The 57671-nt window shown below is 39.1% G+C and carries 37 protein-coding genes, 4 tRNA genes, 1 other RNA gene and 1 pseudogene (1 of these 43 running past the window's edge); 17 read left to right on the top strand and 26 right to left on the bottom strand.

The window, feature by feature from the left end; genetic code table 11:
* Nucleotides 1-1859: the 3' portion of a DNA polymerase III subunit alpha gene (gene dnaE, locus CBW18_RS19225; RefSeq protein WP_088302989.1), read on the top strand. 1153 nt of this gene lie to the left of the window's left edge; only the last 1859 of its 3012 coding nucleotides appear in the window; its start codon lies off the left edge, out of view; it ends in the stop codon at nucleotides 1857-1859.
* 454 nt (nucleotides 1860-2313) lie between these two features.
* Nucleotides 2314-2829: a YdeI/OmpD-associated family protein gene (locus CBW18_RS19220; RefSeq protein ID WP_088302988.1), complete on the top strand. Its 516-nt coding sequence runs from the start codon at nucleotides 2314-2316 to the stop codon at nucleotides 2827-2829.
* Between the two features lie 83 nt (nucleotides 2830-2912).
* Here the strand turns inward: CBW18_RS19220 and CBW18_RS19215 are convergent, their stop codons facing one another.
* The 7 genes from CBW18_RS19215 to CBW18_RS19185 all read right to left on the bottom strand — a co-directional run bounded on the left by CBW18_RS19215 (nucleotide 2913) and on the right by CBW18_RS19185 (nucleotide 10631).
* Nucleotides 2913-3647, bottom strand: coding sequence for a polyprenol monophosphomannose synthase (locus CBW18_RS19215; RefSeq protein ID WP_088303029.1), 735 nt, complete (start codon nucleotides 3645-3647; stop codon nucleotides 2913-2915).
* A 135-nt stretch (nucleotides 3648-3782) separates the two neighbouring features.
* Nucleotides 3783-5285 carry a peptide MFS transporter gene (locus CBW18_RS19210; protein WP_088302987.1) on the bottom strand — a complete coding sequence of 501 codons (1503 nt, stop codon included), beginning with the start codon at nucleotides 5283-5285 and terminating at the stop codon, nucleotides 3783-3785.
* A gap of 1 nt (nucleotide 5286) precedes the next feature.
* Entirely contained in the window at nucleotides 5287-7050 is a 1764-nt protein-coding gene (locus tag CBW18_RS19205) for a peptide MFS transporter (protein WP_088302986.1), read from the bottom strand.
* A 144-nt stretch (nucleotides 7051-7194) separates the two neighbouring features.
* The gene (locus CBW18_RS19200; protein ID WP_088302985.1) at nucleotides 7195-8088 is read right to left on the bottom strand and encodes a hypothetical protein; all 894 of its coding nucleotides are present in this window, start codon (nucleotides 8086-8088) and stop codon (nucleotides 7195-7197) included.
* A 3-nt stretch (nucleotides 8089-8091) separates the two neighbouring features.
* Nucleotides 8092-9267, bottom strand: coding sequence for an acetyl-CoA C-acyltransferase (locus CBW18_RS19195; protein ID WP_088302984.1), 1176 nt, complete (start codon nucleotides 9265-9267; stop codon nucleotides 8092-8094).
* Between the two features lie 147 nt (nucleotides 9268-9414).
* Nucleotides 9415-9582, bottom strand: a complete 168-nt coding sequence (locus tag CBW18_RS19190) for an Arc family DNA binding domain-containing protein (RefSeq protein ID WP_088302983.1) — start codon at nucleotides 9580-9582, stop codon at nucleotides 9415-9417.
* Between the two features lie 191 nt (nucleotides 9583-9773).
* The gene (locus tag CBW18_RS19185) at nucleotides 9774-10631 is read right to left on the bottom strand and encodes an SPFH domain-containing protein (RefSeq protein WP_088303028.1); all 858 of its coding nucleotides are present in this window, start codon (nucleotides 10629-10631) and stop codon (nucleotides 9774-9776) included.
* A 190-nt stretch (nucleotides 10632-10821) separates the two neighbouring features.
* Here CBW18_RS19185 and CBW18_RS19180 point away from each other — a divergent pair, with 190 nt between their 5' ends.
* The 5 genes from CBW18_RS19180 to CBW18_RS19155 all read left to right on the top strand — a co-directional run bounded on the left by CBW18_RS19180 (nucleotide 10822) and on the right by CBW18_RS19155 (nucleotide 17483).
* The gene (locus tag CBW18_RS19180) at nucleotides 10822-12828 is read left to right on the top strand and encodes an HD family phosphohydrolase (RefSeq protein WP_088303027.1); all 2007 of its coding nucleotides are present in this window, start codon (nucleotides 10822-10824) and stop codon (nucleotides 12826-12828) included.
* 81 nt (nucleotides 12829-12909) lie between these two features.
* Nucleotides 12910-12996, top strand: a tRNA-Ser gene (locus CBW18_RS19175).
* A gap of 99 nt (nucleotides 12997-13095) precedes the next feature.
* A tRNA-Pro gene (locus CBW18_RS19170) sits at nucleotides 13096-13169 on the top strand.
* Nucleotides 13170-13222: 53 nt separating this feature from the next.
* Nucleotides 13223-13296 (top strand) — tRNA-Pro (locus CBW18_RS19165).
* Between the two features lie 1838 nt (nucleotides 13297-15134).
* Complete coding sequence (locus tag CBW18_RS19155; RefSeq protein WP_216359272.1) at nucleotides 15135-17483, top strand: alpha-L-rhamnosidase C-terminal domain-containing protein; 2349 nt, start codon at nucleotides 15135-15137, stop codon at nucleotides 17481-17483.
* 250 nt (nucleotides 17484-17733) lie between these two features.
* Here the strand turns inward: CBW18_RS19155 and CBW18_RS21905 are convergent, their stop codons facing one another.
* On the bottom strand, nucleotides 17734-17919 hold the full coding sequence (locus CBW18_RS21905) for a GMC oxidoreductase (protein WP_371566987.1): 186 nt from the start codon (nucleotides 17917-17919) through the stop codon (nucleotides 17734-17736).
* A 369-nt stretch (nucleotides 17920-18288) separates the two neighbouring features.
* Here CBW18_RS21905 and CBW18_RS21705 point away from each other — a divergent pair, with 369 nt between their 5' ends.
* A complete protein-coding gene (locus tag CBW18_RS21705) occupies nucleotides 18289-18651 on the top strand; it encodes a peroxiredoxin family protein (protein WP_371566985.1) in 363 nt (120 codons plus the stop codon).
* Nucleotides 18652-18941: 290 nt separating this feature from the next.
* Here CBW18_RS21705 and CBW18_RS19140 read toward each other — a convergent pair whose 3' ends face one another.
* Nucleotides 18942-19394, bottom strand: a complete 453-nt coding sequence (locus CBW18_RS19140; RefSeq protein ID WP_088302980.1) for an Lrp/AsnC family transcriptional regulator — start codon at nucleotides 19392-19394, stop codon at nucleotides 18942-18944.
* 124 nt (nucleotides 19395-19518) lie between these two features.
* Between CBW18_RS19140 and rocD the strand changes: the two genes are divergently transcribed.
* Nucleotides 19519-20760, top strand: a complete 1242-nt coding sequence (gene rocD / locus CBW18_RS19135) for an ornithine--oxo-acid transaminase (protein WP_088302979.1) — start codon at nucleotides 19519-19521, stop codon at nucleotides 20758-20760.
* 2 nt (nucleotides 20761-20762) lie between these two features.
* On the top strand, nucleotides 20763-21719 hold the full coding sequence (gene rocF, locus CBW18_RS19130) for an arginase (RefSeq protein ID WP_088302978.1): 957 nt from the start codon (nucleotides 20763-20765) through the stop codon (nucleotides 21717-21719).
* Between the two features lie 1224 nt (nucleotides 21720-22943).
* On the opposite strand, the gene CBW18_RS19125 is transcribed toward rocF, so the two are convergent.
* The 7 genes from CBW18_RS19125 to CBW18_RS19095 form a co-directional block, all read right to left on the bottom strand.
* A complete protein-coding gene (locus CBW18_RS19125) occupies nucleotides 22944-24044 on the bottom strand; it encodes a redoxin domain-containing protein (protein WP_088302977.1) in 1101 nt (366 codons plus the stop codon).
* An 89-nt stretch (nucleotides 24045-24133) separates the two neighbouring features.
* Complete coding sequence (locus tag CBW18_RS19120) at nucleotides 24134-26518, bottom strand: zinc-dependent metalloprotease (protein ID WP_172406584.1); 2385 nt, start codon at nucleotides 26516-26518, stop codon at nucleotides 24134-24136.
* A gap of 177 nt (nucleotides 26519-26695) precedes the next feature.
* Nucleotides 26696-28186 (bottom strand): RagB/SusD family nutrient uptake outer membrane protein, encoded by a 1491-nt coding sequence (locus tag CBW18_RS19115; RefSeq protein ID WP_088302975.1) that lies wholly within the window; start codon nucleotides 28184-28186, stop codon nucleotides 26696-26698.
* A gap of 9 nt (nucleotides 28187-28195) precedes the next feature.
* A complete protein-coding gene (locus CBW18_RS19110) occupies nucleotides 28196-31486 on the bottom strand; it encodes a SusC/RagA family TonB-linked outer membrane protein (RefSeq protein WP_172406583.1) in 3291 nt (1096 codons plus the stop codon).
* Between the two features lie 272 nt (nucleotides 31487-31758).
* Entirely contained in the window at nucleotides 31759-32928 is a 1170-nt protein-coding gene (locus CBW18_RS19105; protein ID WP_088302973.1) for a FecR family protein, read from the bottom strand.
* A gap of 96 nt (nucleotides 32929-33024) precedes the next feature.
* A complete protein-coding gene (locus CBW18_RS19100; RefSeq protein ID WP_088302972.1) occupies nucleotides 33025-33615 on the bottom strand; it encodes an RNA polymerase sigma factor in 591 nt (196 codons plus the stop codon).
* An 822-nt stretch (nucleotides 33616-34437) separates the two neighbouring features.
* On the bottom strand, nucleotides 34438-34809 hold the full coding sequence (locus CBW18_RS19095) for an Hpt domain-containing protein (RefSeq protein ID WP_088302971.1): 372 nt from the start codon (nucleotides 34807-34809) through the stop codon (nucleotides 34438-34440).
* Nucleotides 34810-34973: 164 nt separating this feature from the next.
* On the opposite strand from CBW18_RS19095, the gene CBW18_RS19090 reads away from it, so the two are divergent.
* From CBW18_RS19090 to CBW18_RS19085, 3 genes are all read left to right on the top strand, one after another.
* Entirely contained in the window at nucleotides 34974-36569 is a 1596-nt protein-coding gene (locus CBW18_RS19090; protein ID WP_088302970.1) for a response regulator, read from the top strand.
* 752 nt (nucleotides 36570-37321) lie between these two features.
* The gene (locus tag CBW18_RS21755; RefSeq protein WP_256387673.1) at nucleotides 37322-37447 is read left to right on the top strand and encodes a hypothetical protein; all 126 of its coding nucleotides are present in this window, start codon (nucleotides 37322-37324) and stop codon (nucleotides 37445-37447) included.
* Between the two features lie 32 nt (nucleotides 37448-37479).
* Nucleotides 37480-37788 carry a hypothetical protein gene (locus tag CBW18_RS19085; protein WP_140418717.1) on the top strand — a complete coding sequence of 103 codons (309 nt, stop codon included), beginning with the start codon at nucleotides 37480-37482 and terminating at the stop codon, nucleotides 37786-37788.
* Nucleotides 37789-38149: 361 nt separating this feature from the next.
* Here CBW18_RS19085 and CBW18_RS19080 read toward each other — a convergent pair whose 3' ends face one another.
* Together CBW18_RS19080 and CBW18_RS19075 are read right to left on the bottom strand one after the other, a co-directional pair.
* Nucleotides 38150-38899, bottom strand: coding sequence for a phage integrase SAM-like domain and Arm DNA-binding domain-containing protein (locus tag CBW18_RS19080; RefSeq protein WP_088302968.1), 750 nt, complete (start codon nucleotides 38897-38899; stop codon nucleotides 38150-38152).
* Nucleotides 38900-39149: 250 nt separating this feature from the next.
* Nucleotides 39150-39222, bottom strand: a tRNA-Lys gene (locus tag CBW18_RS19075).
* A gap of 1135 nt (nucleotides 39223-40357) precedes the next feature.
* On the opposite strand from CBW18_RS19075, the gene CBW18_RS19070 reads away from it, so the two are divergent.
* Nucleotides 40358-40576, top strand: coding sequence for a hypothetical protein (locus tag CBW18_RS19070; protein ID WP_088302967.1), 219 nt, complete (start codon nucleotides 40358-40360; stop codon nucleotides 40574-40576).
* A 156-nt stretch (nucleotides 40577-40732) separates the two neighbouring features.
* On the top strand, nucleotides 40733-41239 hold the full coding sequence (locus CBW18_RS19065; protein WP_088302966.1) for an HAD-IIIA family hydrolase: 507 nt from the start codon (nucleotides 40733-40735) through the stop codon (nucleotides 41237-41239).
* 350 nt (nucleotides 41240-41589) lie between these two features.
* On the opposite strand, the gene fsa is transcribed toward CBW18_RS19065, so the two are convergent.
* Both fsa and ffs read right to left on the bottom strand, forming a co-directional pair.
* Nucleotides 41590-42249, bottom strand: a complete 660-nt coding sequence (gene fsa, locus CBW18_RS19060) for a fructose-6-phosphate aldolase (protein ID WP_088302965.1) — start codon at nucleotides 42247-42249, stop codon at nucleotides 41590-41592.
* A gap of 86 nt (nucleotides 42250-42335) precedes the next feature.
* An RNA gene (gene ffs, locus CBW18_RS19055) (signal recognition particle sRNA small type) lies at nucleotides 42336-42435 on the bottom strand.
* A gap of 596 nt (nucleotides 42436-43031) precedes the next feature.
* Here ffs and gltB point away from each other — a divergent pair.
* Nucleotides 43032-47531 carry a glutamate synthase large subunit gene (gltB, locus tag CBW18_RS19050; RefSeq protein ID WP_088302964.1) on the top strand — a complete coding sequence of 1500 codons (4500 nt, stop codon included), beginning with the start codon at nucleotides 43032-43034 and terminating at the stop codon, nucleotides 47529-47531.
* A 3-nt stretch (nucleotides 47532-47534) separates the two neighbouring features.
* A complete protein-coding gene (locus CBW18_RS19045; protein ID WP_088302963.1) occupies nucleotides 47535-49001 on the top strand; it encodes a glutamate synthase subunit beta in 1467 nt (488 codons plus the stop codon).
* A 166-nt stretch (nucleotides 49002-49167) separates the two neighbouring features.
* Here the strand turns inward: CBW18_RS19045 and CBW18_RS19040 are convergent, their stop codons facing one another.
* The 6 genes and pseudogenes from CBW18_RS19040 to CBW18_RS19015 all read right to left on the bottom strand — a co-directional run.
* Nucleotides 49168-50367 carry a DUF763 domain-containing protein gene (locus tag CBW18_RS19040; RefSeq protein ID WP_088303025.1) on the bottom strand — a complete coding sequence of 400 codons (1200 nt, stop codon included), beginning with the start codon at nucleotides 50365-50367 and terminating at the stop codon, nucleotides 49168-49170.
* 167 nt (nucleotides 50368-50534) lie between these two features.
* Nucleotides 50535-52703: a S9 family peptidase gene (locus tag CBW18_RS19035; protein WP_088302962.1), complete on the bottom strand. Its 2169-nt coding sequence runs from the start codon at nucleotides 52701-52703 to the stop codon at nucleotides 50535-50537.
* 95 nt (nucleotides 52704-52798) lie between these two features.
* A complete protein-coding gene (locus CBW18_RS19030) occupies nucleotides 52799-53482 on the bottom strand; it encodes a hypothetical protein (RefSeq protein WP_088302961.1) in 684 nt (227 codons plus the stop codon).
* A 23-nt stretch (nucleotides 53483-53505) separates the two neighbouring features.
* On the bottom strand, nucleotides 53506-54282 hold the full coding sequence (locus tag CBW18_RS19025) for an enoyl-CoA hydratase/isomerase family protein (RefSeq protein WP_088302960.1): 777 nt from the start codon (nucleotides 54280-54282) through the stop codon (nucleotides 53506-53508).
* A gap of 1 nt (nucleotide 54283) precedes the next feature.
* Nucleotides 54284-56284 carry a ComEC/Rec2 family competence protein gene (locus CBW18_RS19020; protein WP_256387674.1) on the bottom strand — a complete coding sequence of 667 codons (2001 nt, stop codon included), beginning with the start codon at nucleotides 56282-56284 and terminating at the stop codon, nucleotides 54284-54286.
* Between the two features lie 90 nt (nucleotides 56285-56374).
* Nucleotides 56375-57671, bottom strand: a pseudogene (locus tag CBW18_RS19015) (helix-hairpin-helix domain-containing protein); the annotation flags it as partial.

The raw sequence follows: 57671 nt of genomic DNA, 5'->3' as shown, positions 1-57671 counted from the left end.
TTGAAAAATACCCTCGGTGGCATGTTGCTTTTTTAGGAACGATGAGCACCTTTAAAGACCGGGCAATCATCAGGCAGATTGGAAAGGTATTGGGCTTACCAAAAGAAGAGATTGATGGTTTTACTGATCCGGCGAAAGAACGTGAAAACCAGAAAAATGCAACTTACCAAAAATTAATTGCCGTGCATCAGTATATGAGAAGTATGCCCAATCAGCGTTCCATTCATGCGGGCGGAATTTTAATTTCTGATGAGCCAATTACTTATTATACTGCGCTTGATATGCCTCCGAAAGGCTATGTAACCGTTCAATGGGATATGTATGAAGCAGAAGCAATTGGTTATGAGAAATTTGACGTATTAAGTCAACGGGGAATCGGACACATCCGCGAAGCTGTTCAGCTGATCGAGAAAAACCAAGGTAAAGCGATTGATATCCATGATTTCAAAACGTTTAAACACGATCCTCAATTAAATGCGATTCTGCGTGAAGGGCAACCCGTGGGTTGTTTTTATATCGAATCGCCTGCTATGCGGCAATTGTTGAAAAAATTAAAGTGTGAAGATTATTTAACACTGGTGGCAGCCAGTTCGATTATTCGCCCTGGCGTGGCCAGTTCAGGCATGATGAAATCATTTATTGAGCGTTACCATGCACCTGATCAAGTGGTTTACCTTTGTAAGGAAATGGAAGAGCAGCTGAAGGAAACCTATGGCGTAATGGTTTACCAGGAAGATGTAATTAAAGTCTGTCATTATTTTGCAGGCCTGGATTTAGCCGATGCAGATGTATTGCGAAAGGCCATGAGCGGCAAATACCGGTCGAAACTTGCTTTTGAGGAGCTGGTTAATAAATTTTTTCAATCCGCCAGGCTTCAGGGGCATGCAGAAGAACTGATTGCAGAGGTTTGGCGGCAGATTTCTTCCTTCGCAGGTTATAGTTTTTCAAAAGCACACTCCGCATCTTTTGCCGTAGAAAGTTACCAGAGTTTATACCTTAAAACCTATTATCCGAAAGAATTTATGGTGGCCGTTTTAAATAACTATGGTGGCTTTTATAGTCGTTGGGTTTATGTTCATGAGCTGCAGAAAACAGGCGCAAAGGTTTATCTCCCCTGCGTAAATCATAGCGATGAAGTGGTGAATATTAATGGCAACGATGTTTACCTGGGGTTTATGGGGATAATGGGATTAGAAAATAAAATGATCGAACAAATACCAGCAGAACGCCGAAAAAATGGTCCTTATAAAGATTTGGAGCAATTTGTAAAACGTACTCAGATTACGCTGGAACAAGCCATTTTATTAATCCGGCTCGGAGCTTTAAGGTGTACCGGGAAAGATAAGAAAACCTTGCTTTGGGAGATTTATAATTATTTAGGGCATAGGCAAAAGCGAACGCATTCAGCCGAATTATTTAATCTGGAAAGTAAGGAATATGTACTGCCGGCATTAGAAAACTCTGCACTGGAAGATGCTTATGTAGAATGGGAACTGTTAGGCTACTCATTAAACTTTAATATGTTTGATTTCCTGAAAACCAGTTACCGCGGAGAGGTGATGGCAGCAGATTTGGGCAAACATGTAGGTGAAACAGTGCGCATGGTGGGGAATTATGTCTGCGAAAAAACTGTGCATACGGTTAAAAATACTAAAATGTGGTTTGGTACTTTTCTGGATGTGAAAGGTGATTTTTTTGATACTACCCATTTTCCAAATACAACACCCATATATCCCTTTACAGGAAAGGGTTGCTATTTGATTTTGGGTAGAATAGTGGAAGATTTCGGCTTCCCCAGTGTGGAAGTGTTGAAGTTTGCCAAACTGGATATTGTAATGAATCCGGTGGCTGGTAATTAATCGCGAGCCTAATGGGATGGCTAATCGGTTCATGAATCAGCTGTTTTTAAGCCAATTAGCAAAGTATAGGGTAATAGATGTAATAGAAACAGATTTAGTAGTTATCACTAATAATTTTTAGATTTGTATATTGAACTAAAAATCAAGTAAAAATGGGAACTACCTTGTACATTCGGATAAAATGCAAGAGAAAGTTTTAAAGGCATTTCTTAGGGCTTTAGAAGTTCCATATAAAATCTTGGCGTTAATTAGCAATTCGCCATTTATTTACAAGTAAACAGGCTTTGATCCTCAAGTAAGGCAGGAATTAATTAAAAAGATTTCTTCACTGTTTTATGAGGTCAAACCCGATAGGATTGAGGTTCTTCTCTTTTTGAATGATAGACAGGAGCTCATGTTTTGTAATTAAAACCATTAACATAAGCGCAAATGATTTTATACATTAAATGAATATATGATTCACATCAATGCAGAAATAGAGCGTTTTGGACAAATGGGCGAAAAAACAGGTTGGAGTTATGTCTTCATTCCTGCTGTCTTAGCGAATGAAATTAAGCCTGATTGTAAGGTTTCTTTCAGGGTAAAAGGGAAAATCGATGATTTTGATATTTCCGGAATAGCTACCGTGCCAATGGGTGAGGGCGATTTTATTATTGCCATTAACGCTACACTTCGTAAAAAAATAAGAAAGGAAGCTGGTGCTAAAGTAGAGTTATGGCTGGAAGAGGATAAAGATTTTAGAATTGAAATGCCTGCAGACCTGGAAATATGTCTGTCTGAAGATGAAAGGCTGCTTACTTGTTTCATGCAACAACCTAAATCCCATCAGAACTATTTTATTAGATGGATTAATGAGGCCAAAACTGAAACCACGCGTACAAAAAGATTGGTCATGACTATTAATGCGATGGAAAAGCGACAGGATTATGGTACAATGATCAGGGAAAGTAAAAAGAGTTTGGAGTTGTAGGTTGATAGTCATGAGTCGTCAGTCTATAGTTCCTAAGTCGGATGGTTAACTAAGCCTCTACCACTACTAATTTCTTCTCTAACCTAACCTTTTCTTTTATAATCCCTAAACCAGCTGTTTACTTTCATTTGTATTACACCAAGAAAAGCTTCACGGAAAATACGGGTGCTCATTTTTGATGTGCCTTCCGTTCTATCTGTAAAAATAATGGGTACTTCAACTACGTTAAATCCAAATTTAATGGCTGTAAATTTCATTTCAATTTGAAAGGCATAACCTACAAATCGGATTTTATCCAAAGGAATCGTTTCCAGCACCAATCTACGGTAACATTTAAAACCTGCAGTGGCATCCTGGATGTTAATCCTGGTAATAAAGCGCACATACATGGAAGCAAAATACGACATCAATACCCGGCCCATCGGCCAGTTTACCACGTTTACCCCTTTAACATATCTCGATCCGATGGCTACATCTGCACCATTTACGCAGGCATTCCGCAGTCGGGCCAAATCATCAGGGTTATGAGAAAAATCAGCATCCATTTCAAAAATAAACTGATAATCTTTTTGCAATGCCCAGTTGAAACCATAAATGTATGCCGTACCTAAACCTTGCTTGCCGGCACGCTCTGCGATAAATAAATGGCCTTCATATTCTACCTGCAGTGCTTTTACAATATCTGCAGTGCCATCAGGAGATCCATCATCAATAATCAAAACATGAAAAGGTTGACTCAATGAAAATACTTTCCGGATGATCCTTTCAATATTCTCCTTTTCATTATAGGTCGGAATGATTACTAAACTGTCTGACACGTTTGTTCTGATTGATGTGAATTGCATGTTAAGCTAAAAAAACTGATTTTAACTTCTGAGGGCGAAAGTAAATATTATAAATTAAAAAAACCGTATCAACAGTGCTGATACGGTTTAAAATCTGTTGAAAATCTTTTATCTGACCTCTTGCATCAGTTTTTTAATCAGCTGTGAGAATACAATTAAAAATATACCGGCTATTAATGAATAGAGGGCAAGTGATTTATAACCTTCCGTATATGAAATAAGTTTTGTCATTAAGGATGCATTTTCAATGCTCGACATTTCCGCGCCCAACTTTCCGGCAGCAAGCTGTCCAAAAGCACTGAACAGGAACCACATGCCCATCATCATGCCAAACATTCTTTTAGGAGATAGTTTCGTGATAATAGACATCCCGATTGGACCGATACATAATTCGCCCAGCGTAAGCAGTAAGTAACCCAGAGTGAAAATATTTAAAGAACTGATGCCTTGTTCATTGGCGAAAAACCTGGTGGCATAAAAAACGTAGAAACTCACTGCCAATAACACAAAGCCTAATCCAAATTTCACTACAGTATTGGGTTCTATTTTGCGTTTATACATGCCAATCCATAGTAAACCTACCAGGGGACTAAATACAATCACAAAAAATGAGTTGACACTATTATTTACTACATTCGGATCAATAGAAAAGAATAAAAGGCTATGATCTAAATTGTCTTTGGCAAATAAAGAAAGTGATCCGCCACTCTGTTCTGAAATGGCCATAAAGATAAAATAGCAAAGAATAAATATAAAAGCCGCCAGTAATTTATAACGTGCTTTAACTTCTCTGATACTGAACATTTCGTAGAAAAAGTAGATCAGCGCGACTATACCAAGCGTGTACATAAAATAATCAGTATAGGCAGTATTTCTGACCATGATAAAGATCAACGGAATACATAAAAGTGAGCCTGCATAGACAACTATTTCATAAATGGTTCTTTTCGCTTTTTGTAAATGCAGCAGTGGCGAATTACCAATCGGACCTAGGTATTTTTTGGTGAAGATGAAAGTACCTAAGCCAAATGCCATAACCAGGGCTGCAGAAAGGAAACATAAATGCCAGGAAACATATTTACCCAGGTAAATACACATGGCTCCACCCAATAAGCCTCCAACATTTATACCTGCATAAAAAAGTCCGTAGCCCGCATCTCTCCGGTTATCTTTTTCATGGTAAAGTTCACCCACCATAGAAGAGATATTAGGTTTAAAAAAACCTGTGCCAATGATGGATAACGTAATACCTACATAAAACAAATCGTGGGGCGAAAAAGCGAGAATCAGGTTTCCGATGATCATCAATGAGCCACCCCAGAAAAGAGATTTTCTAAAGCCCAGAACTTTATCGGCAAAAATTCCACCAATAAAGGTAAAGGCATAAACAAATGCTTGGATGGCACCGTACTGCAGGTTGGATTTCTGATCACTTAAACCCAGTTGATCCACCATAAAAAAGGCGAGTACCCCACGCATGCCGTAGAAACAGAAACGTTCCCACATCTCTACCAATGATAAATACCAGAGTTGTTTCGGGTATTTACCTTCAAAATTTTGAATCGCTTCTAAAGTTTCAATAGAAGGTGTTTTTTCAGTAATGATCTGCATTTTATTTAACCCCGTGCATTAGTTTCTTAATTATTGGTGTGAGTAACATGATGAAAATACCCAAACCTACAGGAATAAGGGTAAAGATCAGGAAAAAGGTAGACATGGAATATTGCGCGGTAATTTTATCAATCATACCACCCATGGTACCTGCAATTTTATTTCCGATGGCAAGTGCTAAATACCAGATGCCGAACATGATTCCAATCATACGGCCAGGAACCAGTTTACTCAGATAGGACAAGCCAATAGGAGAGATGAATAATTCTGCCATGGTATGGAAAAAATAAGCTAAAATAAGCCAGATCATACTTACTGATGCCACTTTAGCACCTGCCGGGATGGAGCTTGAGCCGTATGCCAGTGCTGCAAAACCAATCCCTAGTAAGATCATCCCGATGCCGTTTTTAACGGTTGCCGTTGGACTATATTTGCTTTCCCAAAGTTTAGATACAATTGGTGCGCATGAAATGATAAACAGAGAATTCAAAATACCAAACCAGGTTGCCGGAACCTCCGTTTTTTCTGCACTGAACTGGTTTTTGAGCATATAAATAACCATGCACCAGATTATAGCAAAACCAATTGCCAGAATGATATTACCCAATGCAAACCTGGAAAATGTTTGCCTGAATAACTGAAACAGTACATATGAAATGATAGTGAGCGGAATAATGGTAATTAAAGTATTGGCAACGTTAAAAATGATTTTTGAATTGCCTTCCAGTATTCTGGCAGTGTAATCTTTAGCAAAGATGGTCATGGAGCCACCGGCCTGTTCAAATGAAGCCCAGAAGAAAATGGCTACGAAGGCAAGTACAATAACCACAATCATTTTATCTCTAAGCTGTGGCGTATATTGTACGATTCTTTTAATCAAAACAAAAATAAATAAGCTTAGCGCTACAATAATCGCGAAGTTATCTCCTGTCAGGTTACCTACAGAAAAATTAAAAACAGTATGGCCTGAAACTTTAGCATAAGGATCATTAATGATCCAGACCAGGCCGATAACAGCAATAAATACAATCAGCACAATATCAAAAATGGAGAATGGATTCCGTTTGGCTTCAGCCGGATGCTCTTCTTCATCCACTTTATCTTCGTCTTTAAGTGGCTTTAAACCAATAGAGCCAAAAATATTTTTAGTGAAATAAAACTGTAACATACCCACAAACATGAAGATTCCCGCAAGACCAAAGCCATAACTCCAGCCTATTTTCTCACCGATATAACCACACAACAACATTCCTAAAAACGAACCACAATTTACGCCCATATAGAAAATAGTATAAGCGCCATCTTTTTTCTCAGGATGTTTTTTGTACATATGAGATAGGATGGATGTCATATTGGGTTTAAAAAATCCGTTACCTAACACTAATAGGCATAGGCCCAGGTACATAAAAATTGGATTAAACTCAAAAGCCATCGATAGATGGCCCAATGTCATTAAAAAAGCTCCGATGATAACTGCCCAGCGATAACCTAAAAATCTGTCGGCAATATAACCTCCTAAAATAGGGGTAAGGTATGCAAGTGAAGTATAAGAACCATAAATAGCCAGGGCGTGTTCACGGGGCCAGCCCCAACCCGGATTTTGACCTAATATAGATGAGGTTAGAAATAAAACGAGCAAAGCCCGCATCCCATAATACGAAAATCTTTCCCACATTTCGGTAAAGAAAAGTACGAATAAACCTGACGGATGACCCAGTACCTTACTGCTAAAGAAGTCGTCTTTGGTTTCAATGGATGTTTGCATAAAACATTTATTGGTTTTAGTTGAAGAATTCAGAATTTGTGTGTTGTTTTAGCTTATTTGCAAGGCGCAATATAGTCAGCGGAGGGCAAACTCACAAATTTTTAAGTTACCGGAATGGTAATGAACAGGTTAAGATAATGGAAATTAAAACTTTCTGATGGGTTTAACATTTTTCTTTGGATCAGCATATTGCTCATCCATGGTGTGAGGATCGTTATTGAGTTCCAGTCCTTCCTGTAATTTAAGTTTTCCGCCAATAATTTTGAAGCCATCGAAGGTGCCATCTGATGCATAAAATTCATATCTGCCTTCCATTTCAGCGTCTACCGGAGCAAGGTGGTCAAAAACGATCATGCCGGCTTTTTGATCCACTTTAAGCGTCATTGCATTTGATTTGGTATATTCAAAGATTACCCGGTTTTTATGCTGAAGGTCTTTTCCATCGAAAACCGGTGCGCCGAAAATGACCTGCTCCTGATCAAAGGAAAGGATCTCGATCACCTTTTTAGTGGAACTTGAAGTATTTCCTTTCCAACCGAGCAACACGTAATAAGGCTTGCGGTTTCCGCTGGTTACCGGAACAATCTCATAATAACGCGCTCCAAACCATTTTTGATGATTGGTTACCGCATTTGCATCTGTAATGTTGTCCGTTTGATCAATTAACGGATAGAGCTTTAAGGGACCGCCGCCAGTATTCATCTGGATGGTTCCGAAATAACGGTAGGTGCCATTTTCCTGCTGAACATACCAGCTCAAGATCCGGAAAGACCTGTCGGGCGATGGAATTACTGAAACGTTTTTTAAAGAATCAAAAGGGTAAGTAAAAGAATTTTGCATTTTCAGGGCTTCTACCAGTGTTTTGATAAAAATGCTATTGCTGGTTGTTTTTTTAACATCGGTTTCAGCGGCAATAGTAGACGTTGCGATCCGGATCAGGGAATCCTGAAAAACATCCATTTTTTTATTGCTTTGCTGCGCCTGGGTACGCAAAGCGAGCAAAGCAATAATCAATATGCCGCAGTATTTAAGCTTCATGTATTAAATTTTCTCAATCACCAACGCACTGGCACCGCCGCCACCGTTACAGATTCCGGCTACACCAATTTTCCCATTATTTTGTTCGAGAACAGATAGTAGGGTCACTACTATTCTGGCACCAGATGCACCAAGCGGATGGCCCAGGGAAACAGCGCCACCATTTACATTCACCCGGTTTTCATTTAAACTCAGTTTCTGGTTATTGGCAATAGAAACCACAGAAAATGCTTCGTTAATTTCAAAATAGTCAACGTCTTTTATATCGATATTGGCTTTTTGCAAGGCCAAAGGAATGGCCTTTGAAGGAGCAGTTGTAAACCATTCAGGGGCTTGTTGCGCATCTGCATAACCTAATATTTTAGCCAATGGTTTGATGCCCAGTTCTTTTGCCTTATCTGCGCTCATTAAAACTATTGCTGCTGCACCATCATTCAAAGTAGAAGCATTGGCCGCAGTTACGGTTCCATCTTTTTTAAATACGGGCTTCAGTGAAGGAATTTTATCAAATTTAACCGCAGTTGGTTCCTCATCTGTATCCACGATTGTGATTTCACCTTTTCTATCTTTTACTTCTATGGCTATAATTTCAGCAGCAAACTTTCCGGTGGTTTGTGCCTGCTGTGCTCTTTTATAAGATGCAATGGCGAAATTGTCCTGATCTTCGCGGCTGATATGACAATCGGTGGCACAAAGCTCAGCTGCTGAACCCATATGGTAATCATTATAAACATCCCATAGCCCGTCTTTCACCAATCCATCGGTAATTTGACCATGCCCCAGCCGGTAACCATTTCTGGCTTTATCCAGGTAATAAGGTACATTGCTCATGCTTTCCATACCGCCGGCAATAATAATATCCTGATCACCGTTGGCAATGCTTTGTGCCGCCAGCATAATGGCTTTGGTGCCTGAAGCACAAACTTTATTGATGGTGGTAGCAGGTATATCTGGTAAGCCTGCAAGTTTTGCGGCTTGTGTAGCGGGTGCCTGTCCTAAATTTGCCGACAACACATTGCCCATATAAACTTCCTGAATGTGTTCTGGTGTCAAACCTGCTTTTTCTATTGCAGCTTTGATGGCGAAACCACCCAGCTGAGTGGCCGAAAATGAAGATAATGCGCCTCCAAAACTGCCAATTGGTGTTCTTACCGCTGATACGATTACGACTTCTTTCATGAATTAAAATTTTTATGAACTTTTTGGTTAGACCGCTAAGTTATACATTTTTGATAGCAGAAAATGAATCAGGCGTCATTTTTAACTTAAATCTAAGACTAAAACAATGGGCGTGAAAATAGTTTTATAAAGAATCATAAGCTTATTTTATTCCTCTTTCGCTTTTCCTTTTTTTCTTGATTTTATTGCCTGATTCAGCAGAAATTCAATCTGTCCGTTAGTGCTTCTGAATTCATCTGCAGCCCATATTTCTACCTCTTTCAATAAAGCTGGACTAATCCTCAACACAAAAGCTTTTTTATCTTTCTCCGCCATATCTATTGTATTGCTTTTACCTTATATCTTGTTTTTATATTGATGAGTAACTCCTCCATATTCAGAAACAGCATCATAGTTTGGGAGGTATGCTTTTTCTATGTTAATCCAGCTTTGCATTTTATATTTAAACTGTAAAGGCAAATACTGGTAGGCGACGCCATGCTGATTGCTTTTCCTCTAATTCCATATTAATTATAAAGTGTTCCTGTATTAACTACAGGTTGTACATGCCTGTCGCCGCAAAGCACCACCAATAAATTACTCACCATTGCGGCTTTACGTTCTTCATCAAGTTCTACAATTCCTTTTTCTGATAACTTTTCCAATGCCATTTCAACCATTCCCACAGCACCTTCTACAATTAATTTACGGGCTGCAATTACCGCTGTAGCCTGTTGCCTTTGTAGCATAGCGCTGGCAATTTCGGGAGCATAAGCCAGGTGAGAAATACGTGCTTCTAAGACATCAATTCCTGCTCTGGAAAGTCGCTCGGTTAATTCTTTCTCTAAAATTTCACTTACCTGCTCCGCGCCATCTTTTAAAGTAATGCTTGTTTCTTCGCCTTCAGCATGATCATAAGGAAATATATTAGCCAGATGTCTAACGGCGGCTTCACTTTGGATATTTACATATTGCATGTAGTTTTCCACAGCAAAAACGGCCTTTGCCGTTTCATTTACCTTCCACACTACCACGGCAGCAATTTCAATGGGATTACCCAACTTATCATTCACTTTTAATTGCTGGCCGTTAAGGTTATTTGCTTTTAACGATAATTTTCTTTTGGAGGTAAGTGGATTCACCCAGAAAAAACCATCTGCTTTTACCGTGCCAATATACTTTCCAAATAAGGTTAACACCATCGACTGATTAGGATTTATAATCAGAAAGCCCGGAAAAACCAGAAAAAGATCAACGGCTAATATGATGCTGCCCCAGACGAAGAGCTGAGAAAAAAAGCAGAATATGGCACCCGCCAATAATACTAAAGATAATACAAATGTTAAATACCCGGATGGCGGGCTAATGATTTTTTCCTGATACATAATTGATATTAATTTGATATCATAAAGTAAATTATAAAATCTGGTAATACCAAACAAAATCATTAAAAAGTATATTAGATAAAAATGCTATTTTTGACAATACAATAATCAGATCGTTTTGGCCAAAATCAAGAAAAATTCACATAAAATCCTTTATCGTAAGTATTCATCCAACCTGAAGTATGTGATGATGCTTTTTACAGTGTTCGTTATCACACTGTTTCTTCCTAAGCAACCCAGGTTTAGGTATGAGTTTGAAAAGGGCAAAGTGTGGATGAATAAAGACTTAATTTCTCCGTTCAGCTTCGCTATTCTCAAGACTAATCCTCAGGTAAATACGGATAAGAAGAAAGCGCTTAAAGATGTTTTGCCTGTTTACCAGTATGATCAGACCATTGGCAGGAATGCCTTGGAAGCCTTTACAAACGAATTTGATATTAAATGGAAATCTACCCAACTGGATGAAAAAGATAAGATCAGGTTTAAAACAGAATCTTACCGCCTGCTAAACAATATTTATACACGTGGAATCATCAGTTTAAATGCCAAGCAGCAAACGAATGGCAAAAACTATGATTTTTCGCTGATGGAAAATAATGTAGCTAAACAAAAAAATACGCAGGATGTGTTTACGGTTGAAACGGCCTTACTTTATTTCAAGCATAACTTTCAGTCTCCAAACCAGGTGATGAGTGACCTGGTGGCTAACCTGGCTGAAGACCATATTACACCAAATATCATTTTTGATGAGCGTTTAACCCAGATTATTCAGCAAAATACTGTTGATAATATTTCGACTACCAAAGGGATGGTGCAGAAAGGGGAGCTGATTGTTTCTAAAAACGATGTGATTGATGAAGAAATTTATCAAAAGCTTGAATCTTATAAGGCTACCTACGATGCGCAAACTAAAACCATTGGCAGCCGTGCATTGGTATATCTGGGGCAGGTCGTGCTGGTGAGTTTCATGCTCGCCATCCTGATGTCGTTTCTTTTTCTGTTTCGCAGGGATATCTTCTCCGATAACCGCCAGCTGTCCTTAATCCTGATTGTAACTACCGGCATGCTGCTGGCACTTACCTGGGCCATTAAAATGGAAATCCCCAGTTTGTATTATATTCCATTTTGTGTGGTGCCTATTATTATCCGGATTCTTTTTGATACCAGGCTGGCACTCTATCTTCATTTGCTGGTGATTTTAATTGCCGGTTTCTTTGTGGCTAATAGTTTCGAGTTTGTTTTTTATCAGGTTACAGCAGGCATGGTTGCCATTTTTAGTATTAAAAATTTCGTTAAGCGGGAACGGTTCCTGGTGTCTGCGCTATTTATTTTATTGGCTTATTTTGTTTCATTTGTAGGCATTGCATTATTGAGGGAAGGTTCTTTCCGCGAAATTGAGTGGGCAAATTTTATTCCTTTTATCTTTAGTGTATTGCTATCTCTTCTTGCTTATCCGCTCATCTATTTATTTGAGCGTATTTTTGGAATTACTTCTGATGTCGCTCTAATTGAGCTCACCAATACAAACAATAAATTACTTCGTGAGCTGGCCTTTAAAGCTCCTGGTACCTTTCAGCACTCCTTGCAGGTGGCTAACCTGGCAGAGGCGGCTATATTTAAAATCGGTGGTAATTCGGTGCTGGTCAGGGCGGGGGCGCTATATCATGATATCGGAAAAGTTGATAACCCTCAATACTTCATCGAAAATCAGAATACAGCAGTTAGTCCGCATGATAAACTTCCATATGAGCAGAGTGCACAGATTATTATCCAGCATGTACACAAAGGCATTGAGATTTTAAGGAAAAACTTAATTCCGGAAGCAATTATCGATTTTATCCGGACCCACCACGGGAATACTCGGGTAGATTATTTTTATCAGTCGTTTTTAAAAAATTCTCCTGAAAAATTTGTGGATGAAAACATTTTCCGCTACCCCGGACCAATCCCTTTTAGTAAGGAAACAGGTGTATTGATGCTGGCAGATTCAGTAGAAGCAGCCTCAAGGAGCCTCAAAAATCCGGATGCACAGAGCATAAATGACATCGTTGAAAGGATAATTAATTACAAATTGGAGCAAAATCAATTGGATAACTGCGATTTGACATTAAAAGATATTGAAACTATCAAATTGATATTCAAGACGATGCTGATGAGTATCTATCATGTGCGGATAGATTATCAACAAGTTTTATAATTTTTTTTTGTAGAATAACTTGTTTTACTATATTTGCAGACCTCAAAACAAGGTCGGTAGGACAAATTTGAAGGTTGAAAAGGTGAGGTGCCTGAGAGGCCGAAAGGAACAGTTTGCTAAACTGTCGTACTGGTAACGGTACCGCGGGTTCGAATCCCGCCCTCACCGCACGAAGAAAAAAAGTAATAAAAAAAAATGAAAATGTCATTTTAAAACCGTTACTTTGCAGCCCTTAGAAATAGGGAAATAAAAAGGAGATACCAAGTTCGGGATGTAGCGTAGCCCGGTATCGCGCCTGCTTTGGGAGCAGGAGGTCGTAGGTTCGAATCCTGCCATCCCGACAAAAGTTCAATCCACTTTTCAAAAGGATTACAAAAAAGGTGATACCTGAGTTCGGGGTGTAGCGTAGCCCGGTATCGCGCCTGCTTTGGGAGCAGGAGGTCGTAGGTTCGAATCCTGCCACCCCGACAAAACAGAAGAACCCTCTAAATAATAAATTTAGGGGGTTTGTTTTTTATGTCAAATCCTAAAAATTCATGCGATTTTTGGCAATTCCCTAAAAGCAAAAACCCTGCTAATCTTGCGATTGCAGGGTTTTATACATTTTGATAGTCTTTGGTGTGAACCTCACTGACATTTTCTCGAACACATTTGTGTTGGATTTAAAACGCATAATTAATTTAGCTGACGAATTGGATGATGATTATTGAAAGGTATCTACTAAAGTTTTTGTGATTTAACTACTAGTGAATTTAGGTTCTTTCATTGACGATCAATCTGCATGATAACCATAACACAACTATTCCATAATATACCAGCACCTGTTTTTACAGCCTATAGGATTTTGCCTTTTTTATCAATCTTATTTATGTCATGGTTTATCCTGTTCCATATTCGTCAAATGATGAATATGGAAAACTCTATGTGCAGTGAGTGATGAAAGTAACGCTTCAGTAAGTTTATCACCCTGAAACATTACAAGTAAAAAAAATGGCCTTTTTTAAGGCCACTTTAAAAAATGGTTGAGATTAATTGCAGTTTCCGCCACAATTGACTGCCATCAGATAATCTTCGGATGTTATAGTGTAAACTTCCATGTTTTCATTGTTGTACGTGTAGTTGAAGATATTTTTCTGCTCATTTACAATAACAGATCAGGACAATAATGATAAACAGTCTTTTTATGATTGTTATATACAAATTCCATATCCATTTTCACACCTGTTTTTTGGGTATCAAATAGGACCCACATACTGCATCCTTTGTAAGGAGCATCATCCCGTACTACTTTTTGAAGTTTCTCTCCCGGGAGCAAAATTACTCTGGACGCCGGGTCTCTATGACCATTAACATAACCACTCCGCTCGACCGTTTGTCCCGACTGATTAACAATACTGTAGTCAAGCGTTTCCGCACCCAACTCAAGATAAGAGCCTATCTCTATAGAGTCAACTTGACGTTTGAAAAGCCTGATAAACTATGAATTATCATATTTACCACTCAAATAATTTTCGACAACGTTTTGAGGGATTTGGATTCCAGTTCCTTTTTTAAAATAATCAAATAATTCTCTTATATTCATTAGTAGTTTTTTCTAAAATTGAAGGTAATGGTCAGCCAGCTTTCCGAAGTTTCGCGGCTTAGTTAAATTTAATAGAAAGTTGGAAAGGTGCAGAAAGAATTCCACTAAATTTTGAAAAACGGTTGTTTGCTGCAGGGAGAAAACTTAGTATCTGAATCATAATAGGTTATTTAATGCTCTACCGGTTGAAAAAGTTTTTCTGAACTATTACAAGTGATTACCGTTTAAAAATCAGGCCTAGTCATAATCAATGGTTGTCAAAAGAATACTAATAGCTTGTGAACGGAAAAAAAATCAGAAGAAACATAGCAAGTAAGGCAGTATTAGTTTTTTTTTAAAAAAACTTAATAATTAAGTAACGAAGGAAGATTTTGCAGTTTTAAAGTCTGTTCGTAACTTTCTTCTGTAAGTCATAAAAACACATTTTGCCTCATAATAGGGCAGTTAGACTAAAAGATATTGTTAGCCAACCGGAGTTGTTCCGTTAGCTGAATCATACAATTTCCAAAGATTCAGGTTATTGCTTCTAACCCCGAATACGGAAATGCGCCTTAATCCAAAGTTGGCACAGCATGCAGGCTATGAAATAAGTAACATGCATTCCCATTATACTACTTACATTTACTGTTTCTTTAAATAGTAAATATAAAAAGTAATTCTTAATGCCATGCCGGTAATCAAATGAACGGCGGGTGTTCGTCCGTAGAATTACCATAATCATAATATGAAGAAAAATAAGCTAAAATCGCCATCAAAAAAACTGATAACCAGGGTTTATAGAAATTATTTATTTATTGCTTTTCTACTGATCATGGTAAGCCAACCGGCATTCGCACAGGAAAAAGGAACATCAGGTTATTGGATTTCTAAAGCACAGCAGGGGATAAACAAACCCAACACCTGGATGGCGTTTCGCCGGGATATCATGATCAAAAACAAACCGCTACAGGCCTTAGCTACCATTGCTGCCGATACCAAATATTGGCTTTGGATAAACGGCAAACTTGTGGTATTTGAAGGTGGGCTAAAACGCGGGCCTAATCCTAATGATATCTATTGCGATAAAGTAAACCTCGGGACCTACCTAAAAAAAGGTAAAAACCAAATTGCTGTACTACTTTGGTACTTTGGTAAAGATGGTTTTTCGCACGTAGGCAGCGGGCGTGCCGGGCTTTATTTTAGTATGAATGCAAAGCAGTCAGAATTAAATAGTGACGATAAATGGTTGTGCCGTATTCATCCTGCTTACGGAGACACAGATATCCCTTTACCCAATTTCCGCCTTGCGGAATCAAATATTCGTTTTGATGCCCGCAAGGATATTGCAGGCTGGCAAACGGCACCGTTAAATTCATTGCAAGGCTTTAGCGCTGCAGAAAAAATTGGCCTCCCGGGCGATGCACCCTGGAATAAACTGGTTGAACGCCCTATACCCCAATGGAAGGATTTTGGTATAAAGGAAATTAAATTTGAACGCCATAAGGGGGCCAGCGCAGATACAATTGTAGGTGCCTTGCCGTACAATATGCAAATGACCCCGATAATCTCGGTTCTGGATGATAAAGGAGGGCATTTAATTAAAATTAATACTGACCATAATGTAGCCGGTGGCACAGACAATATGAGGGCGGAGTATATCACTGCAAAAGGTTTTCAGAAATATGAATCTTATGGATGGTTAAACGGCGAGAACATACTGCTCATTGTTCCGAAAGGCGTTAAGATAACATCAGTTAAATATCGCGAAACCGGCTATAATGCAGAACCTGAGGGTGCTTTTGCTTGCAGTGATAAGTTTTATAACCTGTTTTGGAAAAAGGCTAAGCGTACTTTATACCTTAACATGCGCGATAATTATTTTGATTGTCCTGACAGGGAACGTGCCCAATGGTGGGGAGATGCTGTTTTGTTGATGGGCGAAAGTTTTTATACCTATTCAACCTCCACACATGCATTGATGCGCAAAGCTATACGTGAACTGGCGGCATGGCAGCGTCCCGGAGGTGAGTTATTTGCGCCAATTCCGGGTAATTTTAATCAGGAACTGCCCGACCAGATGCTTACGAGTATTGGCCATTACGGCTTTTGGAATTACTATATGAACACTGGCGACCGCAAGCTTATAGAAGACGTTTACCCGGCTGTAAAAAAGTACCTGGATTTATGGAAAACGGACGAAACCGGCCTTACCGTTTTACGTAATGGCGGTTGGCTTTGGGGAGACTGGGGCGATAACAAAGACTTGAGGCTGATTATGGCCGGATGGCATTACCTTGCTTTGGATGGCGCCTCTAAAATGGCCGATGTGCTTGGGTATGGTGAAGATGCCGCAGATTATCGGCAGGTTATGGACCGGGTGAAGGCCGGATACAATAAATGCTGGAATGGGCACGCTTACCGCCATCCTTTGTACAATGAAAAAACAGATGACCGGGTGCAAGCCTTAGCGGTTATCGCGGGTATAGCCGATTCGTCAAAATACGCTGATATTTTATCATCGTTGAAAACAGAATTACATGCAAGCCCCTATATGGAAAAATATGTAATGGAGGCACTGTTTGTTATGGGCGAGGGAAAATATGCCATGGACAGAACCAAAAAACGCTTTGCAGAAATGGTCAACAATCCTAACTATAGCACCTTGTTTGAAGGTTGGGGCATAGGCGAAAATGGATTTGGAGGTGGCACAACCAACCATGCCTGGAGTGGTGGGGCTCAAATCGTCATTGCACAATATTTGTTTGGCGTTAAACCACTTGATGCCGGTTATAAAACTTTTTGGATAGCACCTCAACCCGCCACTTTTACCTCAGCAAACCTTACCGTACCAACGATTAAAGGCCTGATCAGTACTTCATTTCAAAATAATGCCGATGGCTTTCGGATGAATGTTACTGTTCCGATGGGTACAACAGCCATTATAAGATTGCCCTCAGGTTCGAAGGTATATGTGAACAAGAAGTTACTGAATGAAAAAGACATGAATGTTGAAGAATTGCAGCAAAAAGAACGTTTCACCACGTTCAAACTCATTTCCGGAAAATATGTGATCAAACGGGAAAGATCTTTATGATGTTTTTAGCATGCCAATTACTGTAACATCGACCCAAGGCTTGACAACCCCTGACATAATCGAAGAATCCGTAATGAGGTATCCTAGAGACCTACTGTTCAATACAAACGTATATGTGGCAGAAATATCCGGTCAACTGAATTTCAGTAAACAGTCTTTTTCGGTAATAAGTAAACGTCCCTTCATTTGTTAGATTTTGAATACCTCAAATGGAAGGACGTTTACAACTAGATAATAAACTAATTATATATTATTTATCATATAAAATGATCTCTGCTGCTCTGGAAGCCATTACCATCATCGGACCGTTTCCATTGCCTGATACCATAGTTGGAAGTATGGAGCAATCCATGATCCTGATTCCTTCAAAACCTCTCAGGCGAAGTTTTCCATCCACCGGATCGTCATCATTAGTACCCATTCTACAAGTGGAAATAGCATGGTATCCACAGAAACCTTTGTCAATGACCAGATTGATAAGATCCTCTGGAGAAACGATTAGGGAACGTTATCATAATGCATCTGATGAGATGACACCCATTTATTTGGAGTTCGCTAAAAGCAATCCTAAATCTTACGTTAGCTTAATGTCCTTAACACAATTAGCAGACGACTCCGACCAGCTCACACAAATTGACGCAATTTATCCAACCTTAAGCGCTGAATTGAAAGCAACGAAAGCAGGGAAAAATCTGTTAAAAACCTTAGAAGCAGCCAAAAAGACTGCTGTAGGTGTAATGGCGATGGATTTTACGCAGAATGATCTTGATGGGAAACCGGTAAAACTATCGGATTTTAAAGGTAAATATGTATTGGTAGATTTTGGGCTTCCTGGTGCGGACCATGTCGCCATGAAAATCCAAATGTTGTTGCAGCTTACAACAAATTTAAAGATAAAGGCTTTACTGTTTTAGGCATTTCCCTGGATGGTGGAACAACTAAAACGACTAAAGAAGCGTGGAAAAAAGCTGTTGAAAACGATAAATTAACCTGGACACATGTTTCTGACCTGCAAGGGTGGACTAATGAAGTTGCTCTAATGTACGGCATTCATTCTATTCCTGCTAATTTCTTAATTGACTCAAGCGGTAAAATTGTTGCAAAGGATTTGAGAGAAGAAGCTTTACAGACCAAATTACAGGAACTTTTAGGGAGCAAAACCAAATAATTAATCTCTTTTTTTGGCGTATGAAATAAAGATAGCCTATAGTTTTATGAGTAAAACTTGCTACGTTTAGAAAAAAAAGCGGTAAACAATCAATACAACTGTTTACCGCTTATCTAAATTAACGCTCTATTATATATACGTCTGAACCTGAACATTATTGTATGCAGTATTTACTTTCTCATATTTAATTCGGATAAATTCAGCTTTTTAGACGTTAACTTAGGCCAGATTTTAACGTCAATAAAAATTGATTTCGAATTAAAGCCATTGTGAATAAAAAGAAAGCATAATCACGTAATATTAACATTTCGCTTGAAGGCACATCCGAGCTCAATAATAGAATCTGTTTTTATAATTCCGGGAATTGAATCAATTTTATTATAAAGAACCTCGCGCATGTGCTCATGATTCCGGGCCACAATCTTTATGAAAAGTGTATATCTTCCGGTAATAAAATAACATTCAGTTACTTCCTCTACCTCGCGCAAAGCTTCAATTACCCTAGCTGAATCGTAATCTTTATCCAGCGTAAGGCCAGTAAAACTCCCCCAGTCAAAGCCCATTTTCTTCTCATTTAATACAGGCTTAACCCCACTCAAAACACCCCGTTGTAACAATCTCGAAAATCGTTGATGAACCATCGTATTGGAAACGCCAAGTGACAACGCTACCGTCGAGAATGCGATACGGCCATCTTTCTCCAGGCGTTTCAGTAGCTCGGTGTCAAATTTATCTAAAACCACTGTATTTAAGAATAAATGAAGTCAATTATAATTTATAATACACCAAAAATAAACAATAATAAGCTATTATTGACTGAAATAGTTAATTATAATATTTTTGACCAATAAACTAACCAAATATATCATGTCGGAAATCAGCAAAGCATATATCGATAAAGAATTATTATTCGGGGCGCATAACTATCACCCCCTACCTGTTGTTTTAGAGAAAGGAAGTGGAATAAAGGTATGGGATGTTGAAGGGAACAGTTATTTAGATTTTTTATCCGCCTACTCTGCGGTCAACCAGGGGCATTGTCACCCAAAAATTATCGACGCATTAATCGACCAGGCCCGCAGGTTAACCCTGACCTCCAGGGCTTTTTATAATAATAAACTTGGCCATCTGGAAGAGCAATTATCGACAACTTTTGGGTTTGATAAAGTGTTATTAATGAACTCAGGCGCAGAAGCAGTAGAAACTGCGATTAAACTGTGCAGAAAGTGGGCCTATCAAAAAAAGAAAATCCCAGCCGGGAACGCAAAGATTGCATTTGCCTCCAATAACTTTCATGGCAGAACGATATCTATAATTTCAGGATCCAGTGACCGAAGTGCGAAGGATGGTTTTGGTCCATTTTTAGAGGGTATAGTGCAGGTTCCTTACAATAATATTGATGCCCTGGAAAGGATGCTACAGTCAAACCCTTACATTGCCGGTTTCCTGGTTGAACCTATACAGGGTGAAGCTGGTGTAATCATTCCAGACGATAACTACCTTGCTAATGTCTCCAGGATATGCAAAAACTATGGCGTATTGTATATTGCGGATGAAATCCAGACCGGTATGGGCAGGACTGGTCGCTTAATGGCATCTTACGATGTTCAGACTTTGGAAAACAGACCTGATATGATCATCCTTGGCAAAGCACTTTCGGGGGGAGTTTTACCGGTGTCTGCCGTGCTTGCTGATGATGAAATTATGTTGACCATCAAAGCTGGTGAACATGGCTCAACCTTTGGCGGTAACCCCTTAGCAGCAGCGGTAGCCGAAGTTGCCTTGCAGGTCATCATAGATGAAAACATGCCCGCTAATGCGGCTTCAATGGGCGTTATCTTTCGGGATGGTTTGCAGGACATAGCGAAACGCAACAGCATGATTAAACAGGTTCGGGGCAAAGGACTTTTAAATGCAATTGAAATAGATTGCGATGAACATTCGACGATGGGATGGGAAATTTGTGTAAAACTAATGGAGGGCGGATTGCTGGCCAAACCTACTCAAGGTAACAAAATACGATTGGCGCCACCGTTAATTATTTCAAAAGAGGAAGTGCAAATTAGCCTTAAAATTATTGCTGAAGCATTAGAAAACTTTAAATCATAAAGATGGGAAAAGTTATAAAATTGATTAAAAACAGATCAGATATTGGTGCAGGAACACGTGGTTCAGATTTGGGGATTGATGCGATTGAGATTGCAGCAATAAATAAAGGCAGCGAATATTTTAGCCAATATGCATTTTTAGACGTCAAAACCCATAACGAGTCGATTTACAATAAAGACAGAAACGCTTTTGCGAAAAGGATTGCACAAGTGCTAGAACAATGTGAAAGAGTAGCCCAGGCCGTTTCAGTAACATTGATGGATAACGAGTTTCCAATTGTGCTGTCAGGCGATCACTCCTCTGCACTAGGCACCATCAGTGGCATCCGGATGGCAAAGCCTGAAGAAGATTTAGGCGTAGTCTGGATTGATGCACATGCAGATATTCATTCCCCATTTACCTCCCCATCCGGTAATATCCATGGGATGCCATTGGCAGCTGCACTTGGAATAGATAATAAAGAAAATCAGGTCAACAACCTCGAAGATGAAACCATTGAATTATGGAACCGAATGAAGGAAATTGGGATGAAGGAGAAAAAAATTGCTCCTGATAACCTGGTCTATTTTGGTGTAAGGGATATGGAGCAGGCAGAACTGGCACTGATAAAACAAAAATCTATAAGAAATTTTTCAGTTGAAGAGGTAAGGTATTTTGGCATTGAGCAATGTGTTCAGGAAGCATTAAACAGATTGAACCATTGCAAGATTATCTATATCTCGTTTGATGTTGACAGTATGGACAGCGATAGAATATCGGATGGAACAGGTACACCCGTGCCTAAAGGTTTTGATATATCTGAGATTCTTGAGATAATGGATCGGATCCTGGCATCAAATAAGGTTATCTGCCTGGAAGTTGTAGAGGTAAATCCGTTACTGGACAGAAAAGGCAACAAAATGGCAGAGGCCGCATTTGAAATATTAGAACGGGCTACCAATCAGATCCTGGAAATTTAAGACCGATAAAACATTTTCACAACATGGCATAATATACTGTGATCTTTACGTTATGAAACTGAATATTTGCTGTCGTTCCTAGAGAAAATGCTGATAGCTTTTTTACGATACCGTGCTCCATTTGCGTTGAAAAAATTGATATAGAGTTCATAAAGACCCATCCCAATTCCTATCTCTCTGTTTACCTGTTGCGCTGGAAGATTTCTTCTTTAACTTTGGGCGAATCTAAAGCGCTTTATGCTAAACTCGCTGAAAATATAAAGCAAAGTAGTTAACCAGATGAGAGCAAAGTTTTCCGGGTCTGGAAAAGATGTAGAAACAAATAAACTAAAGAATCTAGACCTGTAGAGCTTGAAAATTCCTCAACTTTTTACTAAACTTTTTAGGCTAATTAAAAATTTCGACATCTGATTAAAAAAGTAAAAACGATGGCGCTCTTAGACGTTTAAATTAAGATTCTTTAGTTGGTTAATATTAACTGTGAGCTTTCGACTTATCGAAAGCCGGCGGTGAGAGCTTGGGCATTTTTATTACACTATGTTGAACGTCTTATAATCAATAATAATTGCGAACTGCAAAAAGCTGAATATTGGAGAGTCTTGGCATGCTTGCCCATCCAATTTCGTAGGCTTTAGAACTCCGATTTGAAAAGCCATCACGCTTTCCATTAACGGTAATTCTAACCCAAATCGGAACTAATCCATCTTTTGAATCCTTTTGACGGTTCAGTAAAAATAGGATTGATAGATCTTAATTTACTTTCATGAGATTTTGTTTAAAAATGAAACGACATGTTTTTAAACTGAAATCAAACTGATACAAGCCACCAGTGTCAATTCGGTAACCTAATTTCTGAAAAACGAATAGGTTACCAATTTACTTGATTTAGATTGAACTAACTTGCATTAAAATTCTTAAGAAGAAGAGGGGGAGTGTTAAAAAAAATGGTTTTCTAAGCTAAAAACCTCGTTTAAACAAAAAAAAACTCTTTTCAAGAGGCTTTTACTTCAAAACGTTGACCTGTTGGGTGGTCTCTGTAATCCCCCTGGGATAATATGAGCATTAATTTAGGTAAGCGGTAAACAGTTGGATTGACGGTTTACCGCTTTTTTTATTGAAGTTATGAATCAAATTGATCCTACTGATTGAATTGTAAGACGCGTGTTGAAATTTTCACGATCTGGCATTTTATTATATTTGAAAAGGGCTAAAATCTGAAAATTGTTATGGGAAAATTTCAGCTAATTTTTTTTGAAGTAAATCATCTCTAAGATTTTTAGCTATAATTATTCCCGATGGGGAGATCAAAAGATTGCTGGGAATATATTTGATTCCATAGTAACTTGAAACAGCGTTTTTGAATCCCTTTAAGTCAGACAGTTGAGTCCATGGCAGGCCATCTTTTTTTACCGCAGATTCCCAGTTCTCTTTATTACTATCGAGTGAGATGCCTATAATATCAAAATTCTTATTCTTATAGGCATTATAAGCTTTTAGAACGTTGGGGTTTTCTCCACGGCAAGGCGCGCACCAACTGGCCCAGAAATTAATTAGAACATATTTTCCCTTAAACTGGCTAAAAGAAACAGGTTTTCCTTCAATGTTGTTTAAACTGAATTGAATAGCGGCACTACCAATTGAACTTCTTTCCAGTTCTTTTATACGCTCATTAATTTTGTTTCCAATATTACGCTGACGCATTTCAGGAGATAATTTCACAAAAAGGTTTTTTACCTCAGCAACATTTCCATCCAATGCTTTTTGCATCAGAAAGTCAGCACCGACAAAGCTGTTTGGATGTTTAGCAATGTATTCATCTCTAAATTGTTGCTTTTTGGCAAGTAAATTATCTATCTTATGACTTAACTCCACGTTAGAACTATCTTCGGGTAATGATTCTAAAACGGTGTTTAGTACATCAATCTCTTTATTTAACGGGTCAAGCGATTTCTCAAAAAGCTTTAGTTCGTTTTGAGTGTTGCATCCCTGTATCGTGAGAGACTTTTCATCATTGACATTCATTTTCAGCATCATTTTTCCTTTTTCAATAAAAAAGAAAAATCTTAAGGAAGCTGAGTTGAATCTAACCCTTTCTGGCTCGGGGATATTTCCCGCCCAATGGAATTTGTCATTATTCACGAGGATTGAGTCACTTTGGGATCCCTTATTGGTATCATATTGAATCACAATTACGCTATCAGTCAAGCCGGTTATTTCTCCGTAGAGTTCAGTATTGCGAACATTTCTTTGTTCAAAAGAATATGCTACAAAACACAAGAGTGAAATGAATAAAAAAGCATATTTTAAATAGTTATTAGATTTCATAATTCTGTTATTAAGTTTTAAAACAATTTACAATTGGGGCGATTATTATGGCGCATCGCTAGATTTTTGAAAGATTTTCTGTTCGACCACTATTCCCGATGATCGCTAATGGATTTATCAATTAATTGCCGCTCAATTCTAGACAGAACATCCTTTAGGTGGATTATCGTCATGCTATCTTTTACTGCCGGCAGGGAAATCCTGATCTCTTTTGAAATGGATAAAAGATCTGCCTTTACAACGGAACAGATATCTGTCGTTTTAGGGTCTATTGCCTCTTCTAAGTTTTTCCAGTCCTCAATTCGTTCAAATGACTCCGATGACCCCAAACTGCGATGCAAAATTTCAATCATATTCTGCACATATATTTTCTGCAAATTTCTACGGTAAACCGAGATACTTCCTTTTGAAGATAACTCGTTCCATATGCCTTCATGTAATTTGCTGAACATATTACTGATTTGAAAAGATTCACCGCCAACCGAAGCTGATCGCAATAGTTTCTTGAGCTTGGATTCGTTTAACAGATCATTCAATGCCCTGCGCTGAATAATTTCGATTACAGTTGTTGGCGCAATCCCTGTCAGCTTAAATATCCGATCGTCTAAAATCCATTCCGGTGTTGCAAATACCTGGTCATTTAGAAAATTCATTGCGCGCTGCTGTACGGAGGCAGGTACAATCTTATAGACTGCGTCAGGTCCTTTTTGCCCTTTGGTAAAATCATAACAGCCCCCAATGTTCTTCGAAACATGGCCGGTATATAAAATAAATTGATTCACTAATTCTTTGTAGATGGTTTCCAAATCATTGGCACTTTCTGGTTCTGATTTAGTCCATTCGACTAAGTTTGGAAGTATTCGCTTTAAGTTTTCGATTCCATAGGTGCTCGAAACCATTGCATCGTCTCCAATGTCCCCGCCTTGCATTCTCGGATCATCCTGATTTGATTCAGTTCCATAAAGAAAACGCTTATCGGCAATCTTCTTATCGATTAATTGATTTAAGATAGCTCCCTGTTGCTCCGGAGAACTAGGGTTTTGAATGATTTTATAACCCCACTCGATTGCCCACATATCATAGTCCGATACCTTGGGAATAAGACTGCTTACGCTAACACTATCCTCTGGTTGAGCCACGTAATTGAAACGTGAATAATCCATTACCGAAGCAGAAAGGCTATTTTGGTTTAGCCATGTTTTATTCCGTAACTGCGCTGTAGAAATCGCTGTACTAGCTAAAAAATTGTGGGTTAAACCCAGGATATGGCCCACTTCATGTGCGCACATATACCTGACTAACCTACCCATTAAATCATCATCAAAATTCATCTTCCTCGCACGTGGGTCTATGGCTGAAGTCTGAATCAAGTACATGTTATGTAACGCACTCATCACATTATGAGACCAATCGATATGCGCACTGATAATTTCTCCACTTCTCGGGTCTGTTATCACATTACCGCCGGCGTTACGTTCTGAAGAGGGTTTGTATTGTAAAACTGAATATCGCCCGTCATTGATATCCCAGTTGGGATCCTCCTCCTTCGATGGTGATTTCTTTCCGTATATAGCATTTTTAAATCCTGCTTTTTCGAAAGCAGGTTGCCAGTCATCAATTGCCTGAATAAAATACGGTACCCACCTTGAGGGGGTTGACGGGTCAATATAAATAATTATTGGCTTTTGTGGTTCAACTAACTTTCCTTTCCTAAATTCTTCAATGTCTTCTTCTTTAGGCTCTAGCCTCCATCTTAAAATTATAGAACGATCTTTAATTCCTTGAGGATTGCTATCGAAATCTGTAAATGAGCGGCTAAAGTAGCCTATGCGTTCATTACTGAAACGCATAGGCATTGGTATCTCAGGTAACAGAAAAAAAGAGGTATTTAATTCAAAAGTTAAAGTTGGCTGGTCATCAGCTGTTGCATCAGCAAGTTGACTGTAAGTCTTAACTGTCTTAATCACGGTATTCATTGGAAAGGTCTCTATGCCTAAAAGATAAGACCGCTCGGCATGGTATGTACCGATCTTAAAATCCTTTCTTTGCGTACTACCAAAGAAAAACAGGTTATTGTCGTTATTAATTTCGTCGGTAATGTCTATTATTGAGCTTTTGCCCGCCGGGTTTGAATCATTGTAACATTGAGCAATAGGGAAGGACATGACTATAGGCGGCAAGTTGGAGTTCATCACATTTTCAAACATGTCCTGCTGCTCATTTATTGAACTTTCGTTGTAGAACATTTCTCGAATAAATATGTGCTGGTTTGGCCCTTTTTCGAAACGAACCACCGTTTCATTAATCTGATCGCCTGCGAAGCCGCGTATGGATTGGGTGCGTCTTTTCTCGGCAGAACCCTTTTTCAGGCGGCTATGTACCAGGATATCCCTTCCCAGAATGCTATCTGGTATGCCAAAGTATGTCTTATTCTGATCAGTATATACAGTGAACAATCCAACACGCTTCTTCATTGCGACACGATTAAACTGCAAAGGCTTTTCAGATAAAGAATCACTTGCAAATCCCGAATCAACTTGAGCGTTCTTCTTAATATTTTCATTTGATTGCGCAAATCCGCCAAACGAAATTAGGATGGATAGCAATAAAAATGATAAATAAGCTTTCATAAAATAAGTATATATAAACCTCTAGTACCCCGGATTCTGGTGACCCGGTAAATTCGGGCTTTTGTTAATCTCCTTTTCAGGTATTGGGAACAGGGAACCTGTGGTCTTCCAAACACCTCCTTTTTTAGCTGTAGCTGCGGGCATGATCTGGTCTGCAATTTTCATTCTTTTCAGATCCATCCAGCGGTGCCCCCATTCTGAGAACAACTCAATGCGACGTTCATGCACAACCGCATTGAGGGCTTCAGGCTGGCTTAATGAAGATGAAAGCTGAGGTAACTGCTCATCTATTGGTTGAGTGGAGTCAGTTGCCCGGGCACGGATTAAGTTTAAATCCATTATACCGCCAGACAAATTATTTTGCATTATTTTTGCTTCTGCCCTGATCAGGTATTGCTCTGCTAAACGAAGCACCATAAAATATTCAATGGGTACATTATTGGTACGGCCGATCTTGTATTTATTAGGAAAATAATAAACTTTGCCAGATGAATTATCTTCAACCATCCCAATCCAATTTGTTTTCCTTAGATCACCGTTATCAAAATCCTGAACCAATGCTTCATTTAAGTAAACTGGGTAATACGGATCATTGACGCTCGGACCACTGTCTGGTAGGACATACATCTGACCTTCTCCGGTATTTGAATTAACGCCAATACCAACCGTTTGTAGTTGCCAAATGGTTTCCCGGCTGTTCTTTAAAAACACATTGTTAAGATTAACCAATTCATATTGGCTATTTTCTATAACCTTGCTTGACTCTGTTTGCGCATTGGTGTAATCACCAGCATACAAATATGCCCTCGCCAATAGTGCAGCAGCGGCAAATTTATTTGGCCTAACCCTCTCTTCTGATCCAGCCGGATAAGGGCGTAAAACATCAGCGGTTAAGTAATTACTGCTCAACAGTTTTTCAGCATTTTTAAGGTCTTCAATAATTGCTTTATACACTTCTGAGACTGGAGTACGTTTCAACAATAAGTTTGTTTGGTAGTCTGTTTGAAGTGACAAGGGAACGTCGCCATAAAGGTTTATTAAATAAAAATAAAAGAAAGCCCGCAAAAAGTAACTTTCGCCAATCAGTTGATCTTTAACCTTTGCTGAAAGCGATGTTGATTTGGTTAAGCCTTCAAGTGCTGAATTAACCTGATAAATGAGTGTATAGATGTTATACCAATGATTGTTATTCTGAGAAACACGAGGTGTCAGGTCATTCCTGTAATAGGAGAGCAGATCAGTGTTTCCCATATCGAATAAAGTCAGTTCATCTGCCGCGAGACCACAATGAAGAGATATATTGGATAATTTTGGTTGAAAAACCGCGAGGTTATCCTGGCTCAATCTGACATAAATACCGGTTAAAGCAGCTGACGCGGTCAGGTCATTTGTATACACATTACCTTGCGTGAGATTCGTAGTAGGGGGTGCAACTTCAACAAATTTTTTGCAGGAACTGAATGTCGAAAAGACTGCCCAAAGTAAGAATATAAGTGTTCGTGAAGTGTTCATATGAAAAGTTTAAAGCGTGATTTGAATGCCCATTGTGATTACTCTTAAAGGCGGCAAAATTGCATCTACAGAGGGCTGGTCTGGGTTCAACCCATGATATTTCGTAATCGTTAATAAGTTTTGACCTTGCAAATAAACCCTGGCAGAATTTAGTTTACTGATGATTTTTTTTGGAATAACATAGTTGATGGATGCATTTTTAAGCCTGATGAAAGAAGCATCTTGCCAAATGCCATCGGATGAATAAAATGAATCACTCGCCTGGTATAAATCATTTGTAAAGTCGGCACCTACTCTCTGCCTCAAAGCCACATCACCTGGTTGGCGCCACCTATTAAGAATGTTAATATCGGAATTCACCGGACCGCTTCCCGGAGACAGCGTTCCAAGATATTCCGGACCACGCTGCTTGGTGAATTGCACAAAAAACGAAATTGAAAAATTTTTAAAGTCAAACGAATTATTGATGCCCCCATAAAATGTTGGTGCAGGATTCATTATTATTCTTTGAGAATCAAAGGCGGATGGTGAGGAAGTTCGTTCACCATTATTCTTCAAAAATTCGTATAATCCGGTCTGTAGATTAATACCCATGTAACGGTATACAGCAGAACCACCAACGGGTTGTCCAATAACCAGTAAGTTATAATCTGATGAAGTTGCCAGACCTGGATAAGCCAGGAGTTTGTTTCTTGCCACTGAAAAATTCAGACCAGTAGACCAGGTTAATCCATCTGTTATAATGTTTTTTGTATCAATAGAAAAATCAATGCCTCGGTTCATAACAGTGGCTGGAAGATTTCTTAACACACTCTCAAAGCCAGTTACAATTGGAAGTTGATAATCCAGCAACTGGTTGGAAGAAAGATTTCTGTAGTAATTTACACTCATTAAGAAACGGTCTTTGAAAAAGCCTAAATTTAGCTCTGCCGAAAACTTCCTGCTTTCTTCCCACTGAAGTAGTGTGTTTGGCAGATTACTCGCCTGTAAACCCAATGAATTTTGGTGAGGCCGTTCAGGCGTCTGGTTCTCGTACAAAGACATGTACCTGTAATCTCCGATTTGGTCGTTACCTGTTGTTCCAAAACTTCCCCTCAATTTTCCGAAACTCAAAAAGGGTAAATTTTCTTTAACCACTTCATAATCTGAAAATATCCATGCAGCGCCTATAGCAGCAAAATTATTCCACCGATTATCTGGGCCAAAGCGGGAGCTTCCGTCTCTTCTTGCTGAAAGATTTACTATATATCTATCTTTCAAATTAAAATTTAGGCTTCCAAAAACAGGATTGTATGCCTGTACGGCATTATAAGGATTAATAATATATGTATATGGCGCCGCCGATATGTTGTACATTAATTGATCGGTTGCAAATCCATAACCAGCGTTTGTAATCCTGCTAGAGATTTGCTTGTTGAAGGTGGTACCTAATAAAGCACTAATTTTTATTGAATTGATTTGTTTTGAATAGTTTAACTGAGGCTCTATTATCCACGAATTAACGGATCCGGATGAAGACTTATTAAATCTCATGATGTTTGTCCGGTTTTCTGGTCGCTCAGATTCAAGGTATCTTAGCCTAACCTCGTTTGATTCCAGTTTGTTAAAACCGAAACTGCTTTTCAATTCCAGATCATCAATAATCCTGTAGGAGACCGTACCATTGGCTAAAAGGTTAGCAGTTTGAATCGTGTAAGGTGAATAAAGGTAACTCAAAGGGTTTTGCCAGGTTGATACACCGCTTGCCGTAGGTTCCCAGTTCAATTTACCATTAATATCATAGAGACCGGGAGCATTGGGCGGGAGTTCGAGGGCGGTTTTGATCATGTCGTAACTACCGATAAACATTTTGTTCTTATCGCTAAGGTAGCTGCCTGAAAAAGCAATTTTGAACCGCTTGTCTACAGACTGGTGGTTTATCGATGTATGAAAGGAAGTCTTCAAATCGGCAAAATCACCTTGCAGAACACTGGTTTCCCGATGAAAATTGCCTCCAATTCTAAATTGGGTTTGATCGTTTCCGCCAGAAACTGAACCTTGCAAATCAGTATAGATTGATGTATTTCCAACCAGCACCTTTTGCCAATCTGTAAAACGTTTAGGGTCCCAAAGCACGACATCATAATCACCTCTGTCCAATGAAGGAGATATTGCACTGTTTTTAAAGGCTTCAGACCGCAGGTTTAAATATTGATCTGTATTTAGCACATCTAGCCTTTTTGATAATTCACCGAAACCATTCTGGAGATTAATATCAATATTCGTCTTGCCTGCTTTACCTCGCTTGGTCGTAATCAGAATTGCACCGTTAGCAGCTCTGGATCCATAAATTGAGGTAGCATCCGCGTCCTTAAGGATGCTTATGCTTTCGATGTCATTTGGATTGATAAAATTTAAAGGATTACCGGAGCCATCAGTGGCCCTTACACCACCTGAACCGCCAACAAGAAATTCATCGGTTTGTAAGCTTTGGGAAATGTAAGGTATTCCATCGATAACATAAAAAGGGTCATTTCCATTACTGATACTATTTTGTCCCTGAATCCTAACTTTAACTCCGCTGCCTGCGTATCCGGAAGACTGTGAAATGACTAAGCCCGGCACCCGGCCTTGCAAAGCAAGTAGAGGGTTGCTTACAGGCTGTTTTTCTATTTCTTCTGATTTAATAGTGGCAACAGAGCCTGTTGAAAGCCGGCTGGTGGTCGTTCCATAACCTATAACCTGAACCTCATCTAATTTTGCGCTACTTTGCCTTAACCGAATGTTACCCAATTCATTTTTGGCATTTATTTCTGTAACCTCATAGCCTATGAAAGAAATTACCAAGATCGAATTTTCGTCGAGCCCGCTCAGGTAAAATTCTCCTTTATTATCTGTTACAGTTGATTTACTACTTCCCTTTACTTTTATGTTCACGCCGGAAATTGGATTGCCATCATTCCCCACCACCTTCCCGTGGACGTCAATTTGCAATCGCCTGATTATGGTTTTAATAATAGAGGCTTCTTCCTTTTTTTTAATGATAATCGTTTTGTCTCTGATAACGAAATCCAATGTAAGGCCTTTTATAGCAGCCTGCATCACCTCGCTAATGGTTGCATTTTTAACGTGAACGGAGATTTGTGCATCACCCTGAATGGTTTTACTGTCATAGTAGAAATCGTAGCCACTCTGCTTTCTAATCTCTTTTAAGACATTTTGCAGCGTTACATTTTCACGGTGTAGCGTAATCCGCTGGCCAAATGTTGCTGCACTGACCTGCATTAGAGCAGCAATAAGTATGACGGTGGTTAATCGCATAACTAGCCAGATTTTATGGTATAACCAATGCGTTATACCCGGTTTGTTGGTATAAATTTTATACATTTACGTTTAGTTTGGTTCAAGCAGTTTGCCAGCGTCCTGAGAAAATGTCGGCATCCTGCGGTAAGCAGTTGATAATATTTTAATTGTTCAAACACAGACCAGAGCTGCTTCAGTTCTGGTTTGCTTTTTATAGGTTAACTTTCCTGTCGTTGTAACTTTGTCATGTCGGGTACATTAATTGATTATTCTTGATTTATTTATCGGCCTTATTTGCTGACATAAACTTTTTTGCCCTCAATCCGGAACTTAACTTGTCCTGATGCTTCAATAATGCCAAGAACAGAAGAAAGCTGTTTATTTCTGGAAATCATCCCAACAGAGCGGATATTATTAGAAACACCCTCGCTGTAAACTACCTCTACATCATACCATCGTGCAATTTTGCGCATAACGGTGCGGAGTTCCACATCATCAAGATTGAAATCTCCATCCTTCCAATCTGTAACACTTTCTATATCGGAGGCTTTTGATACATTGATGCCTGATATTGCGTTTAGCGACTGTTCACCCGGATGTAGCAGGACTGTTTTACGCCCGGAACTTAACTGAACTGAACCTTCCAGCAGTGTAGTGGTTGTGGCAGGTTCATCTGCATAGCTGTTTACATTGAAATGCGTACCTAAAACTTTTATCTCCTGCCCCTTGCTTTCCAAAATAAAGGGATGCAATTTATCTTTTGCAACTTCCAGATAAGCTTCACCGGATAAACTTACCCGCCGTTCTTTCAATGATGCAAAGCTGGTGGGATAAGTTAAGCTGGAAGCCGCATTAAGCCAAACCATAGAACCATCAGGTAGTTGCACACGATATGTTTGTCCCTTTGAGGTAGATAGCGTATTGAAGCTAATACCCATACCTGTAGTTTCCTTGACCTCATAAATCAGTTGGCCCTCGGCATCTTTTCTGATCAGCACGCCCGACTCTTCGGTTATTTTTCCATTGGCCGCGCTGGTCAGTTTTACTTTTTTTCCATTTGCTAAAGTTAATGTTGCGCCTTGTATACCTGGCTTGACATCGCTGGTATAAGCGGGTTCATCCCGACGTGTGCTGGTATTATTTTCAAAATAAAACAAGCCTGCTCCAAAAATTAAAACGGTTACTGAAGCAGCAATGGCAATCCGGGACCATAGCTTAAATAATTTCATCTTGTGTTCCTGTGGCTGAGCGATAACCTCATTAAAAATTCTTTCTTTGCTAGCCGGATTTATCTCATTAGAGGGATTTTCGCGCAGCATAAATTCATTTTCAAGTAATCTCATCAAATGCTGATGAGATTCTGGATTTTCAAGATAAGCATCTAACTCTTCCACTTCGGTCCTTGTTGCCAGTTTAGCGGTAAATCGCTGATATAAGTAGATGATTCTATAGTCTTCCATATAATTCAGGTTGCATTATTATTATATCTAAAGATACCCCCCTTATTATATCAATCCATGAGAAAGAACTTCGGGGGTACGAATTAAAAAATATTTCTATAAAAGTTTTAAGATGACCAAAATCGCGGCCACGTCAGTATGTGCAGAAATGTAACGGCGCAGAAAACTGAGGGCCAGTTTCATATAACTTTTGACCGTTTCTTTTGAGAGACCGAGCTCGCGGGCAGCTTCTTCATATTTGAGGCCTTGTTGGTGACAAAGCTCGTAAACCAGTTTTTGTTGTGGCGGTAAAAGGGCAATACCTGCCTTGAGTACGCCCTTTGTATCTGACAGAAGTATTTGTTCTTCAGTTTGGTTGTGTGTTTCTGCCCAATCTTTCCCTAAATCAAAATTTGTTTTCGCTTCCAGAACTTGTCGCCGTAAAAGTTGAAAACTGCGATTCCTGGTCAAAGTGGCTAGGTAAGCGGCGATATTGATGTCTTGCTTTAACTTCCCTGCACTTTTCCATAAGGTTAGCATCACTTCCTGAAGAACGTCTTCGGCAAGCAGATCTGATTTTAGAAAATAGAGTGCGCGGGCGTACACACTCTTCTGGTACTGATCATAAAGAATCCTAAATGTGTCCTGATTTCCCCCGGCAACCCTGAGAAGCAGTTCTTGTTCAGAAAATTCTTTTTTGCCAGCCATTAACTTATTAAAACTAAATTAATAATACTGAGCCAGTTTGGACAACAGAATTTATTAAATTGTAAGTACAATAATAATAAAATACTCCAATAAATACCATAATTCCTGCTGCTTGAAAGACCACGATGTATTAAATCTGTTAAAACAATTCTTTCAGCACTTAAATGCTCACTATGAGGTTATCTGCGATAATTCTAATATAATTTCATGTACAGATCGGTTTAATATTTTCACATCGTTTGAGCTAATTTTATTAAATGTCGCTGTTAAACAATGATGCTTATATTAAAAATGGTAGTAAAGAGCCTTGTCAGGTAATGTTTTACTTATAAAGATCAGTTATAGTTACCACCAACGCGACTTTATCCTTTATGGAAACATGACTTCTATAAATCAAAAAAAACACTGATTATCAAAAATGTATTCGTTAAAAACATTCAAAGCAATTAATAATACGCTGAGGTTATCACAAATCTATAAAGCAGATAATTCAAAATTTAAATGTTTTTTTAAATTTTGAATTATTATAAATATTGGTAGTCATCATTGTGATTGAATATGTAACTGATTGTGCCAGCACAGACCACTTTTTGATGTGCAATAGCCGGATTTCCAGGAGATCAATCTTGAATTACTGATTAAGTATATACAACTTAAGTGGTGCAATAGGCTTATCGTCAACATTTCCAATAATGGAATTACGGCATAGCCACAGATTCAAAGCTCAAATATTAGGCATTTTGAACATAGTATTGATGAACACAATCTGTGTGTAATTTAATTCCCCAATATGCGTTCGTTTGTTCACTTTTTTGATTCCCATCAAAACTGGAAATTAGATTTGTAATCATGCAATTGTACCGTCAAGATACCAATAGGCACTTTTAGATCTTCCAAACACATTGACAAAGTTTTTATATCCATGCGATCAAGCGCCTGTTGTTCAATAGCTTTAAGCTGTTCAGTAATATCTGCTCTACCAAAGTACGTAAAAGATGTCTTCATTTTGTGGACGGTAGATGCAATCTTATCCAAATCTTTCTGTGACATGGCTTCCTCTACCGTAGATAGCAAAACTGGCATTTGCGAAATGAAGAGATCAATCATGTTCAAAATAAACTTTGGACTATTACCTGACATTTTTTCGAGAAACGAAAGATCCAATGGTTTCGCAATTTCGTTAGTGTTATTCATATTAAGCTAATATTTTTTATACGAGTCGATAACAGCTATTTTATAATAAGGAAATCAGTCGATTTACATCAATCATATTCAGTAAAATAATTACATAAATACCCATTAAGCATATTAAACAATTTAATTAAACAATAGTTTCCTGTTAGCATTCCTTATAAAATATGATAAATATTCTCATAGTCGACGATAGCCCAAATCATATTAAAATGTTAGAATCTGCTTTTGAAAGAGATGATATCATGAAATATTCAACATCTTCTCAAAATGAGGCGCTGCAAATGTTGATTGATCACTCCATTGATATTGCATTGATAGATATTGACAGCCCGGAACTATCGGGTTATGATCTTCTTCAGACCATCAAATGCAATCCTTCGACTGGGGGGATCATAGTGATACTCACCGGCGATTCCATGAGTACTTCAGATATAGTAAAGGGTTTATCGCTCGGAGCGGTGGATTATTTGTTTAAACCACTCGATATGCATGTCACTATTGCTAAAGTTGATTCAATTATAAAACTGATTTATCAAAACAGAGAAATAAGCAATAAAAACCATCAACTGATGGAATATAATAAACAGCTACTAGAAGCTGCGTCAATGGCCGAGCAAAGCAGACTGGCAAAAGAAAACTTTTTTGCAAACATGAGCCACGAGCTAAGAACTCCATTAAACGCCATTTTAGGTTTGATCAACATTTTTGAAACTTCGAAACTCAATAATGAACAAATGAAGATTTTGAGTATGCTGTCTTATTCTGCAAAGCTGTTACTCAGTTTGGTCAATGACATTCTAGATATATCTAAGATTGATGCAGGAAAAGTGAAAATTACCAAGACAGAAACCGACTTAGCAAAACTGATCAATAATATTGGTGATTTGACTCGACCATTGGCAGAAAGCAAGGGACTTATTTTAACCTGTTCTGCGGATAGTGATATACCTGAAGTGATCATGGCCGACACCTTAAGGCTTAATCAGATCTTAATCAATTTGGTCACCAATGCAATAAAATTTACATCTTGTGGCCGTGTAAAGCTATCAGTTGCAATCTCTGAAATTCAAGACTCCCAGGTATTATTAAGCTTCTCCGTTTCAGATACCGGAATCGGAATACCGAATGAATTACTTGGCCAAATATTCGACAGATATGAGAAACTGGACAATACCGCCCAAGATAGTTTTGGATCCACAGGTTTAGGCTTGTCAATAGTTAAAAAGTTAATAGAACTCAAAGGTGGAAAGCTAAATGTTGAAAGTATCGTCGGAAGGGGCACGACCTTTACCTTCACCAATTGGTACAAGATCCGTAATACATATGACATTGCCGATGGAATAACTACCAAAGCCGCAATAATGAAACCCTTTGCAAATATCTCATTATTACTGGCTGATGACGACCAAATTAATCGATTTGTGATCTCCCAATTGCTTTCTAATTGGAATATCCAGGTGGACGAGGCTGAAAACGGCTTAGATGCTTTTAACAAGGCTGCATTCAAGAAATATGACATCATACTGATGGACATCCATATGCCCGTCATGAATGGCATCGAAACGACACGAAAGATTAGGAATGAGCTATCTGAATTGAATAGGTCTATACCTATAGTCGCTTTCTCCGCATCCATTATAGAGAAAGACAGAGAGAATGGACGTGCTGTTGGCATAAATGCTTATATTCAGAAACCAATAGAACCAGCAGATCTATACGCACAAATATCAAGAATATTGGTAATGGATCATTCGGTCTAAAGAAACAATATTGGAACCCTGGCCATTAAACTTAATTATATTGGGGTTGAGTTTTAAAATCAGAACGATAAAGCAGCTGAAATTTAAAACAATGAAGCGACCCTAAGTGCCCAAAAAGTATGGGATCAAAAGGTTAATTGTTGTAATCAGAAAACATAGCAAATCATCGTCCTGAATAATGACCAGACTTGATATATCACCAAGCCTGGATATCTATTTACCCGTAGATCGTATCTTTTTGGTTTAAGTAAATATTAAACTGCCTTAACCAAGTATTTTCAATTATATTGGTGTTTACACAAATTAGTTTAACTAAAATAATACATAAAGTTCATCAATACATTATTAAATTGCACAGTTGAAATAATTTTCATATTTTTCAGAACCAGGGTGTGTCCCGTAATGTATGGGAATATGTGGTGGCATGTCTTGACCTGAATAGAAGATTAAACTGCAGCAGGAAGTTGTTCTTTTATCATCCGTTTTGTTCTCAGATTCTGGGGATAGTAGGTACTTTCAAAACCAATCCTGAATATTAAAAGCATTATCCCCTGGTTTATAGTCAGCGTTCATCAATACTTGTAAACCTTGCAAACGGAGAGGATTCGTTTGCGATCTTAAGCCTTGCGCCCACGAAAATAAGTGCTCCAGCCAAGCTGGTAACTGATCCGGATTTCGATCAAATTATTGAACTTGGACGTGCAGAAGTATTGGCCAGACGACATGAGAACGCGAATTTTGAGCATAAATGTATGCTTGGTCGTCACATAGAAGCTATTCTCCGTAAAGGTTTTGAAGGGATATTGGCCGATGAGGTAAAAGAAGATACTAAGGATGTACAGAATGGACAGGATATTATCATTACCCTTTCGAGGTGAAATCGAGGTGGGATTCCGATAATCCAATAAGGATGTCTAAAAACCAGACTAAACGGGCCTTTGAGAAGAAAGAAATCTATGCACTCTATTCTGTCGATCTGGTGCAATATAGTAGTGGGAATGCGCTCGATGTAAAAGATATTGAAGAGATAGCCGATTGCATGTATTTTGAAAGGGATATAGGGGAGAAGGTTAAAGATTTGATCGGTATTATTGAGGAAGAAAGCGTTCCCGACCTGATTAATCTAGAGGGAGATTTCAGGACAAGGGTTCCCATGGGTTATGGGCAAAGCGGGGAAGATTTGAAAAAGTCTAAAAAATATCTTTTGGGCTATATTTAAGGACTGATAGGGATTTAGGAATCAAAAAAAGGTTAATTAGCGTCTGGATATCATGGAAAAATTACAATAGAAAATATGAATCAAATCATAAGTGCATATACCGTTGCAGAAAAGGACTTTTTGGGTAGAAAGGCTTTTGGGTTACAGATTGTCAATCGTCTCCACACATTTTTTGGCGATCAGAAAGATAGTCTGATGGTTGGGATTAGAGGGAAGTGAGGATCAGGCCAATCGATATAAGGTGCTAAGTTTTAACAGTTGGGGATTATTTCAAAAATGTCAAGAGCTGGAAGCAAAAATACTGTAAGGGGAAAGGATCGCATGCTTGTATGATGTATAACTGGTCACTTTTGGATTTTTTTCAACATAAGGTAGGATATTGCTTCAATCTCTCCGATAAAAACTCTTTTCCTGCGATGTGTGCCAGTTCCTCTTTGTTCAGATAAAAGCGGTCGACGTTCTTCGTTTTGCCTTTATAAGCGGTAAATGGTGATTTATCTATCCATTCGTTCTCCATACAGATGCGAAGGATTTTCCCGAGGTTCTTAATGTTTTTTACCACATAGTTGTTCGCACAGTTCTTATCAGACCTTAGATAATGGTCAAATCCGTTCAGAAATGCCTGGTCGATAGTTCTAATGTCCATATCGGCTACGCCATATTTCAAAGGGATAAAAACTTTAAGGTGTCTTTCCAAAACTTTATAACGGTTCAATGTGCCACGTACATAATCTTTACCTACAAGCTGTTCCATCTTTAAATTATGATCGACAACCGCTTCCAATAGGGTATGTGAATTAATAAGCGTACCCAGATAACTTGATTTGATGGCATCGGCAGTAATAGGCAACCCCATATCGAAAACACGTTGATGGGCATAATAAACTGCATTCTGCAATTGGTCAAGATGGGTGTTCAATACCTTGATCTCTTCTCTTGAGCCGATGGCTCTGCCGCCCTTGGCGTTCCATCGTTTGGGGTCGCAATCCCGATTGGTGGCCATCTCCGCACGGTTTCCTTCTACAGTAATCCTCATGTAGATCGGCACATTTCCACTTACATAGTTCTTTTGCTTTTTCAGATAGAAAAGCAGGCTAAAATTGGTCTTCATAATCTCTCGATTTTAGTTAAACAAACATAGCTTTGCTTCTTAAAATACACAAGATGTTCAGTTTGTAACAACCTGTACAATAAATGATTATGTACAATTCGGTGAGTCAATTTTAACAGTTTTGCCTTACTCACCGAATCACTCACCAAAGTTTTGTGAATTCGTGCGATTTTTGGCATAACCCGTAAAAGTAAAAACCCTGCAATCATTTGATTTGCAGGGTTTTAGTTCTCTTTGATATTGTTTCTTGTGATCCCGCTGGGATTCGAACCCAGGACCACTACATTAAAAGTGTAATGCTCTACCAGCTGAGCTACGGAATCTACTTTGTTAAAAACGTCCTCTGTTTTCTTTAAAGTGTTGCAAATATAGGATTCAGACAGCGCTGTTGCAAATAAAAATACCGCAAAAGTGCTACTGTATTGATTTATAAGGCAATTAATTATTATTCTTTCATTTTTAGAATAGGTTTTAATATCTTAATGGCAATGATAACTGCCAACTCTCCAGCATCAAATCGTATTATTTAACCTCTGCATTTTTTGCCACTTATTTTGTGATGACCATACCTTGATCCTTTGTTTTAAAATTTACAGGGTCTAAAAAAGGAATGTCAGTTGACTCATTTGACATGGCTGCAGGTGCTGCCATATGTATTCCCACGGCATATATCTAAAGCTTCTCCACTTTTAATCGGTAACGGCTTGGCTTTACTGCAAACTGCGTCCAATCCTTATGTAGCAGTATTAGGCCCCAGCAAAAGTGACGCTAAACGGATCAGTATTCAAGGCATCTGCAACAAAATTGCTGGGGTCCTTGGTTGTTTACATATTGGGCAGCATTGTATTCAAAGACAGAGATGCCTTTGAAGCAAGTTTAAGAACGATGGATGAAGCAGCAAGAAATATGTTTCTAAACACCTCAAAAAAAGTAGTATGCCTTATGTGTTTATTGCTGCCTCATTTGCAATAGTAGGTATTTTACTATTCTTTGTTCAGTTGCCCTGAAGTTGAATAAGAACAGGATATTCTCGATCTGCAAACCTTAACTGAAAATGCTCGTACAGTTTCGGCAAACAAAAATGTATATCATTTTCCACATTTAATAGTGGGCGTTTTCGCCTTGTTTTGCTACGTGGGGATGAAGGTATTAGTTATGTTACCTTAGCGGAAAAGGTAAGTATTTAGGTTACAAACTGGATATATGCAAGAGTTTTATAACCTACACGGGTTATGGTTTATTACCAGGTTATGTGGTCGATATTATTTCAATCCCCAGATGGATTTCGCAAAGAAATGCTTTACTGATATCCTGCATCCTCAGTATGCTATTGGTATGTCAGGTGGTTTTTATTCATACTGTCCAGTAATATCCACCTTCACATTATTGGCAGTGATTTAGATTATCACTCATCAGTCCGTATGGATTTTTACGCTCCTGCGCTTTTCAAATTCAGTAATGTGGCTGGCTATATTTCCCATGGTCATAGCGGGTTTGGATGAATTCACCAAAATGGGATCAGCCTTGCTCATTATGGCCATTGTAGGTGGTCTCATTCTTTTTTCGGTTTATGGCTATATTGCGGAGATAAAAGGCAATGCACAAATCGCCTATCTGATTGATGATGTGCCTGCCCATCTGTTTATTCTTTATTTCTTAGCATTTTGGGAAAAATGAAGCTTTGATTACCCGCGCTTACGGATATAGTTGAAATACCAATGTTGGCCAGGCAGGTTTAGCTTTTGTATACCATTATTTTTTGCTTATTTTGAAGCTTAATTTTACCCGAGACTGTCTCCTCAGAAATGCAGTCTCCAATTTAATAATTCGCAAATGAATAAAGCTATTTTTCTTGATCGTGACGGTGTATTGAACCACGAAATATACGATTACATCTGTCGCGTGGAAGATTTTAAAATACTCGACTACCAGATCCCTGTCTTAAAAAAGTTATACGATGAAGGCTATTTACTCATTGTGATTACAAATCAAGGCGGTATTGCATTGAAAAGATATTCTGAACAGGAACTGGCCATCATGCATCAGATGTTAAGAAATGCATTTGTGGCCAAAGGTGCTGATATTGCCGGTTTCTATTACTGTCCGCATCATCCCACGGTGGGTGGCGAATGCAAATGCAGGAAGCCAGCCTCAGGAATGATTTTAGATGCAATTGACATGTATGACATTGATCCGGCATTATCTGTTATGATTGGTGATAAACCGAGGGATGTGGAAGCGGCCCACGGGGCAGGAGTAAAGGGCATCCTAATCGAACCGGATGAGCAGATTAGTTATGAGAAGGTGAAGGAAGTCCTTAGCCTGGAGTCTTTAGTCTAGCGTATGTTGTACTGTACATAAAAAAAATCTTAAGCCTGAAATCCCACTTGATATTTATGGCCTTCGACTGCCTCTGCCACCTAGACCTGATTGAAATGGCATTCCGGTTTTGTTAAAAATCAGTTTTATATTAAACAATCACCGGAATATAATGTAAAGCAGGACTATTGTAACCGATAAGTACTGTAACTGCTCTCCAAAAAAAGAAAATATAAGAGAGAAAATGGAGATGTAATTATAAATTTCAACATCATCAATTATTCATTTTAGCATACGTCTTTTGTAAAACAAAAAATCCTAAGTCTTGAGCCGGAAAACCGATTCAAGACTTAGGACTCAAGATTTCAAGCTTACTTACCTGCTGCCTTAGCGTGGTCTGCTAAGAAAGTGGCTAAGCCTGAATCAGTTAATGGGTGTTTTAATAAGCCTGTAATTGCAGCTAAAGGAGCAGTAATTACATCTGCGCCTAATTTTGCGCAGTTTACAATATGTAACGGACCGCGAATAGAAGCTGCTAAAATTTGAGTTTCGTATCCGTAGTTATCAAAAATAGTTCTGATATCTTCAATCAAAACCAAACCATCGCTTGAAATATCATCCAAACGGCCTAAGAATGGAGAAACATAAGTTGCTCCGGCTTTAGCCGCTAATAATGCTTGTCCGGCAGAGAAAATTAAAGTACAGTTGGTTTTAATTCCTTTAGAAGAGAAATGTTTAATGGCTTTAACACCATCTTTAATCATGGGTACTTTTACCACGATTTTAGGATTCAAAGCAGCCAATGCTTCACCTTCTTTAACAATCTCATCAAAAGTAGTTGCAATAACCTCTGCACTTACGTTGTCTTCTACAATATCACAAATGGCTTTATAGTGGTTGATTACATTTTCTTCGCCAGTGATGCCTTCTTTCGCCATTAGGCTAGGATTGGTGGTTACACCATCTAAAATGCCAAGATCATGCGCTTCCCTGATTTGATCAAGATTTGCTGTGTCAATAAAAAATTTCATGGTTATAATTCTTAAATATTTGAGTTTCGACGATTGAACCCTGAAGAATTTAATTCCCCCTTCAGGGGATTAAGGGAAAAGAAAAAAATGGGCAAGCAACTTCTATCGCACCGCTACAACCTTCTACCCTTGCTATGTTCCCATCCTGGGGGAGTTCAAAGGGAGCTGGTCGTAAAAGACTTGCCCGGCACAAAGGTAGAAAAAGAAGTTGTTTTGCAAAACGCATTTGTGGAATTTTTTAATGATACAGGCTATCTGGCTGATTAATACGAGAATAAAATGATGGAGACGGATGAGGTGAGAGCTTGTCGGGGTGGATAGTTATAGCCGTGGGATTAGCCCTGCTGGCGAAGTCACCTTAAAACTTGCGAAGTCTGGCCATGCATTAGGCTTTTTAGTTGACTTGACTGGCGAAGCTTCAGTAGGGTAGCGTGCAGATAACCATTCATCAGCCTGCTGCGGCTTTCTAATGTGACTACTATAATATAACCTGATTTACCAGCCAGATGAATCATATGGTAAATGGCAAAAGATCTTCATACTTCTGCCTTTCGAAACTTTACAATTTTACTAAAATGCCATTTAAATAACCTATTAAAGGCTATTTTTACTGATTACTAAAATGATAATTATAAGCTTATATATTTGTTTATATTTTAATATTATGGATTAAAATTGTTTAAAAACTAAAATTATTCCAAAAATTGTAGCAACTCTGTAATTTAACCATCGTTTTTTATATCTTAGTGTTTCCTATACACTAACAAACTAACGAGCAAAGAATGGAACCAAACAGTGGATTGTACGACGCGCAATTTGAACACGATGCCTGCGGTATTGGGTTCGTTGCACATGTGAAAGGGCGAAAATCGCATCAAATCATCTCCGATGCACTTACTATTTTAGAAAATCTAGATCATAGAGGGGCATGTGGAGCAGAACCAAACACGGGCGATGGCGCGGGCATCATGATTCAGATTCCTCACGAATTTTTTTATGACGAATGTTTAAAAGCGGGCTTTAGCCTTCCTGAAACCAATAATTATGGTGTAGGTATGCTATTTATGCCAAAGGATATCAGATCAAGAGAGGAATGCAGGGAACTGATTTACCGTGCTGCTGAAAAACTCGGGCTGGAAATTTTAGGTTTCAGAAAAGTGGATGTAGATACCACTGATATCGGCAATATGGCTTTATCAGTGGAACCTGAAATTGAACAGGTTTTTATTGCCCGTCCTTATGCGGTGAATTCAGGTGTAGATTTTGAGCGGAAACTTTATGTTTTTAAAAACTACCTCATTAAATTAATTGCCAACACGGTTAACGGCGGTAAAGATTTTTATATTGTATCACTTTCCGCACAGACCATTATTTATAAAGGCCAGCTGACTTCTTTACAGGTACGTACCTATTTCACAGATCTGAGCGACAAACGCATGGTTTCAGCTTTGGGCTTAGTGCATTCCCGTTTCGCGACCAATACTTTTCCTTCATGGCGGTTGGCACAGCCTTTCCGCTTCATTGCGCACAACGGAGAAATTAATACGCTGCAGGGAAATTTAAACTGGTTCAGGGCTGGTGTAAAATCTTTTGCTTCCGCCTATTTTACCAAAGAAGAACTGGATATGTTATTGCCGGTGATCGATGAAACCAACTCTGATTCAGGTTGTTTGGATAACGTGATTGAATTATTGCTCCATGCCGGAAGGACGTTACCACACGTATTAATGATGCTGGTTCCGGAAGCCTGGGATGGCAATGAAGATATGGATCCGGTGAAAAAAGCTTTCTATGAATTCCACGCTACTTTAATGGAACCATGGGACGGACCTGCAGCCATTGCATTTACCGATGGTAAACTGATTGGTGCAACACTGGATCGTAATGGTTTGCGCCCTTCGCGTTACGCCATCACTTCAGATGATCGGGTGATTATGGGTTCAGAAGCAGGTGCATTGGCAATTGATCAGAGCACCATCATCGAAAAAGGCCGTTTAACCCCGGGAAAAATGTTTGTGGTCGACATGGAGCAGGGTAGGATCATCAGTGATGAAGAAATCAAAGCCAAAGTTTGTGGTGGTAGTCCATATGCAGACTGGATCAATCAATACCAGATTCGCCTGGAAGAATTGCCTGATCCGAGGGTAATGTTCACCGGTTTATCTGAAGAATCTATTTTTAAATATCAACAGGTTTTTGGTTACAGCAGAGAAGATATCGATTTATTGCTGAAACCAATGGCTATCGAGGCCAAAGAACCTATCGGTTCAATGGGTACAGATACACCACTGGCCATTTTATCCAAACGCCCACAGCATTTATCAAATTATTTTAAACAGTTATTTGCGCAGGTAACCAATCCACCTATCGACCCGATTCGCGAAAAGGTGGTCATGAGTCTGGCTAGTTTTATGGGTAGCAATGGAAACCTGCTGGAACAAAATCCTTTGCAGGCGCATTGTGTGGCCATTAAACATCCTATTTTAACCAATCAGGAACTGGAAAAACTGAGAAGTATCGATACCGGGGTATTCCAGGCGAAAACACTTCAAACTTATTTCAGGGCGGATGGCAAACCGGGTGCCATGGCCAAAGCACTTGACCGTTTATGCCGTTATGCGGTAGATGCGGTGGAAGATGGTTTCCAGGTAATTGTATTAACAGACAGGGCAATTGATTCTGAACATGCGGCGATGCCATCTTTACTGGCCGTTTCTGCAGTTCACCACCATTTAATTCGTAAAGGTTACCGTGGTGCAGTTGGCATTGTGATTGAGGCAGGGGATATCTGGGAAGTACATCACTTTGCTACTTTATTGGGCTTTGGTGTTACTGCAATTAATCCTTACCTGGCTTTAGAAACCATCAACGGTTTTCAGAGCGAATCTGGTTTATCAGCAGAACAGCTAACTAAGAATTATATCTATGCAGTTAACAGCGGTTTGCTGAAGATCTTTTCCAAAATGGGGATTTCCACCTTACAATCTTACCAGGGTGCACAGATTTTCGAAATTTTAGGACTCAACAAGCAGGTGGTTAATACTTATTTTACAGGTGCGGTTTCGCGTATCGGCGGCTTAGGCCTAGATGAAATTGCAAAAGAAACGCTGATTAAGCATCACCGTAGTTTTGGGCCAGCCACGCAAACGGAAAATTTATTGCCGGCAGGTGGTACTTATAAATTCAGACGTAAGGGGGAGGCACATTTGTTTAATCCTCAAACCATCCATCTACTTCAAAACGCAACCCGTAAAAATGATTACAGTATCTTTAAACAATACTCTAAACTGGTAAATGAACAAACACAACAGGCTTATACCATTCGCGGTTTGTTCGACTTTAATTATAGTCGTCCTGCCGTTCCTTTACATGAGGTAGAATCTACTGAAGCCATCTTAAAAAGATTTGCCACAGGGGCCATGTCATTCGGTTCCATTTCTCATGAGGCACACTCTACCTTAGCCATTGCCATGAACCGCATTGGCGGGAAAAGCAATACCGGCGAGGGAGGGGAAGATGAAATGCGCTATACCAAAATGGAAAACGGAGACAGCATGCGTTCGGCGATTAAGCAAGTGGCATCTGCTCGTTTTGGGGTAACCAGTTATTATTTAACCAATGCGGATGAGTTGCAGATTAAGATGGCTCAGGGTGCCAAACCCGGAGAAGGTGGACAGCTGCCCGGCCACAAGGTGGATGATTGGATTGCAAAAGTGCGTCACTCTACACCTGGCGTAGGGTTAATTTCTCCGCCACCACACCACGATATCTATTCTATTGAGGATTTAGCGCAACTGATTTACGATTTAAAAAACGCCAACCGTGCCGCAAGAATTAATGTGAAATTGGTTTCTAAAGCAGGTGTTGGAACCATTGCGGCAGGTGTGGCCAAGGCACATGCCGATGTGATTTTAGTATCTGGTTTTGATGGGGGTACCGGAGCATCACCGCTGACATCCATTCAGCATGCCGGTTTACCATGGGAACTCGGTTTGGCTGAAGCACACCAGACTTTGGTGAAAAATAAATTGCGGAACCGTATTGTGCTGCAAACAGACGGGCAACTTAAAACCGGCCGGGATATTGCCATTGCAGCCTTGTTGGGTGCCGAAGAATGGGGGGTTGCCACTGCAGCTTTAGTAACAGCAGGTTGTATCATGATGCGTAAGTGCCATTTAAATACTTGTCCGGTGGGTGTGGCAACGCAAGATCCGGAATTGCGAAAATTGTTTAGCGGAGATGCAGATCATGTGGTGAATTTATTTCATTTCCTGGCAGAAGAACTACGTGAAATTATGGCTGAGCTTGGTTTCCGAACCATTCATGAGATGATCGGACAGGCCGATATTTTAAAAGTGCGTGAATTGCCCGCTGAAGACTGGAAGCTGAAACACCTGGATCTTTCTGCCATTCTTTATAAAGCTGCAGATAATGGCCTGCCTTTATTTAATACAGAAGAACAGGATCATGGACTAACACATGTATTGGATCATCAGTTAATTGCCGCTGCGCAGCCAGCCATTACGCATAATGAACCGGTTTTTGCAAGCTTTACCATAAAAAATACAGACCGTTCTCTGGGTACCATGTTATCCAATGAAATATCAAAAGTACATTTAGGCGCAGGCTTACCGCCTGATACGATCAACTTTAAGTTTGTGGGTTCTGCAGGGCAGAGTTTTGGTGCATTTAACACCCGTGGTGTAACTTTATCATTAGAGGGGGAGGCAAATGATTATGTGGGTAAGGGTTTATCCGGTGCGCGTTTAGCCATTTATCCTTTCGCTAATTGTGCATTCGTTCCGGAACAAAATATTATTATTGGTAATGTAGCACTTTATGGCGCAACCTCAGGAGAGTTATTCGCACGGGGTAAAGCTGGTGAACGCTTTGCTGTACGTAACTCTGGTGCAACAGCAGTTGTAGAAGGTGTTGGTGATCACGGATGCGAATACATGACTGGTGGGGAAGTCTTAATTCTTGGAGATACGGGAAGCAATTTTGCCGCGGGAATGAGTGGTGGGGTGGCCTGGATTTATGATGCCAATGGAACTTTTGCACGCAAATGCAATAAGGAAATGGTTGATCTTGATCCGTTACAAGCTGAAGATGAACAAAGGATAATGGCTTTACTTAAAACACATATCCGTTTGACAGACAGTAAGGTGGCGGAATTTATCTTAAGCGATTGGAAAACACAGTCGAACCACTTTATAAAAGTATTTCCTAAAGAATATAAAGCAGTTTTAGCAAAACGTAATCAACAAGTAAAAACACACTAAGCCATGGGAAAAGTAACAGGATTTCAGGAATACGATAGAGTTGCGCCCACAAGAGAAGAGGCTAAAACTCGTGTAAAACATTATGGGGAATTCTTACATGAATTACCCGCACAGGAATTAAATAATCAGGCCGCCCGCTGTATGGATTGTGGTGTACCTTTCTGTCAGTCGGGTTGTCCGTTAGGTAACGTGATTCCGGAGTTTAATGATGCTGTATATCAGGCAAAATGGGAACTCGCTGCCAATATTTTATTAAGCACCAACAATTTTCCTGAATTTACAGGGAGAATATGCCCGGCACCATGCGAATCAGCCTGCGTGTTGGGAATTAACCGTCCGCCGGTTGCCATTGAAGAAATTGAAAAGCATATTATTGAAATCGCTTTCGATAAGGGTTTCATTAAGGCAAAGGCACCATTGATCAGAACAGGTAAAAAGGTGGCGGTTATTGGTTCAGGTCCGGCAGGTTTAGCTGCCGCTGCTCAATTAAATAAGGTTGGTCATGAAGTTACCGTTTTTGAACGTGACGATGCACCGGGTGGTTTATTGAGATATGGAATTCCGGATTTCAAACTGCAAAAAAATGTGGTCGACCGCCGGATTGATTTGATGAAAGAAGAAGGCATCATGTTTAAATGCAATGCCAATGTGGGTGAAAATGTAGAAATCAGCACCTTGCTCAGAGATTACAACGCCATTGTTCTGGCTGGCGGATCAACGATTCCGCGTGATTTGCCAATTCCGGGACGTGAGGCTAAAGGTGTTCACTTTGCCATGGATTTCCTGAAACAACAGAACAAGCGTGTAGCCAATAGAGAAATCGTTGCCGAAAATATTTTAGCTACAGGTAAAAATGTCATTGTAATTGGTGGCGGAGATACTGGTTCGGATTGTATCGGAACTTCAAACCGACACGGGGCAAAGTCAGTAACGCAATTTGAAATTATGCCTATGCCGCCACAGGCACGTACAGAAAATATGCCATGGCCAACTTACCCCATGTTGTTAAAAAACACTTCTTCTCATGAAGAGGGTGCACAAAGGGCCTGGTCAGTTAATACCAAAAACTTTATTGCTGATGAAAATGGAAGCCTGAAAGCATTAAAGGTAGTGGATGTAGAATGGGAAATTGATGCATTGGGAAGGCCGGTAACTTTTAAAGAGGTTGCCGGTACCGAAAGGGATTTACCTTGTGAACTGGTATTTTTAGCCATGGGTTTCCTGCATCCACAAAAGCAAGGCTTGATTGAAAAATTAGGAGTTGAGCTGGATAACCGTGGAAATGTAAAAGCTTCTGAACATACCTACCAAACCAATATTGGTAAAATTTTTGCCGCAGGCGATGTTCGCAGAGGGCAGTCATTAGTAGTCTGGGCCATCTCTGAAGGGAGAGAGGCCGCCCGTAAAGTAGATGAATACTTAATGGGCGTGACTCAACTCGCCTCCAAAGATGCAGTTGCTTATGCTTAAGTAGGTTGAATTTTTATATTTTTTGAGGTCATGGTGCAAACCATGACCTTTTTTTTAGCAGATCCTGATGATGATTTTTCTGAATTGCTAAAGATAATAATTTTGCTTAATTACACTTAGAAATGCTCAACATACTTAACCTGATTCAACAGCGACCAAACAGTCATTAAAACAAACTTAATTGATCTGTTGGTGCTTGCTCTTTTCCAAAAATTGTTCTGCCCCCATGTTTCCAGCTTTCTGCTTTTTCCTGTTCAATCACTTTTTCAAAATTCAGGTTTGGAATAAAATCCTTTTCAGCATTCCTGGCAATCTGATGAAGCGATTTAATCGCCTGCTGCTTATCTGAATTTCCAATCTTAGCTTTCTCAACGGCTTTTTGTAAAACATTGATGGTTTCGTCAAAAACATTTACGGGAACAGGGAAGGGGTGACCGTCTTTTCCGCCATGTGCAAAGGAATACCTGGCCGGATCTGAAAAACGGGATGGAGTACCATAAATAACTTCGCTCACCAAAGCCAGTGATTGTAAGGTCCGCGGACCCATGCCATCCAGTAACAAAAGTTCCTCAAAATCAGCCGGCTGTTTCTCCTGAGCCAACCATAGTATGCTACCTAATCGTTTCAGGTCAACATCTTTTGCTTTCACTTCATGATGATCAGGCAGCACCAGTTTCTGAATTTCAGACACCATTATGCCAGGTGATTCTGTGGTAATATTCATCATCGTTTGACGCGTAATATGCGCTTCATTAGCCGTAAGATTAAGAATCTGTCCCTGGTTAATGCCACAAATACCCGAGTGTGGCGCTTCAATAAATGATTTTAGGTTTTCAGAATGCCAGTGATACCTTCTGGCGGTAGAGCTGGCATCACTCATTCCCTGCTGAACCACCGCCCAGTCGCCCTCATTACTCAGTATAAAACTGTGGAGGTACAATTGAAAACCATCCTGCACAGCAGTATTATCTACCTTTGCGCTCAATTTACTTGCCCGTACCAGTTCATGGCCATTTAAACCAGTTTGATCAGCAATTTTTAAAAGTTCATTTGGTGTTTCCCTGCTAAATTTTCCTTTGCCGCCGCAAATATAAATCCCTAATTCTTTGGATAGTGGATTAACGGATTTTTTGAGTGCACCCATTACAGAAGTGGTAATACCTGATGAATGCCAATCCATACCCATTACTGCACCCAGGCTTTGAAACCAGAACGGACTGCTTAATCTGCGGATGACTTCAGCCTTGCCATATTCCATTAAAATAGACTCTACAATGGCGAGACCTAATCTGGCCATGCGCTGCGCCAGCCATGGTGGTACGTGGCCATAATGTAATGGTAAATCTGCGCTGCCTGATCGTTTCAATACTAACAAAATTAGTAAATTGTTTGGAAAAAGATGATTAATCTTTTAAACGTATACGACAGATAAAGAGGATTTTAGGCAAAGACGAATCATTACCTGGTACCAGGCCAAAAAAAAGCGGGGCTATCGACAACCGATTCCCCGCTAAATGATTTAAGTGATACCAATTATCTCGCTCCCGGAGGACAGTTGTCTTTTAAGAATTTGGTGTAGGTAAGTGATAAATGTTCGCTGGTACCTTCGCCTTCAGAGATACTGTGGGTCCGGTTTGGATAGCTCATCAATTGAAAAACCTTTTTGTTTTTAATCAGTTCATTGATCAGCATTTCGGCATTCTGGTAATGAACATTATCATCTCCTGTGCCATGAATATAGAGTAGATTACCTTTCAGGTTTTTGGCATAAGTAATAGGTGATCCTTTAATATAGGCCTCCTTACTTGGAAAAGGTGTGCCCATATAACGCTCCTGATAGATATTATCATAAGTCAGCTGGTTGCCTACTGCCGCAATGGCAATTCCCGTTTTATAAATTTCCGGATACTGGAACATCAGGTTTAAAGTAGATGAACCACCACCGCTCCAGCCCCAAACGGCCACCCTGTCTTTATCCATAAAAGAGTTTGTTGCCAATAGTTTTTTTGCGGCCATGGCCTGATCATGTACATTGAGGACGCCAATATTTTTATAAATGCTTTTGCGCCATATAGCTCCTTTCGGAACAGGTGCGCCACGGTTATCCATAGAAATATAGATATAGCCATCTTTAGCCATATCTCCCGCATATAACCTGTTCATACCTGCGCCATAAGTGTCAGCCGCTGTTTGTGAAGCCGGTTCGCCATAAACATAAAATACTACAGGATATTTTTTATCAGGGTTAAAGTTGTCTGGTTTTTTCATCCAGCCATCTAATTCAACGCCATCTTCAGTGGTTACTTTAAAAAATTCTAATTTATTTTTTGGAGCTTCCTGTTTAGATAATTGTGTAGTAATGCTTCCGTCCATCGTAAAAGGGGTTCCTGTGGTAAAATTCATCCATTCCGCAATGGGTCTAACCACCGAGCTGTTATACGTATGACGTGCAAAAGCGGCACCCGGGGAGATATCATAGTTATGTGTTCCCGGTAGGATGGATGGCGTTACCTGCTCCAGTTTCCCCTTACCGTCCAGTTTGGTTTTGAACAAATATTTTTGTGTGGCATTATTCGGCGATGCCATAAAATAAACATAATTATTTTTTTCGTCAATAAGTTTAATATCGATGACATCATAATTTCCTTTGGTTACCAATGTTTGCTTCTTACCATCACGGCTTATTCTGTACAGGTGGTTCCAGCCATCCTTGTCTGATAAAATGGTGAATTCCTTATCTTCGGCCAGCCATTTCCACTCATCTTGTGCATCAATCCAGGCTTTTGCCGATTCAGTATAAATTGCCTTTGCAGCACCTGAATTTGCATCGCATAGAAAAACCTTACTTTCATTCTGCTCACGGCTAAGTTGCTGTAAAATAATTTCATTGCTATTCGGAACCCACTGCATGCGTGGAATGTAATGCTGTATGTTATCGCCAGGAACCTTTAGCCAGTTGGTTTTTGCTGTTGCGATATTCACCACACCTACTTTGCAGGCCGAGGGATTTTCACCAACTTTTGGATACTCTACCGCAATGGTATAAGGGTAAATGGAATCTGTGTTGTTAATCATCAGAAAGTTTTTGATTTTGGTGGCGTCTATTTGCCAGTAAGCAATAGTTTTACTGTCCGGACTCCATCTGAAACCGTCTCTGCAGTCAAATTCTTCCTCATAAACCCAGTCAAAAGTTCCGTTAATCATCCGGTCTGTTCCATCAGTGGTTAAGGCTTTTGCTCCTGATCCGTCGGTATTTTCTACATAGAGGTTATGCTTACTTACATAGGCTACCTTAGTGCCATCAGGAGATATTTTTGCAAACATCAGGGAAGAGGCTGGTTTATCTTTTCCTATTTGGATGATTTTATTGTTGGTTAAATCGGCCAGCCAATAATCACCACGGGTATCGTAACGCCATACTTTTTTACTGTTGGTGTAAATTAATGCTTTAGTTCCGTCTGCTGAAAACTGAAAACTCCTGACAGCGATGGGATTATTTTGACCCGCGGGTGTAAGTAAACCTCTGGAAACAACAGTTTTCTTGTCATTTTTAGGTAGGGTAACCAGTACAATTTCTCCACTTGAGATTTGATAATAGGAATTTCCGTCTTTTGCCCAATTAATACCTTGAGCATTTGCATCGCACACAGCAAAAAGCGCAATGCAAATGATGGATAATCTGAATAGGAAGTATTTAATCATAAATTTTTAATCATAAAAAAAGCTTTTTAACTTTTCGGCTAATTTAAATAAAAAGCCGGCAGTTAAAAAGCCATATATTAATTGATTGTGTTTAATTATTCACCACCACCCTGCATTTTAGCAAGGTCTTCCATGGTTACAACTTCATATCCAGTTGGAACATCTTTAGAAATCGTACCAACTTTACCTTCAGCAATAGATTTTAAGGTAGTAGTGGTTTCTATACCTCTTTGAACCAATGTATATTTTACCGGAAAAGCACCAAGACCTGGGAAATAATTCTGCGATCCAACGTTTGGTAAATCTAATTCTTTAGTTGCCCAAAGTTCGTGTGCACCTCCTTTATCGTCTTTAAAAGTATATTTTTCTGCATTGAAACCACCAACAGTTTGTTTCTGTCCGGTCGCTTTGAAGTTCGAATATTTTGGCATATCGCCCAGTACTTTGGCCACATCTTCTTTTGATTGTTTTACGGCAAATTGTTTTTGAGCAATAGGCACATCAATTAAAAGTAAACCAGTTTTATCATTGTTATCAGAAACGATTCCAATCATTGCCGGACCTTGTTCCATTTCAATTTTTGTAAGGCCATTATTAAACTTCACTTTTAATTCAGCAGGTGGCTCTTGTCCGCCCATGGCAGATTTTTGCTCGTCAGTTAATTTATATTCCAATCCGTAGGTAATTGTACCCTCGGTGATTTTCTTTTGCGCATGAGCGATTACGGCTGTACCTACCAAGATAAAGGCTACAACACTTGTTTTAATTGATTTGAACATGTTTTTATTTCAGTTTTAGTTATTTACCAGTTAATTTTTTCTTTATTCAGAAAGGATGCGATACCTTTTTTAAAATCAGCACTCTCCCGAACATGGGCATTAATTTGTATAGCGGTTTCTAAAGTTTTTTCTAGAAGCGGTTTAGTGGTGTGGCTAATGAGTTGTTTTGTAATCATTAATGAATTACCTGAACTCCCTACACACAAACTTAAGGCAAATTCTTTAACCTTTTGATTTATTTCTTCTGATTTTGTTACAAAATTGATTAAATTAAATTTTAAGGCCTGTTCTGCAGGGAAGGTTTTTCCGGTAAGTAAAATCTCCTTTGCGATGGTTTCATTTACTTTTTGCATCAGAAAGCAGGAAACAATGGCCGGTACAAACCCAATCTTTACTTCAGTATAACCAAAACTACTTTCAGGTGTGGCAAAAATAATATCACAAATGGTAGCCAGGCCGCAACCGCCGGCAATGGCATGGCCTTCTACCTGGGCAATTACAATTTTTGGAAGGTAGTAAATAGTGGTAAAAAGTTTCTTTAATCGCTTTGAATCTGCCACATTTTCTTCAAAGCTGTTGTTTTGTAATTGTTGTAGATATTCTAAATCTGCGCCGGCACTAAAGGTTGATCCGTTAGAGTTTAATATGATAACCTTAACGCATTCATCTTCTTCGGCTTGCTGAAAGGCGATTGTCAATGCTTCAATCAGTTCCGGATTCAGGGCATTACGCTTTTCAGGACGATTGATGGTGATGGTCGCTATTCGGTCACTTACATTGTATAAAACCAGTTGTTCCATATTATTCTGTTGATTGAACCAAATATGCAGGATTTTTCTTTAAAATTTGAAGCCGTGCTTTATAATTGTATTCATTTTTTTTAAACCGCTCAATTTTGTAGTCTTTATTGGTAGCATCCAGAATAATATTTTCATATTGAATTTCTTCAGGAAGATTCTGAATTTTAAAAGTAGTATTGCCTGTAAGCCAGATGGCATTAAATTTACCAGCTGCCTGCACTTTTTTATTATTCCACGATTCATCGATAATGAGAATTTTATACCCGTGAAAGATAATTTGTTGGTTTTGGAAGATAAAATTGGGTATAATGGTATCTGTTTTTAAATGCATTATGCTAATATGGCTCACCTGCAATTGGTCTAATGCCGGTTTCACTGAAAAGTGAAATGTCTGATCATTATGATTTAAATCTGTTAATAAGATGGCTTGATAACCTTGAATAAATGCTGCAGCATAATTTTTTCTCAAGGTAAAAAAGATAATTTTTTGTTGCCTAGCTGCTTTGTAACGATCATAAGAGAGTACTGACTGGTAAATTATGAAAGTGAGCATAGCGGCAAAGAGAAAGGTCTTATTGTATTTTGCCATGGCATATACAAAAAATGCAAGTGATAAACTGAGCAGTATTAATCCGGGTAGTGTGATCCACCAGGATGAAAAAGTAGCATAAGGTAAACCGGCAATCCATTTTAAAACCTGGTTCGTCGTTACAATAATCCATTCAAATAAGGGTGCAAGTTTGCCTGAAAAGGGGAGCAGTATCACAATACCTAAAACCATTATGATCATCAGCGGAAGGGAAATAAATAAGTTTCCAAGCAGAAAATAAACCGGGAACTGGTGAAAATAATATACACAGAGCGGAAATGTAGCCAACTGTGCTGCAATCGAAAGTGCGGTCAATTCCCAGATTTTATTTAACCATTTGTTTTCCAGATAAATCCAGTTGTAAATTTTAGGCTGCAGGTACAACAGACCAAAAACAGAAAGATAGGAAAGCTGGAATCCGGGATCCCAGATGAGAAAAGGCTGATAGATTAACTGGCAAAAAGCAGCAAATGCGAGTATATTATAACTGTTTTTATTTTGGGCAAAAGTTTTTGCTATGATAAATATCGTGATCATAATCGCAGCACGAACAACCGAAGGGGATAAACCTGTAATTAGAGCATAGGTCCATATTAGTGTACAGATAAGCAGGAATTTAAAAATTTTAAGTGCTTTTTGTTTATCCAGAAATACCAACAAAAAATCGAGCGCAAAAAATATGATGGCCACATGGCTTCCTGAAACGGAAAGGGCATGTATGGTCCCGGTTTTAGCATAGGCCGACAGTGTTTCTGCAGAAAGATCGGCACGATAGCCTAAAATGAGTGTAGAGGCTACTGCAAAAGCTTCATCATTTTTAATGTATTTTCTGTATTTAATAACCTGTTGTTCCCTCCAGTTTATGGCAAACCTAAGCATGGGATTTCCCGTATTTCGACCTGTTTTAACGAACTGGTTTTGATTGATAAAGGCTTGTTCATAAATGTTTTGTATAGCCAGCCATTGCTTAAAATTAAATTCTCCGGGATTGTAGGGCGGCTCTACTGCCGAATATTTAGCCAGAATAAATAATTCATCCCCATATCGGAGTTTCAATGGTTTAAAGCAATCTGTTTTGATGGCCAGGAGTATTTGTCCGCTTAGTTTGACTGGTTTGTTTTCCTGGTATCCTGAAATTATTTTAACCTTCAGCCTGAGTATCCCTTTATTAAATACCGGTTCACTGTTTACCATAACCTTTAAATAATCAACAGTTTTTTTAGTGAAATAATCTGGCTTAAGCTCTTCCTTATTCATAAAAGTTAATAAGCCACCCAGGAAAAAAAACAGGAGGTAAATTAACAGTCCGGTATAACCTTTAAACCGATAGGCATTTAGTTTTTTATAAAAAATGTTTAGCATGCAGATGGTTAGGTACAGCAAAAAACAAATCGTACCAAGTACACTAATCATATGGTCTCCTGAAACCAAATAAAAAAAGACAATTCCAGGTATCAGGGCTGCCAATATTCTGACGAAAAAATATTCTTCCTTAAGCATCTGTTAAAATTGATACCGCAACTGAATCTTTATCTCTGATTTCCGGTTTCCCTGAATTTCATCTAAATAGGTGCCAATGCTTTCCACATCCCGATAATAGAACATGGCATATCTGGCCCATATATTTAACTTTTTGCCGAGGTTACACTTCAAGTTCAGGTACGTTCTGAATCCCTCGCCATTGTACATGCCGAAAGCAAAGCTGTAGAGCACATCATCCTCATAAGCATAAATCCGGCTATTGTAGCTTGGCGTATGAAAGTATGCAAGCCTTATATTGCCTGTTATGCGCGCGAACATAGGAGAATAATCTACATCCTGATAAATCAGGTAGCCAAATTCAGGTTTGCCAGGGCCTTTGTGGTACTGAGATGCTTCCATCCGGTTTTGGAAACGCCACTTCGGACTGGCCTGCCAGATAGATTCGAGCCTGTAGCCCTCTCTTTTTACATCATCTAAAAAATTTACAGGGACCTTTGCATCTGTATTTTGCTGTTTGATCTCTGTTTTAAAACGAAGCAGTATTTTATAGTTTTTATCTGGCGTGTAAATCACCTGACCTAACAATTCATAACCTTTTGAAGGGGCATCAACCCTGTATTTCAGCCATGGAAAACGGAAATAATCGCCATAAACAGAGAAGGCCCAGTGTTTATCGGGATTGATATTCAAACCCATATAAATTCCTTTTTCGTTGACTGCTTCACTTGATTCGGCCACAGCCTGATTAAAAAAGTTATGGTAATTCCGCTGGTAATTCCGATGTGTAATGGCTGCTGATATCGTTGGCGATAAGCTGATAAGTGCACCATTCAGATAGGCCATGCCTCCCGGCATACTTTTACCACCCTCTCCATAGAGATAAATATTTTTATAAGTATAATTATAATATATGCCAAGATTAGTTAGCGATTTTCCGGTAAAACTAAACTGATCATATAGTGCTTTTTGGGTAATAAAACGATTTCCATACTGGCTATGGTAAGCAATGGTACCAAGTGAAAATTCATTTTTATGGTACTGCAGTGTGGCACCAAAAACCTGTTGATTTAATGCATTTTTATTGGCGATTTCTGAAGGTGTTCTGTGCAGACCAGTTTGGTTAACGGTTGACTGTACCAAATCTCCATTATTGTCTAGTGCCTGACTTGCATCCAGTTTTCTAAAAGAAACAAACGGCGTAATATCAAAGCCTTTGTACAGGTTGATGGTTGCGGAAACTCCTCTGAAAAAAGAATATTCATTAGTGGAGTTATAAGGTCTTAACCCAAGGTCCTTTTTGGCAACGCTGGTGACATCA

The organism is Pedobacter sp. AJM, from assembly GCF_002197755.1.
In the GTDB taxonomy this organism is placed as follows: Bacteria; Bacteroidota; Bacteroidia; order Sphingobacteriales; family Sphingobacteriaceae; genus Pedobacter.
This window is presented reverse-complemented; position numbering and strand designations above follow the sequence as displayed.

Excerpts from the sequence above, each read along its gene's own strand:
- CBW18_RS19220 (WP_088302988.1), top strand. The coding sequence starts at position 2,314 with ATGATTCACATCAATGCAGAAATAGAGCGTTTTGGACAAATGGGCGAA.
- CBW18_RS19210 (WP_088302987.1), bottom strand. The coding sequence starts at position 5,285 with ATGCAGATCATTACTGAAAAAACACCTTCTATTGAAACTTTAGAAGCG.
- CBW18_RS19205 (WP_088302986.1), bottom strand. The coding sequence starts at position 7,050 with ATGCAAACATCCATTGAAACCAAAGACGACTTCTTTAGCAGTAAGGTA.
- CBW18_RS19200 (WP_088302985.1), bottom strand. The coding sequence starts at position 8,088 with ATGAAGCTTAAATACTGCGGCATATTGATTATTGCTTTGCTCGCTTTG.
- CBW18_RS19195 (WP_088302984.1), bottom strand. The coding sequence starts at position 9,267 with ATGAAAGAAGTCGTAATCGTATCAGCGGTAAGAACACCAATTGGCAGT.
- CBW18_RS19190 (WP_088302983.1), bottom strand. The coding sequence starts at position 9,582 with ATGGCGGAGAAAGATAAAAAAGCTTTTGTGTTGAGGATTAGTCCAGCT.
- CBW18_RS19185 (WP_088303028.1), bottom strand. The coding sequence starts at position 10,631 with ATGTATCAGGAAAAAATCATTAGCCCGCCATCCGGGTATTTAACATTT.
- CBW18_RS19180 (WP_088303027.1), top strand. The coding sequence starts at position 10,822 with ATGCTTTTTACAGTGTTCGTTATCACACTGTTTCTTCCTAAGCAACCC.
- CBW18_RS19155 (WP_216359272.1), top strand. The coding sequence starts at position 15,135 with ATGAAGAAAAATAAGCTAAAATCGCCATCAAAAAAACTGATAACCAGG.
- rocD (WP_088302979.1), top strand. The coding sequence starts at position 19,519 with ATGTCGGAAATCAGCAAAGCATATATCGATAAAGAATTATTATTCGGG.
- rocF (WP_088302978.1), top strand. The coding sequence starts at position 20,763 with ATGGGAAAAGTTATAAAATTGATTAAAAACAGATCAGATATTGGTGCA.
- CBW18_RS19125 (WP_088302977.1), bottom strand. The coding sequence starts at position 24,044 with ATGAAATCTAATAACTATTTAAAATATGCTTTTTTATTCATTTCACTC.
- CBW18_RS19120 (WP_172406584.1), bottom strand. The coding sequence starts at position 26,518 with ATGAAGAAGCGTGTTGGATTGTTCACTGTATATACTGATCAGAATAAG.
- CBW18_RS19115 (WP_088302975.1), bottom strand. The coding sequence starts at position 28,186 with ATGAACACTTCACGAACACTTATATTCTTACTTTGGGCAGTCTTTTCG.
- CBW18_RS19110 (WP_172406583.1), bottom strand. The coding sequence starts at position 31,486 with ATGCGATTAACCACCGTCATACTTATTGCTGCTCTAATGCAGGTCAGT.
- CBW18_RS19105 (WP_088302973.1), bottom strand. The coding sequence starts at position 32,928 with ATGGAAGACTATAGAATCATCTACTTATATCAGCGATTTACCGCTAAA.
- CBW18_RS19100 (WP_088302972.1), bottom strand. The coding sequence starts at position 33,615 with ATGGCTGGCAAAAAAGAATTTTCTGAACAAGAACTGCTTCTCAGGGTT.
- CBW18_RS19095 (WP_088302971.1), bottom strand. The coding sequence starts at position 34,809 with ATGAATAACACTAACGAAATTGCGAAACCATTGGATCTTTCGTTTCTC.
- CBW18_RS19090 (WP_088302970.1), top strand. The coding sequence starts at position 34,974 with ATGATAAATATTCTCATAGTCGACGATAGCCCAAATCATATTAAAATG.
- CBW18_RS21755 (WP_256387673.1), top strand. The coding sequence starts at position 37,322 with ATGCTTGGTCGTCACATAGAAGCTATTCTCCGTAAAGGTTTTGAAGGG.
- CBW18_RS19085 (WP_140418717.1), top strand. The coding sequence starts at position 37,480 with ATGTCTAAAAACCAGACTAAACGGGCCTTTGAGAAGAAAGAAATCTAT.
- CBW18_RS19080 (WP_088302968.1), bottom strand. The coding sequence starts at position 38,899 with ATGAAGACCAATTTTAGCCTGCTTTTCTATCTGAAAAAGCAAAAGAAC.
- CBW18_RS19070 (WP_088302967.1), top strand. The coding sequence starts at position 40,358 with ATGTGGCTGGCTATATTTCCCATGGTCATAGCGGGTTTGGATGAATTC.
- CBW18_RS19065 (WP_088302966.1), top strand. The coding sequence starts at position 40,733 with ATGAATAAAGCTATTTTTCTTGATCGTGACGGTGTATTGAACCACGAA.
- fsa (WP_088302965.1), bottom strand. The coding sequence starts at position 42,249 with ATGAAATTTTTTATTGACACAGCAAATCTTGATCAAATCAGGGAAGCG.
- gltB (WP_088302964.1), top strand. The coding sequence starts at position 43,032 with ATGGAACCAAACAGTGGATTGTACGACGCGCAATTTGAACACGATGCC.
- CBW18_RS19045 (WP_088302963.1), top strand. The coding sequence starts at position 47,535 with ATGGGAAAAGTAACAGGATTTCAGGAATACGATAGAGTTGCGCCCACA.
- CBW18_RS19035 (WP_088302962.1), bottom strand. The coding sequence starts at position 52,703 with ATGATTAAATACTTCCTATTCAGATTATCCATCATTTGCATTGCGCTT.
- CBW18_RS19030 (WP_088302961.1), bottom strand. The coding sequence starts at position 53,482 with ATGTTCAAATCAATTAAAACAAGTGTTGTAGCCTTTATCTTGGTAGGT.
- CBW18_RS19025 (WP_088302960.1), bottom strand. The coding sequence starts at position 54,282 with ATGGAACAACTGGTTTTATACAATGTAAGTGACCGAATAGCGACCATC.
- CBW18_RS19020 (WP_256387674.1), bottom strand. The coding sequence starts at position 56,284 with ATGATTAGTGTACTTGGTACGATTTGTTTTTTGCTGTACCTAACCATC.